Source organism: Exiguobacterium sp. HSB13, assembly GCF_056764755.1.
The window spans coordinates 229774-287444 of record NZ_JBUZOM010000002.1 but is presented as its reverse complement, the minus strand read 5'-3'; the positions used below and the strand labels follow the sequence as shown (position 1 = coordinate 287444).

57 protein-coding genes (2 of these 57 only partly in view) are annotated in these 57671 nt (G+C 48.0%); 13 read left to right on the top strand and 44 right to left on the bottom strand.

Going from position 1 to position 57671, the window contains the following annotated elements; translation table 11 throughout:
* The 4 genes in view from paaC to ACZGCQ_RS13180 are tightly spaced (at most 18 nt apart) and all read right to left on the bottom strand, a layout consistent with a single transcriptional unit that may run on beyond the window.
* Positions 1–640, bottom strand: the 5' portion of a protein-coding gene (gene paaC, locus ACZGCQ_RS13195) for a 1,2-phenylacetyl-CoA epoxidase subunit PaaC (RefSeq protein ID WP_481266546.1). It extends 146 nt beyond the left edge of the window; the window shows 640 of its 786 coding nt (coding positions 1–640); its start codon is at positions 638–640; the stop codon falls past the left edge of the window.
* A complete protein-coding gene (paaB, locus tag ACZGCQ_RS13190; RefSeq protein ID WP_023466991.1) occupies positions 637–981 on the bottom strand; it encodes a 1,2-phenylacetyl-CoA epoxidase subunit PaaB in 345 nt (114 codons plus the stop codon). The genes paaC and paaB overlap by 4 nt, the downstream gene beginning before the upstream one ends.
* Positions 982–995: 14 nt before the next feature.
* A complete protein-coding gene (paaA, locus tag ACZGCQ_RS13185) occupies positions 996–1967 on the bottom strand; it encodes a 1,2-phenylacetyl-CoA epoxidase subunit PaaA (RefSeq protein WP_087681930.1) in 972 nt (323 codons plus the stop codon).
* A gap of 18 nt (positions 1968–1985) precedes the next feature.
* The gene (locus tag ACZGCQ_RS13180) at positions 1986–3263 is read right to left on the bottom strand and encodes a phenylacetate--CoA ligase family protein (protein WP_406748599.1); all 1278 of its coding nucleotides are present in this window, start codon (positions 3261–3263) and stop codon (positions 1986–1988) included.
* Positions 3264–3594: 331 nt separating this feature from the next.
* On the opposite strand from ACZGCQ_RS13180, the gene ACZGCQ_RS13175 reads away from it, so the two are divergent.
* From ACZGCQ_RS13175 to ACZGCQ_RS13145, 7 genes are all read left to right on the top strand, one after another.
* A complete protein-coding gene (locus ACZGCQ_RS13175) occupies positions 3595–3996 on the top strand; it encodes a thioesterase family protein (protein WP_214808855.1) in 402 nt (133 codons plus the stop codon).
* 37 nt (positions 3997–4033) lie between these two features.
* Positions 4034–5176 carry a Glu/Leu/Phe/Val family dehydrogenase gene (locus tag ACZGCQ_RS13170; protein WP_481266545.1) on the top strand — a complete coding sequence of 381 codons (1143 nt, stop codon included), beginning with the start codon at positions 4034–4036 and terminating at the stop codon, positions 5174–5176.
* A 13-nt stretch (positions 5177–5189) separates the two neighbouring features.
* Positions 5190–6239: a pyruvate dehydrogenase (acetyl-transferring) E1 component subunit alpha gene (gene pdhA, locus ACZGCQ_RS13165; RefSeq protein WP_481266544.1), complete on the top strand. Its 1050-nt coding sequence runs from the start codon at positions 5190–5192 to the stop codon at positions 6237–6239.
* Between the two features lies 1 nt (position 6240).
* The gene (locus tag ACZGCQ_RS13160) at positions 6241–7239 is read left to right on the top strand and encodes an alpha-ketoacid dehydrogenase subunit beta (RefSeq protein WP_481266543.1); all 999 of its coding nucleotides are present in this window, start codon (positions 6241–6243) and stop codon (positions 7237–7239) included.
* Positions 7240–7252: 13 nt separating this feature from the next.
* Complete coding sequence (locus ACZGCQ_RS13155; RefSeq protein WP_481266542.1) at positions 7253–8470, top strand: dihydrolipoamide acetyltransferase family protein; 1218 nt, start codon at positions 7253–7255, stop codon at positions 8468–8470.
* A 1-nt stretch (position 8471) separates the two neighbouring features.
* A complete protein-coding gene (locus tag ACZGCQ_RS13150) occupies positions 8472–9869 on the top strand; it encodes a dihydrolipoyl dehydrogenase family protein (protein ID WP_481266541.1) in 1398 nt (465 codons plus the stop codon).
* 78 nt (positions 9870–9947) lie between these two features.
* Positions 9948–10448, top strand: coding sequence for a methylated-DNA--[protein]-cysteine S-methyltransferase (locus ACZGCQ_RS13145; RefSeq protein WP_029343351.1), 501 nt, complete (start codon positions 9948–9950; stop codon positions 10446–10448).
* On the opposite strand, the gene ACZGCQ_RS13140 is transcribed toward ACZGCQ_RS13145, so the two are convergent.
* The 17 genes from ACZGCQ_RS13140 to ACZGCQ_RS13060 all read right to left on the bottom strand — a co-directional run bounded on the left by ACZGCQ_RS13140 (position 10422) and on the right by ACZGCQ_RS13060 (position 30054).
* Positions 10422–10832, bottom strand: a complete 411-nt coding sequence (locus ACZGCQ_RS13140; protein WP_481266540.1) for a VOC family protein — start codon at positions 10830–10832, stop codon at positions 10422–10424. The genes ACZGCQ_RS13145 and ACZGCQ_RS13140 overlap by 27 nt on opposite strands.
* Before the next feature lie 127 nt (positions 10833–10959).
* Positions 10960–11964, bottom strand: coding sequence for an aldose epimerase family protein (locus ACZGCQ_RS13135; protein WP_481266539.1), 1005 nt, complete (start codon positions 11962–11964; stop codon positions 10960–10962).
* On the bottom strand, positions 11961–13457 hold the full coding sequence (locus ACZGCQ_RS13130; protein ID WP_481266538.1) for a UDP-glucose--hexose-1-phosphate uridylyltransferase: 1497 nt from the start codon (positions 13455–13457) through the stop codon (positions 11961–11963). Before ACZGCQ_RS13130 ends, ACZGCQ_RS13135 begins: the two co-directional genes overlap by 4 nt.
* A gap of 29 nt (positions 13458–13486) precedes the next feature.
* Positions 13487–14485: a UDP-glucose 4-epimerase GalE gene (galE, locus tag ACZGCQ_RS13125; RefSeq protein ID WP_481266537.1), complete on the bottom strand. Its 999-nt coding sequence runs from the start codon at positions 14483–14485 to the stop codon at positions 13487–13489.
* Complete coding sequence (locus ACZGCQ_RS13120) at positions 14486–15658, bottom strand: galactokinase (protein WP_481266536.1); 1173 nt, start codon at positions 15656–15658, stop codon at positions 14486–14488.
* A complete protein-coding gene (locus ACZGCQ_RS13115) occupies positions 15655–17778 on the bottom strand; it encodes an alpha-galactosidase (RefSeq protein WP_481266535.1) in 2124 nt (707 codons plus the stop codon). The genes ACZGCQ_RS13120 and ACZGCQ_RS13115 overlap by 4 nt, the downstream gene beginning before the upstream one ends.
* A 14-nt stretch (positions 17779–17792) precedes the next feature.
* Entirely contained in the window at positions 17793–19787 is a 1995-nt protein-coding gene (locus tag ACZGCQ_RS13110; RefSeq protein ID WP_481266534.1) for a beta-galactosidase, read from the bottom strand.
* Between the two features lie 25 nt (positions 19788–19812).
* On the bottom strand, positions 19813–20598 hold the full coding sequence (locus tag ACZGCQ_RS13105) for a carbohydrate ABC transporter permease (RefSeq protein ID WP_023466970.1): 786 nt from the start codon (positions 20596–20598) through the stop codon (positions 19813–19815).
* Positions 20599–20611: 13 nt separating this feature from the next.
* Positions 20612–21574, bottom strand: a complete 963-nt coding sequence (locus ACZGCQ_RS13100) for a carbohydrate ABC transporter permease (RefSeq protein ID WP_023466969.1) — start codon at positions 21572–21574, stop codon at positions 20612–20614.
* A 72-nt stretch (positions 21575–21646) separates the two neighbouring features.
* Positions 21647–22957: an ABC transporter substrate-binding protein gene (locus ACZGCQ_RS13095; protein ID WP_050678942.1), complete on the bottom strand. Its 1311-nt coding sequence runs from the start codon at positions 22955–22957 to the stop codon at positions 21647–21649.
* Positions 22958–22986: 29 nt separating this feature from the next.
* Positions 22987–23469 carry a hypothetical protein gene (locus ACZGCQ_RS13090; protein WP_087681912.1) on the bottom strand — a complete coding sequence of 161 codons (483 nt, stop codon included), beginning with the start codon at positions 23467–23469 and terminating at the stop codon, positions 22987–22989.
* 221 nt (positions 23470–23690) lie between these two features.
* Entirely contained in the window at positions 23691–24851 is a 1161-nt protein-coding gene (locus tag ACZGCQ_RS13085; RefSeq protein WP_481266533.1) for an ROK family transcriptional regulator, read from the bottom strand.
* 110 nt (positions 24852–24961) lie between these two features.
* Positions 24962–25666: a hypothetical protein gene (locus tag ACZGCQ_RS13080; protein ID WP_481266532.1), complete on the bottom strand. Its 705-nt coding sequence runs from the start codon at positions 25664–25666 to the stop codon at positions 24962–24964.
* A 107-nt stretch (positions 25667–25773) separates the two neighbouring features.
* Positions 25774–25902: a hypothetical protein gene (locus ACZGCQ_RS13075; protein ID WP_255415721.1), complete on the bottom strand. Its 129-nt coding sequence runs from the start codon at positions 25900–25902 to the stop codon at positions 25774–25776.
* Between the two features lie 78 nt (positions 25903–25980).
* Positions 25981–26829, bottom strand: coding sequence for an MBL fold metallo-hydrolase (locus tag ACZGCQ_RS13070; protein ID WP_481266531.1), 849 nt, complete (start codon positions 26827–26829; stop codon positions 25981–25983).
* 84 nt (positions 26830–26913) lie between these two features.
* Entirely contained in the window at positions 26914–29580 is a 2667-nt protein-coding gene (locus ACZGCQ_RS13065) for an MMPL family transporter (protein ID WP_047391618.1), read from the bottom strand.
* Positions 29581–29610: 30 nt separating this feature from the next.
* Positions 29611–30054, bottom strand: a complete 444-nt coding sequence (locus ACZGCQ_RS13060; protein WP_029343331.1) for a MarR family transcriptional regulator — start codon at positions 30052–30054, stop codon at positions 29611–29613.
* A gap of 134 nt (positions 30055–30188) precedes the next feature.
* Between ACZGCQ_RS13060 and ACZGCQ_RS13055 the strand changes: the two genes are divergently transcribed.
* Entirely contained in the window at positions 30189–30380 is a 192-nt protein-coding gene (locus tag ACZGCQ_RS13055) for a hypothetical protein (protein WP_029343330.1), read from the top strand.
* 40 nt (positions 30381–30420) lie between these two features.
* Here the strand turns inward: ACZGCQ_RS13055 and ACZGCQ_RS13050 are convergent, their stop codons facing one another.
* The 3 genes from ACZGCQ_RS13050 to ACZGCQ_RS13040 form a co-directional block, all read right to left on the bottom strand.
* Positions 30421–30870, bottom strand: a complete 450-nt coding sequence (locus tag ACZGCQ_RS13050; RefSeq protein WP_481266530.1) for a universal stress protein — start codon at positions 30868–30870, stop codon at positions 30421–30423.
* A 28-nt stretch (positions 30871–30898) separates the two neighbouring features.
* Positions 30899–31348, bottom strand: a complete 450-nt coding sequence (locus ACZGCQ_RS13045; protein ID WP_050678937.1) for a general stress protein — start codon at positions 31346–31348, stop codon at positions 30899–30901.
* A 64-nt stretch (positions 31349–31412) separates the two neighbouring features.
* Positions 31413–32120, bottom strand: a complete 708-nt coding sequence (locus tag ACZGCQ_RS13040) for a hypothetical protein (protein ID WP_481266529.1) — start codon at positions 32118–32120, stop codon at positions 31413–31415.
* A 150-nt stretch (positions 32121–32270) separates the two neighbouring features.
* On the opposite strand from ACZGCQ_RS13040, the gene ACZGCQ_RS13035 reads away from it, so the two are divergent.
* Positions 32271–32909 (top strand): FusB/FusC family EF-G-binding protein, encoded by a 639-nt coding sequence (locus ACZGCQ_RS13035; protein ID WP_481266528.1) that lies wholly within the window; start codon positions 32271–32273, stop codon positions 32907–32909.
* Between the two features lie 74 nt (positions 32910–32983).
* Here ACZGCQ_RS13035 and ACZGCQ_RS13030 read toward each other — a convergent pair whose 3' ends face one another.
* The 4 genes from ACZGCQ_RS13030 to msrB all read right to left on the bottom strand — a co-directional run bounded on the left by ACZGCQ_RS13030 (position 32984) and on the right by msrB (position 41587).
* Positions 32984–34528 carry a diguanylate cyclase domain-containing protein gene (locus ACZGCQ_RS13030; RefSeq protein WP_481266527.1) on the bottom strand — a complete coding sequence of 515 codons (1545 nt, stop codon included), beginning with the start codon at positions 34526–34528 and terminating at the stop codon, positions 32984–32986.
* Between the two features lie 200 nt (positions 34529–34728).
* Positions 34729–37299 carry a HAMP domain-containing sensor histidine kinase gene (locus ACZGCQ_RS13025; RefSeq protein WP_481266526.1) on the bottom strand — a complete coding sequence of 857 codons (2571 nt, stop codon included), beginning with the start codon at positions 37297–37299 and terminating at the stop codon, positions 34729–34731.
* 145 nt (positions 37300–37444) lie between these two features.
* Complete coding sequence (locus ACZGCQ_RS13020) at positions 37445–40342, bottom strand: S8 family peptidase (protein ID WP_481266525.1); 2898 nt, start codon at positions 40340–40342, stop codon at positions 37445–37447.
* A gap of 144 nt (positions 40343–40486) precedes the next feature.
* Positions 40487–41587, bottom strand: coding sequence for a peptide-methionine (R)-S-oxide reductase MsrB (gene msrB / locus ACZGCQ_RS13015; RefSeq protein ID WP_481266524.1), 1101 nt, complete (start codon positions 41585–41587; stop codon positions 40487–40489).
* Between the two features lie 187 nt (positions 41588–41774).
* On the opposite strand from msrB, the gene ACZGCQ_RS13010 reads away from it, so the two are divergent.
* A complete protein-coding gene (locus tag ACZGCQ_RS13010) occupies positions 41775–42161 on the top strand; it encodes a DUF302 domain-containing protein (protein ID WP_029343319.1) in 387 nt (128 codons plus the stop codon).
* A gap of 64 nt (positions 42162–42225) precedes the next feature.
* Here the strand turns inward: ACZGCQ_RS13010 and ACZGCQ_RS13005 are convergent, their stop codons facing one another.
* The 9 genes from ACZGCQ_RS13005 to ACZGCQ_RS12965 form a co-directional block, all read right to left on the bottom strand.
* Positions 42226–43002 (bottom strand): sulfite exporter TauE/SafE family protein, encoded by a 777-nt coding sequence (locus ACZGCQ_RS13005; protein WP_069940244.1) that lies wholly within the window; start codon positions 43000–43002, stop codon positions 42226–42228.
* Between the two features lie 52 nt (positions 43003–43054).
* Positions 43055–43282, bottom strand: coding sequence for a sulfurtransferase TusA family protein (locus ACZGCQ_RS13000; protein WP_029343316.1), 228 nt, complete (start codon positions 43280–43282; stop codon positions 43055–43057).
* A 43-nt stretch (positions 43283–43325) separates the two neighbouring features.
* Complete coding sequence (locus tag ACZGCQ_RS12995; protein WP_047391633.1) at positions 43326–44462, bottom strand: MBL fold metallo-hydrolase; 1137 nt, start codon at positions 44460–44462, stop codon at positions 43326–43328.
* A 35-nt stretch (positions 44463–44497) separates the two neighbouring features.
* Positions 44498–45073 (bottom strand): sulfurtransferase TusA family protein, encoded by a 576-nt coding sequence (locus ACZGCQ_RS12990; RefSeq protein WP_214858751.1) that lies wholly within the window; start codon positions 45071–45073, stop codon positions 44498–44500.
* Positions 45074–45101: 28 nt separating this feature from the next.
* Positions 45102–45398 carry a rhodanese-like domain-containing protein gene (locus tag ACZGCQ_RS12985; RefSeq protein WP_023466941.1) on the bottom strand — a complete coding sequence of 99 codons (297 nt, stop codon included), beginning with the start codon at positions 45396–45398 and terminating at the stop codon, positions 45102–45104.
* 25 nt (positions 45399–45423) lie between these two features.
* On the bottom strand, positions 45424–45783 hold the full coding sequence (locus tag ACZGCQ_RS12980) for a rhodanese-like domain-containing protein (protein ID WP_481266523.1): 360 nt from the start codon (positions 45781–45783) through the stop codon (positions 45424–45426).
* 22 nt (positions 45784–45805) lie between these two features.
* Positions 45806–46285, bottom strand: coding sequence for a DsrE/DsrF/DrsH-like family protein (locus ACZGCQ_RS12975; protein WP_023466937.1), 480 nt, complete (start codon positions 46283–46285; stop codon positions 45806–45808).
* Positions 46286–46342: 57 nt separating this feature from the next.
* Positions 46343–46606, bottom strand: coding sequence for a metal-sensitive transcriptional regulator (locus ACZGCQ_RS12970; protein ID WP_023466936.1), 264 nt, complete (start codon positions 46604–46606; stop codon positions 46343–46345).
* 145 nt (positions 46607–46751) lie between these two features.
* Positions 46752–47600, bottom strand: a complete 849-nt coding sequence (locus ACZGCQ_RS12965; RefSeq protein WP_069940243.1) for a LysR family transcriptional regulator — start codon at positions 47598–47600, stop codon at positions 46752–46754.
* 115 nt (positions 47601–47715) lie between these two features.
* Between ACZGCQ_RS12965 and ACZGCQ_RS12960 the strand changes: the two genes are divergently transcribed.
* Positions 47716–48564, top strand: a complete 849-nt coding sequence (locus tag ACZGCQ_RS12960; protein ID WP_481266522.1) for a sulfite exporter TauE/SafE family protein — start codon at positions 47716–47718, stop codon at positions 48562–48564.
* A 52-nt stretch (positions 48565–48616) separates the two neighbouring features.
* Here ACZGCQ_RS12960 and ACZGCQ_RS12955 read toward each other — a convergent pair whose 3' ends face one another.
* A complete protein-coding gene (locus ACZGCQ_RS12955; RefSeq protein WP_481266521.1) occupies positions 48617–49474 on the bottom strand; it encodes a YihY/virulence factor BrkB family protein in 858 nt (285 codons plus the stop codon).
* Between the two features lie 187 nt (positions 49475–49661).
* On the opposite strand from ACZGCQ_RS12955, the gene ACZGCQ_RS12950 reads away from it, so the two are divergent.
* Positions 49662–50756 (top strand): nitric oxide synthase oxygenase, encoded by a 1095-nt coding sequence (locus ACZGCQ_RS12950; RefSeq protein ID WP_481266520.1) that lies wholly within the window; start codon positions 49662–49664, stop codon positions 50754–50756.
* Complete coding sequence (locus ACZGCQ_RS12945; protein ID WP_481266519.1) at positions 50753–51199, top strand: NUDIX hydrolase; 447 nt, start codon at positions 50753–50755, stop codon at positions 51197–51199. Before ACZGCQ_RS12950 ends, ACZGCQ_RS12945 begins: the two co-directional genes overlap by 4 nt.
* A 21-nt stretch (positions 51200–51220) precedes the next feature.
* Here ACZGCQ_RS12945 and ACZGCQ_RS12940 read toward each other — a convergent pair whose 3' ends face one another.
* The 6 genes from ACZGCQ_RS12940 to ACZGCQ_RS12915 all read right to left on the bottom strand — a co-directional run.
* Positions 51221–52000, bottom strand: a complete 780-nt coding sequence (locus ACZGCQ_RS12940) for a GNAT family N-acetyltransferase (RefSeq protein WP_481266518.1) — start codon at positions 51998–52000, stop codon at positions 51221–51223.
* 93 nt (positions 52001–52093) lie between these two features.
* Complete coding sequence (gene bcaP / locus ACZGCQ_RS12935; protein ID WP_481266517.1) at positions 52094–53482, bottom strand: branched-chain amino acid transporter BcaP; 1389 nt, start codon at positions 53480–53482, stop codon at positions 52094–52096.
* 216 nt (positions 53483–53698) lie between these two features.
* Entirely contained in the window at positions 53699–55495 is a 1797-nt protein-coding gene (locus tag ACZGCQ_RS12930; protein ID WP_075642705.1) for a mechanosensitive ion channel, read from the bottom strand.
* Positions 55496–55656: 161 nt separating this feature from the next.
* A complete protein-coding gene (locus ACZGCQ_RS12925) occupies positions 55657–57048 on the bottom strand; it encodes an MBL fold metallo-hydrolase (protein ID WP_481266516.1) in 1392 nt (463 codons plus the stop codon).
* A 22-nt stretch (positions 57049–57070) separates the two neighbouring features.
* Positions 57071–57364 carry a rhodanese-like domain-containing protein gene (locus tag ACZGCQ_RS12920; RefSeq protein WP_481266515.1) on the bottom strand — a complete coding sequence of 98 codons (294 nt, stop codon included), beginning with the start codon at positions 57362–57364 and terminating at the stop codon, positions 57071–57073.
* A 129-nt stretch (positions 57365–57493) separates the two neighbouring features.
* On the bottom strand, positions 57494–57671 hold the end of the coding sequence (locus tag ACZGCQ_RS12915; RefSeq protein ID WP_481266514.1) for an ABC transporter ATP-binding protein. 1679 nt of this gene lie beyond the right edge of the window; the window shows 178 of its 1857 coding nt (coding positions 1680–1857); the start codon falls outside the window, past its right edge; it ends in the stop codon at positions 57494–57496.

The window sequence follows — 57671 nt, the reverse complement described above, 5'->3', positions numbered from 1 at the left end:
TGATCGTCTGATACCAACGATCGAGTAAAATCCCTTGCCCTTCGATCAACCGCATCTCTTCGATCACTTGACCGTGTTCGCCATAATCGAATATGTCACCGAAGTCATAGAGGACTTTTTCTAGGGCTGCATCCATCTTCTGGCGTGCCGTCTCCGTCGATTGATAAAGCTGAGTGAACCATGTTTGCCAGTGCAGCAAATGATAGTACAGTTCCATGTTGATCTTGACGGCAGCCGTAGCGAGTGGCTCGTAACTGCTCGATTTCAAGGCATCAATCCGGATCTTTTTCGCGACCGTGTAGCAATAGTTCCGCACGACGGCGAATGCCCAGTCATATTCAGGTTTCTCCATGTAGTAGCCAGGTCCGTTGACACGTTCGACGAGAATCGAATTCTTCCGTTCATGTGCTAGTCGGACATGAGCTAATGCATCAGCATTCCCTTCGCCGAGTTCCTCGAGGAGTTGGTAGTACATCGCTGCGTGTCCCATCGAATCTTGTGCGATCGAAGACGAAGCGACATCCTCTTCGATATGCGGTGCGAGTCCGAGCCATTCCGAACCGCGGTACGCGTAGAGGAAATCATCATCCGCGAGTTGATAGAGTAAGGAGGCGAGTGCCGTCCGTTCTTGTTCCGTCATTTGGAGTCGCCTCCTTGCCAAGACATGATCTCTTTTTCATCGAGCATCTGTTGCTCGTAATGCCGCCATTTTTTCTTCAAGTAGCCGTATCCTTTCGTCGTCCGGTAGTCCTTATTATCAAGACGTTGCAACATCTGCTTCTCATCCGGTGACAAACCACGGATATCTTCGCGTTTGACGACCCAGATGTCGACGACCGGTTCCCGGCGCATAAAGTTTTCTTGTGCCATCAGTAGCGCCATCTCCTTATTCGGAGCGAGCAAGCTGAATTGATGGGTGAACGCCGCGTTCGGCGTCCGTTTGCTAAAGACTTCGAATTCGTGATAAAACGTCTCATTCATCGTGCTTTCCCCTCTCATGCCTTCGTTTCAGCGAGTGCATCCCGTACCCAGGCGTTATTTTCATAAGATGTCCGGCGCAGGTCCAACCGCTCCTTCGAACGTGGTCCTCCCCCTTGGATGATCGTCTTGAATTTCGTCCAGTCTGGTTGTGCATATTCCCATTGCCCGGTCTCTTCATCAAAACGTAACGTCGGATCTGGAATAACGAGTCCAAGAGAACGAATCCGTGGCACGTACTTCGTAAAGAAGTTTTGCCGGAGCTCTTCGTTCGTTTTCGTCCGAATCTTATAGGCGATCGTCACGTCCTGTTTTGATGTCCCGGTCGTCTCTTTCGAGGCTGGTCCAAAGAACATCAACAAGGATTCCCACCACTCGTCCAGTGATTCCTGAATCATCGCCCGCTGTTCCGGTGTTCCTTCTGCGAGTGCCATGATGATCGACTCTCCGTGTTGCGCGTGGAAGACTTCCTCTGCACAGATTCGTTGCAAGGCACGCGCGTACGGTCCGTACGAAGCACCGAGCATGTTCGTCTGCGTGATGATTGCCGCCCCATCGACGAGCCAACCGATCATCCCGGCATCAGCCCATGACCGTGTCGGCATGTGGAAGACGTTATGGAACTTCAATCGTCCGGTGAATAAATCGTCCATCAAATCCCCGCGTGTCTTGCCATATGGCTTCATCAAATCCTCGACGACACGAAGCAACAGTTGCCCGTGTCCCATCTCATCCTGGACCTTTGCCATGATGCCAAGCTTCCGGCGAAGCGATGGTGCTTTTGGAACCCATTCTTTTTCCGGAAGCGCACCCATGATTTCACTGATACCGTGCATCGAAATCAATTTGATTAGCGTATCCCGGTAAAAAGCAGGCATCCAGTCATCAGCTTCAATCTTTTCACCTTGCTCAATCCGTTCCTTGAAGCGTGCTAATTTTTCTTCTTCCGTCAGTTGGACGGGTTCGAACAGTTGTGTTGCATCATACATGCTAGTTCCTCCTTTGAATCAGACGAGTGATGTCGAGCGTCGATCAACGATCCGAACGGCTTTCCCTTCTGATCGTGGTAACCCTTGATGCGGGTGACAGACGAGATCAATGGAAATGAGACATTCCGATTTGATGGCGTCACATATCGAACGCATTTGTCGCTCCGAGATGTTTTCGAATTCGATATGTAGCTCAACGGCATCGAGTCCGGCTTTGCGCACGAGATGGATTTGATAATGCGGCGTCACGTCCGGCTGTTGGAGTAAGACGCGTTCAATTTCAGATGGGAAGACATTAACGCCTCGGATGATCAGCATGTCGTCCGTCCGACCTTTGACACGTGACATTCGTGTCGTCGTCCGACCACAGGCACACGCCTCATGCGTGATCGATGCTAAGTCACCCGTCCGGTAGCGAATAATTGGAAGCGCTTTCTTTTTTAAGCTTGTAAAAACGAGTTCCCCGACCATACCATCTGGTACCGGTTCCCCCGTAACGGGATCGACGACTTCCGTAATGAATAAGTCATCCATGATATGCAGACCTGCCTGCTCCTGACACTCCATCGCGACACCTGGTCCCATGATTTCACTGAGTCCATAAATATCGAATGCCTGTAGATCAAAGGTTTGTTCGAGTGTCTGACGCATCTCTTCCGACCATGGTTCAGCTCCGAAAATGCCGTAACGCATGCTTGTCTTTCGTGGGTCGATGCCTCGTTCGATCATACGTTCTGCTAGTCGTAAGATATAAGAAGGTGTCCCACAGATGCCGTCCGGTCGGAAATCCTCAATCAACGTGATTTGGCGATCCGTATTGCCGCCGGAAATCGGCAAGATCGTCATGCCTAGTTTTTCTGCTCCTGCGTGAAGCCCGAGTCCCCCTGTGAACAGTCCGTAGCCGTATGCATTGTGCAATAAGTCAGCTGACGAACCACCGGCTAAGACTAAGCTGCGCGCCACGGCACCTGCCCAGTCGTCTAAATCTTCTTGTGTGTACCCGACGACGGTCGGTTTACCGCTCGTTCCAGACGAAGCGTGAATCCGGGTGACCTGTTCCCGTTCGACGGCGAATAGCCCGAACGGATAATGATCGCGTAAATCTTGTTTGCGTGTGAAGGGAAACTTCCGTAAATCCTCGATCGTTTGAAAGTCATTTGCTGTCATCCGCAGTGTCTGCAGACGTTCTTGATAGAATGGGACGCGCGTGACGTGCGCCATCGTTTGACGTAATCGCTCCATCTGTAGCTGCTCCCGCATTTGCGCATCCATTGTTTCCTGATGTTGATCGTACATACCTGCACCTCCTCATCATGTATACAATAATTAAACGGTCGTTTATTTTTAGTTATATGTTTAACGTACGATACGTTCACAATGTTGTCAATCTTGTTTTGTTAAATGCTCCCAAACGATTCTCACTTTATCACTTCAACGCACTTTACCAGTAAATTAATTGGCTTATAAAGCTGATTTTCATAATCGAGAGTCTTTTTTTGGAAAATATTTCTGAAATGATTTGCTCATTTTGTAACGGGTTGATAAAATATCGTGTGACAAGTGTTATACTATTTTTGGTAAGACCACTTGATTGAGCGAGGATTCGTTGTAGTGAAGGGGGATCACGATGAAACCAGGTTTAGCTGTCGGGGATACAGCAGAGATTCAAGCGGTCGTCTCGCAAGATATGTTTGCACGGTTCGAAGGTCAATTGGTTCATCCGGCATACTCCACCGTTTCGATGGTCTACCATATGGAATGGGCAGCACGTCAACTCATTCTGCCCTACTTAGAGGCAGACGAAGAAGGCGTCGGGGGTGCGGTTTCGTTGAAGCATCTCGGGATGGCAGCAGAAGGCGCACGATTAATCGTGACCGCTACAGTAACACGCCTCACGGCACGTCGTGTTGACGCCGACATCGAAGTCCGGGATGGACACACGATCATCGGTACAGGGGAAGTCACACAATTCATTTTGGAAAAAAGCCGGATTCAAGAAAAATTACAAAATAATGTTTCAACAAAATGAAAGCGCTTACTTATATTTGATAGAGGAGGACTCTACTATGAACACGTTAAACCCATCTACGAATCCAACGCTCTCGATCATGGAAAAAATCGCGGGTCACGAACAAGTCGTCTTTTGCAACGATCCGGTATCAGGCTTACAAGCGATCATCGCCATTCACGATACGACGCTCGGTCCCGCTCTCGGTGGATGCCGTATGGCGCCTTACGCTTCTGTCGATGAAGCACTTGACGATGTCCTCCGCCTGTCGCGCGGCATGACGTATAAATGTGCTGCAGCTGACGTTGATTTCGGTGGTGGTAAAGCCGTCATCATCGGCAATCCAGCAACGGATAAATCCCCGGAGCTTTTCCGTGCCTTCGGTCGCTTTGTCGATTCGCTTGGTGGACGTTTTTACACCGGAACGGATATGGGCACGACGATGGATGATTTCGTTCACGCTAGTCGGGAGACATCACGCATCGTTGGCATTCCAGAAGCCTTTGGTGGTAGCGGGGATTCATCGATCCCGACGGCTGAAGGTGTCGTCTATGGACTTCGGGCGACGATCGAGACGTTATTCGGTTCAGACGATTTGAGTCGGGCGACTTACGCGATTCAAGGACTTGGCAAAGTCGGCTTCAAGGTCGCAGAGCAACTGTTACTCGCCGGTGCGACGATTTATGTTTCAGACGTCAATGAAGCCGCGCTCGCAGCAATCGTAACTCAAGCCGAAATGGCACCCGGGACAGTTCGCGTCGTCTCACCTCACGAAATTCATCTGACGGATGCTGATATTTTCGTTCCATGTGCGTACGGTGGTGTCATTCACGCTCAAAACATCGCCCTCTTACCGTGCAAAGCCATCTGCGGTTCGGCGAACAATCAGCTTGGGGATGAACAGCTCGCTCACGTCTTGATGGACCGCGGCATCTTGTATGCACCGGACTATATCGTCAATGGTGGCGGATTGATCCAAGTCGCTGACGAACTGTACGGAGCAAATCACGAACGGGTCCTCCTAAAGACGCGTCACATCTATGACGCCGTGCTCGAAGTCTTCAAGGAGTCGCACGCAGAGAACATCACGACGGTTGAAGCCGCGAACCGAATGTGTGAAAAACGGATGCAAATCCGAGCAAAACACAACAACATCTTTACGAATACGACAAAACCAAAATGGGATATCCGTAACCACTGAAGGAGGGACTGACATGGAGCAACATTTTCCGATTCAACGCATCATCGATGAAGAAGGTCGTATCATCGACGCATCAAAAGAACACGATTTGACAAAAGAGCTCGCCCTCACCCTATATGAACAGATGCACCGAATCCGGACGTTCGACCGAAAAGCGATCAACTTACAACGCCAAGGGCGCCTCGGCACTTATGCACCGTTCGAAGGACAAGAAGCAGCGCAAGTCGGTAGTGCACTAGCGTTGTCCGATCAGGACTGGTTATTCCCGACGTACCGAGATCACGGTGCGACGTTGACATTCGGTGCCGACATGGTTCGGACCCTTCTTTACTGGAACGGTCGTGTCGAAGGTTGCGTGCCATCTGAGAAACACATCTTCCCTCCTGCCGTGCCGATTGCGACGCAAATTCCGCATGCCGTCGGCGCTGCATGGGCAGAAAAACGAAAAGGAACGACGAACATTGCGGTTGCCTACTTTGGTGACGGGGCGACTTCTGAAGGCGACTTCCACGAAGGGATGAACTTCGCCAGTGTCTTCCAAGCACCGGTCATTCTGTTCAACCAAAACAATCAATTCGCGATCTCTGTTCCGATCGAAAAACAGATGCATTCCGAAACGATCGCCCAAAAAGCGATCGCCTACGGGATGCCGAGCGTCCGGATCGACGGGAACGATGCGTTTGCCGTCTATTTTACGATGCAAGCAGCCGTTGCGCGTGCCCGATCTGGCGGCGGACCAACATTGATCGAAGCCGTCACGTGGCGGTTTGGTGCCCACACGACAGCTGATGATCCAACGAAATACCGCGATCAAGCTCGTTCACGTGACCGGGTCGATCCACTTGATCGACTCGAACAGTTCTTAAAACACCAAGGCTACTTCGACGAAACATGGATGCAACAGCTACAGGAACGGAATCAGGCAGAAGTTGAAGCGGCAGTAACTGCGATGGAGCAATTCAAGGCGCCAGACGTCAATGACCTGTTCGACCATACGTACGCGACCTTACCGGTTGATGTCCAGCAACAAAAAGAAGCGTATCTGCTAGCAAGGGGGAAATGAGATGGCAACACCAATCAATCGTCAAACGGAGATGACACTCGTCCAAGCTGTCACAGATGCCTTACGAACGAAACTGACAGAGGATGAGACGACGCTCGTCCTTGGAGAAGATGTCGGAAAAAATGGTGGCGTTTTCCGGGCAACGGACGGCTTACAAGAAGAGTTCGGGGAAGACCGGATTGTTGATACACCGCTCAGTGAAGCTGGCATCGTCGGTACGTCGATCGGACTTGCCATCAATGGCTTTAAACCGATCGTCGAGATTCAATTTCTCGGCTTCATCTACCCTGCCTATGAACAAATCATGACGCACGTCTCCCGTATTCGGATGCGGACGATGGGACGGTACAGTGTGCCGATGGTCATTCGCGCGCCTTATGGTGCCGGTATTCGGGCACCGGAAATTCACTCTGACAGTACAGAAGCACTCTTTACATCGATGCCTGGTCTCAAGGTCGTTTGTCCGGCGACACCATACGATGCAAAAGGATTATTGATTGCTGCGATTGAAGATCCAGATCCCGTTTTGTTCCTTGAGTCGATGCGCAGTTACCGTTCATTCAAGGAAGTCGTACCGAGCGAATCGTATACCGTTGAAATCGGAAAAGCGCGCTGCGTCAGTGAAGGAACGGACGTGACGTTGATCGCTTGGGGGGCAATGGTCCAAGTAGCCCAAAAGGCAGCAACGGCTGCACAGGAACGCGGGATCTCTTGCGAAGTCCTCGACTTACGAACGCTCTATCCGCTTGACCGGGACACGATCGCTGCTTCCGTTCAAAAGACAGGTCGTGCCGTCATCGTCCATGAAGCCGCAGCGATGGGTGGGCTCGGTAATGATCTTGTGACGTTGATCAACGATACGGCGTTTCTTTATTTACGGGCACCGATTGCCCGCGTGACCGGTTTTGATGTTCCGGTCCCGCTGTTCGCCCTCGAAGACCATTACATTCCGACGCCAGAACGTGTCCTTGCGACGATTCAGCGTACGGTCGAGTTTTAAGGAGCTGAATGCCATGATCGAAGTTAAATTACATGATGTCGGTGAAGGGATGACAGAAGGTGAGATCGCCCATTACCTCGTCCAAGTCGGAGACCATGTCACGACGGATCAACCGGTCGTTGAGGTCGCGACTGATAAGATGGTCGCCGAACTACCGGCTCCCGTTTCCGGAATCGTCAAGGAAATCATCATCCCGGTCGGTCAGACGGTGCAAGTCGGTACGACGTTGTTGCATATCGAAGCAAGCAACGCTTCTGACATGCCAGTCACTTTAGCACCTGAAGCGTCGCGCGTACCTGAATCAGTACCTGTCGCTGTCGCAGTCCCACCTGTTCAAGCATCTCCAACAAAACGTGTCCTTGCGACACCATATACGCGAAAAATCGCCCGTGATCACGGGATTGATATCGAAACTGTCACGGCTTCCGATCCGTCAGGTCGAGTCTCGGAGGACGATGTGCTTCGCTTCGTCCAGGCTGCTACTGCTCCACAAGAGACAGCTGCACCAATCATTGAAGAGGTCACGTACCAAGAGACATCTCCGGAAACGATCCCGTTCCGCGGCATTCGCAAGCAGATCGCGAAAAAGATGACCCAGTCGCTGTATACGATTCCTCATGTCACTCACTTTGAAGAAGTCGACATGACACGTTTGCTCGCTTTACGTGCCGAATGGAAAGTCGCTGGACGAAACATCAACGTCAACGCCTTCTTCATCAAAGCCTTGATCGTTGCCTTAAAAGAGTATCCTGTCTTCCATGCCAAACTCGATGAAACGAATGAATGTATTCGATTAGAGCAGGATTTCCACTTTGGCATGGCAACAGAGACACCGGACGGGTTGATGGTTCCTGTCATCCGTCATGCCGATCAGCTCTCGCTGACGGAACTGCATGAACAATTGGTCGCCTTGCAACAACGTGCTCAAAACGGTGCCTTACGCGCAGCAGATTTAAAACCAAGTACATTCACGATGAGCAATGTGGGTCCGCTCGGCAGTACGGGAGCAACACCGATCATCAATTATCCGGAAACGGCACTGATTGCCTTCCATAAGACGAAAAAACGAGCCTGTGTCGATGAAGACGATCAAATCGTCGTCCGCTCGATGATGAATTTGTCGATGTCGTTTGATCATCGTGTCGCGGACGGGGCAACGGCTGTTGCCTTTACGAACCGCTTCGTGTCACTGATTGAACATCCGACTACCCTACTTTTGGAGTTGATCTAACATGGTTGTTGGCGAACTTGCACAAGAACGGGATCTCCTGATCATCGGTGGAGGTCCCGCAGGTTACACGGCAGCGATCCGCGCAGCACAAGGCGGTCGAAACGTCACCTTAATCGAACAAGATGAACTCGGTGGACTGTGTTTAAACCGAGGCTGTATCCCGTCCAAGGTCTACGCGCATACGGCAGAAGAGATGTTACGCATGCCGCATCTCGAAGACCTTGGATTCACGGTCCCTGCTGTCCATGATTTCAGTAAAATGAATGCTTACCGGAATCGTGTCGTGCAGCAATTACGTCAGGGAGTGGTCGCCCTCTGTCAGGCGAACCAGATTGAGCATATCTCTGGTGCAGCTTCCTTCCTGTCAGAAGACCGGATCGGCGTCGAGTCGGGACATCAGTTCGATACGTACCGGTTCCAGGACGTCATCATTGCGACTGGCAGTCACAGTATCCAGCACGAGGAATCGTGTCGTTTGAATGCCGAGCAGCTTTATCAACTCGAGCAGCGACCAGAGAGCTTATTGATCATTGGATCCGACACGTTAGCACTCGAAGCTGCTGCTTGTTTCCATGCACTTGGGACAGAGGTGACGTTGTTCGCGGATCACTTATCACTCGAACCAAGCCTTGAAAAGGAACTGAAGCGGACATTCAAAAAACAAAAAATCCGTCTCGTATCGGATGTCGTGACACGCATCGAGGCTTCATCGGACGCGACCGTCACCGTCATGAAAAACGGAGAAGAAGTCGCCTATCAGGGTGCCTATCTGTTCCAGTCCCTTTCCCGGATTCCGAACAGCTTGACACTCGGTCTCGAACGGATCGGTGTGACGCTTGCAGAAGATGGGACGATTCCAGTTGACGCGTATGGACGAACGAATCAACCGCATATTTACGCGATTGGTGACGTGACACCGGGTCCACAGCTCGCCATTCGTGCGATTCACGAAGCGAAACGGACGGCAGCTCACTTGTCTGGTCAAGACGTCGATCTGACGACACCTTACTACCCAACGGTTCTACGGACTTTCCCACCGATTGCTTCGGTTGGGATGACAGAACAAGAAGCGAGTGAAGCCGGACACACGGTCCAAACCGGACAGTTCCCACTGAATGCAAACGGAGCGACGACGATTGAAGGTGGCAGTGGGTTCGTCAAGGTCATCGCTGACGAGCAAACATCACTAATCCTTGGTATTCACATGATCGGGGACGATGCCCATCGTCTCGTCGGACAATTTACACAAGCACTGGAACTGGCAGCGAAACGGGAGGATCTTCTCTTCCCTGTCATGGCTCATCCGAGTCGAGGCGAAGCCCTGACGGAATCGATAGAATCCTTATTCGGTCAATCAATCCACCTGCCACCCCGTCAACAGGTCGGTTCGCGCGCGTAATCTAAAAGAGGTGCCTCTGCGTCAGAAGCACCTCTTTTGGATTCGTCACTTCATTTCGTGTAGAAAGGAAAACATGTCATGGAACTGTACTTCACTCGTTTGCACTGGAATACGCATACGTTTCCGGTCGCCGCTACAGCAGATGGTCTCTGTTATGTCGGCGCTTGGGATGAACCGGAGGATCTATTCGACGACTGGTCGCGAAAACACTTCCCCCGAGCCGATCGGATTGCTTCTGACACCGCGCTTGCTCCGTATACGGAGCAGCTACTCGCTTATCTGAATCAGCAGTCGACGACACTGTCCTTTCCGCTTGCGCCTGTCGGTACCCCGTTCCAGCTTGAAGTCTGGAATGCTTTACGCGCGGTACCGTACGGTCAAACCGCCACCTACTCTGATATCGCGGAACGTCTCTTTCGACCGAACGCGACTCGCGCGATTGGCACGGCAATCGGAAAAAATCGATTACTGCTTGCGATTCCGTGTCACCGGATCATTGGCAAAAAAGGCGATCTTCTCGGCTATCATGGCGGTCTGAATATGAAGCGGACGCTACTCGCGCTCGAGCAACGCCTCTGATTCTCGTCCCTCTTCGCTGAAAGATAGAGCAAAAAGAACCCCGAACGGATCGCGGACTTGCGCATACCAACCTCCAAAGTCTGCTACAGCAAGAGGTGTGACGATTTGACCGTCTGTCGTTAATCGCAGATACACTTGCTCGAGCTCTTCAAGTGACGTAAAAATCAACAACAGATGGAGTGAAGGAGAGATCTCCAGTGCATCACTCTCGTCCCAGAGCATCAATTCGAAGGCACCATTTGATAAATGTGCGTGGTAGACGGTGTCTCCTGTTTCGTCCATTACGAGACGACGACGTGTCATCGCAAATATGTTTTCGTAGTAAGCAATCGCCTGCTTGGCTTGTCCCGAAAAAACGAGACAAGGAGTGGCTGCATACTGCATGGAAATCCCTTCTTAAATTATGATTTAGTATCATCTTTCGCACTTTTCTTCCCGATCTCCTTCTATACACAAAAAGCCCCGATTTCCTATCCAACCGGACACGGAAAGCGGGGCTTCTTCGAATCAATCAAGATATTACACCAAAGCGATAAGCTGTTTTCCAGTGATACGTCTCACCGGGTGACAACAGGATTGATGGAAAATCAGATTCATGGACTGCATTCGGATGAACTTGCGTTTCAAGGCATAAGCCAAGCGATGGTCGAGCCGAAACCCCATGAACCGTATAATCGGTCAGCAGTTGCGTTCCGGTATAGAGCACGACTGCTGGCTGATTTGTTGTCACGTCGACGAAGCGACCGGATACCGGATCTTCAAGTCGGAGTGTGTCAGCCCGCAACACGAATGGATGATCGTAGCCGTTTCCGACAGCAATCGTCTCGGGATGTTCCAGCGTAATCCCGTCACGAATCGACTGACCGTTACGGAAATCAAACGGGGTTCCGGAGACATCCCGTTGTTCCCCTGTCGGTAAGCCATCTGGCTGGACCGGTAAGTAGTAGTCACTTGGTAACGTCAAGACATGATCCAACACATCCCGCTTCGCATTTCCCGATAAGTTGAAGTACGTATGATTTGTCAGATTGAGGGGTGTCGTTTGATCCGTTACAGCCGTCATCTCAAGCGTCAGTGTTGTATCGTCTAGGCGATAATACACGTCGAGCGTGACCGTTCCCGGATAACCTTCTTCTCCGTCTGGACTGTTCAAGCGCAAGTGGAACAATCTATCCGTCGCTTCAATGACATCGAACCACGCTTGATCGAATCCGTGAATCCCACCATGTAGATGATTCGCACCGTCGTTTGCGACGAGCGGATAGACGTCTCCCGCTACTTCGAAGCGCGCCTGTCCGATTCGACCAGCGACGCGTCCGACGATTGCCCCGAAGTAAGGCGAGTGCTGTTGATAATCTTCCACCGTCTCGAGACCAAGGACAACACTCTCTAAATGACCATCCCGATCGATCGTCCGGATATCTTGGATGATGCCGCCGTAGTTCCAGAGTGTCACTTCGATGCCTTCCTGGCGTAACGTATGGCGGATCAACTCTTTCTCAAGTAGTCGTGTCATCGTTGTTCCTCCACCGGTTGGCGCGTCACGAGTTGAATGAATCGTCCGAACGCCGCCTGACCTTCCTCTGTCTGTTTAAAGACACCACAGTCTTCGAGTCCACGCACGAATTTCGCGGCGACTGCTTGTTCGACGTACATCGTGACATCTTGACCGTCATACGCTTGTTTTAGTTCCTCTGCCCAGTCAGCATGAGCAACTGCCACTTCGTCGATTTCACCTGTGATGAATCGTTCAACCTGTTGCAACTCTTGGAGCAAACGTGCCGGTAAGACCGCCAGTCCCATCACCTCGATCAAACCGATATTTTCCCGTTTGATATGGTGAATATCAGCATGCGTATGGAAAATACCGTCCGGATGTTCTGCTGACGTCCGGTTGTTCCGTAAGACGAGATCGAGCTCGAATTGTCCATCACGCTGACGAGCAATCGGCGTCACCGTATTGTGTCGCGTCTCACCTGTGTGTGACTGGATCTCTTGACTCTCATCCGTATACGTCAACCACGTCTCATAGACTGTCGTCGCAGCATCGAGTAGTGCCGACGCATCTGTACTTTTCAGACGCAACACACTCAGTGGCCAGTGTAAGGTTTCACCAGTGACTGTCGGCTGATCCGGGAACGTAAAGGATGTTAAAGCTTTTGCCCGGTCCATCGCAAACGTATAGCGACCGCCCTGATAATGATCATGCGTCAAGATCGATCCACCGACGATCGGCAGGTCGGCGTTCGAACCAGCAAAGTAATGTGGGAATTGCTCGACGAAGGCGAGCAGACGTGCAAACGCATCCCGATTGATGACCATGTCACGATGTTCCTGCGACAAAATGATGCTATGTTCGTTGTAGTAGACATATGGTGAGTATTGTAGTGCCCATGGTTCTTCCATCAGTGTCAGCGGAACGATTCGGTGATTCGCACGGGCTGGATGATTCGCACGACCCGCGTAGCCGACGTTTTCAACGCATAACAGGCAGGTCGGATAGTTGGACGTCGTCGGTGCCTCCGTCCGGGCTGCCGCGATTTCACGCGGATCTTTTTCCGGCTTCGATAAGTTGATCGTGACATCGATCGTTCCGTAAGCTGTCTCCGCTTGATAACGTTTATTTTTAGCAATCCGTTTCGTTTGAATGTAGTTACTTGCTTGGCTCAGTTGGTAAAAATAATCCGTCGCAGCAATAGGTGATTCAGCGTACAGACGACGGAATACCGCCGTCACGTCAGATGGACGGGCGACGAAGATATCCATCACATCTGCTGCGAACTGTTCTTTGTCTTCAAGACGCGCCGGCAACTGTCCGCTTGCGATCAACACTTCGATCATGTCATCCAAAACATCTGGAATTGGGCGAGATGGTACGTCTGCCTGTTCTTCAAAATCGGCTTGACCGACCCGCGCTAGAATCCGGTTCCGGGCGTAGATCGCATCTTCCGGTTCAATCAATCGTTCCTGGATTGCTTGCGCTACTAACTGTTGGATGAGTTCATTCATCGCCGTCACTCTCCTCATTCTGTCTCTCTTTAACGAACGCTCGTCCGGTATCCTTCTGGATTGTGCGCATGCCAATTCCAAGCATCACGGATGATCGTTTCGATGTCGGTGCGTTGTGGTGTCCAGCCGAGAACGTCTTTTGCTTTGGCGGATCCGGCGATCAAGATACTCGGATCCCCTGCACGACGTTCGATGATTCGTTCCGGAATCGGATGTCCCGTTACACGACGAGCTGCTTCGATGATTTCTCGCACGGAAAACCCTTGGCTTGAACCGAGGTTAAAGACCGTACTGTCGTTGCCATTCGCTAAATAATCGAGTGCTCGTATATGGGCATCGATCAAGTCTTCAACATGGATGTAATCACGAATGCACGTGCCATCCGGCGTTGGATAATCATCGCCATAAATCGAAATTTCTGCCCGTTGTCGGTTGGCGACTTCAAGGACGAGTGGAATCAAATGTGTTTCTGGTGTATGGTCTTCCCCGATCTCTCCGGTTGCCCGTGCACCGGCGACATTAAAGTAACGTAACGCGACGTAACGTAAGCCATACGCTTGTTCAGACCATCGCATCATCTTCTCCATCATCAACTTCGTTTCGCCATAGGCATTCGTTGGACGCGTTTCCGCTGTTTCGAGAATCGGCATTTGCTCCTGTTCACCATATGTCGCTGCCGTCGAAGAAAAGACGATTTGCTTGATGTCATGAGCAGTCATCGCTTCGAGCAACACTTGTGTGCCGTAGACGTTGTTATCAAAATAGCGTAATGGTTCCGCCATCGACTCACCGACGAGTGAAAAGGCAGCGAAATGGACGACTTGTTCAATCGTCTCTTCCGTAAAGACGCGATCGAGAAAAGCACGATCGCGTATGTCTCCTTCATATAGACGTGCTTGCGGATGAACCGCTTCACGATGTCCGGACTGCAGATGATCGATGACGACGACATCCTTTCCGGCATCAATCAATTGATAGACGGCATGGGAGCCGATATAGCCGGCTCCACCTACGACTAACGTTGCCATTTAGATGACCTCCCGTTCGATTTCACGTGCTCCGTCACCGACCGTCGCCGTATAGAACGTCGCCGGGTAACCGATCCGTGCTTCATATTGTGTGCCAACCGTTTGTTTGAAGGCGTCGACTGCCTCGTCTTCGACGATTGCAATCGCACAACCCCCAAAACCAGCACCCGTCATCCGCGCACCGAGCACACCCGGTTGTTCCCAAGCGGCTTCAACGAGTGTGTCGAGTTCAATCCCTGTCACTTCATAATCTTCCCGTAATGAAACGTGTGACGCGTTCATCAACTGACCGAACGTCGTCAGTTCTCCCGCTTCGAGTGCTGCTAGTGCCTGAAGTGTTCGTTCATTCTCTGAAATCGCATGGCGGGCGCGACGCATCAAACGTTCGTCTTCCCATGCGACTTTCGCGAATTCTGACGTCGTCCATTGTCCGAGTGCTTCCCGTGGCGTGAACTGATTGAGATAAGCGAGTGCCGCTTCACACTCTGCTCGGCGTTCATTGTATTTCGAATCCGCCAGTTCACGGCGTTTGTTCGTATTCATGATGATGATCGTATACCCCGTTAAGTCGAGTGGCGCATACGTATAGTCGAGCGTCTCACAATCGAGCAACAATCCCGCTCCCGCTTTTCCCATACCGATCGCAAATTGATCCATGATGCCACTATTGACCCCGATATAACGATTTTCGACCTGTTGACCGAACCGGACGAGATCAAGACGCGGAATCTCTAATCCGTATAATCGATCGAGCAAAACACCGATGACGAGTTCAAGCGAAGCCGATGACGAAAGACCGGCACCGTTCGGGATGTCACCTTGAATCAGGATGTCGCATCCTGTATCGATCCGGTACCCGGCTTCCTGTAAGACTGTAATCATCCCCTTCGCGTAGTTCGCCCAACCGTGCGTCGCGTCGTACGCGAGTTCGTCGAGTGCGACTTCGATGATGCCGTCTTGCTCAAAATTCAATGAATAGAAGCGGAAGCGTTGATCGTCTCGTTTTCGCGCGATCGCATGCGTACCGAACGTTAACGCACATGGAAAGACGTGACCGCCATTATAATCCGTATGTTCGCCGATTAAATTGATTCGTCCCGGTGCAAAAAAGCGATGCGTCAACGGTGAGCCAAACCGCTGTTCAAATTGTGCTTCTAACGTCTGGTCTGTCATACGATCGTCTCCTTTGATTCGAGTAGTGAAAGCGCACGGTGGACTGGCTGAATCCGCAAGCAGCGGGCTTCATAGTCCGTCGTGTATGAGAACGTCAAGCCTTGCTGCATCAAGTAAGCGCCGCTTAACGTCCGGTCCTCGACTTGATAACGCATTGCTGGGTCGAGTCCTTTGAGCTTGAAGTGATACTGGTGTGTTCCGTATTGTCGAAGTGGCGCGATCGCGAGCAAGACCGTTTCTTCTTCTGATGTATACTGCATAACGCTTGGCGTCTGTTGTGTAAAAGCAGAGAGGCGGTACTGGATGCCGCGTTGAATCGTCGGACGAATCGCTTTGTATGTCTCGATCCAGCCTTTTGCTTCCGCAAGTTCATCCGTTGACCACTCGCTTAAGTTTCCACCGATGCCGAGTGTGCCTTGCATCGAAGAGACGAATCGCGTCGCAAGTGGTACGTTGCGTCCATTCAACCAGTTTGGTCCGTCCGTCACCCAGCAGCTCATCATCTTCGCATTGTAGGCGTACGAGAAGTCATGCTGAATTTGTAAGCGATCAAGTGGATCGGTGTTATCACTCGTCCAGACTTGTTCCGTCCGTGAGAGGATTCCAAGGTCGATCCGTCCGCCACCACCGGCACAGGCTTCGAAGTCGACCGTCGGATGCAAGCGACGCAATTCATCAAAGATCCGGTACAATGCATCGACATGACGTTTCCACAGTTCTTGTTGTCGATCCGTCTGATCTTTTGGAACACCTGGTTCCGAGAAGGCACGGTTCATGTCCCATTTGATGTAGTCGATCGCGTGACGCGTCAACAAGTCATCCATCATCTCGAGAATGAATTGCTCGACTTCTGGTAATCCGAGATTTAAGACGTATTGATTCCGGGACGTCGTCCGGACCGCATCCCGTGCATGGTAAATCCAGTCCGGATGCGCCCGGTATAGATCAGAATCTGGATTGACCATCTCCGGTTCGACCCACAGACCGAATTGTAAGCCTTGTTGTTTCACATACGAGATCAAAGGTTCTAGACCGTTCGGGAACTTTTCCCGATTGACATGCCAGTCACCGAGTCCCGCTTGATCGGAGTGGCGTTCGCCGAACCATCCGTCATCGACGACGAACAGTTCACAACCGATTCCTGCTGCAAGATCAACGAGTTCACGTTGACCAGATTCCGTCACATCGAAATACGTCGCTTCCCATGAGTTATAGAGAACAGGACGCTCCGTCGCACGCGGCATGATGACGTCCCGCTGAAAGGCATGCGCATGAGCACTCATATCCGCGAAACCGTCCGCATACCCGATGTAGAATGTTGGTGTCGTCAACTGCTGTTGATGGGATAGTTTCCAGCTGAAGTCAAACGGATTCATGCCGCCCGATAGCTGAACGAAACCGAACGCATCTTGTTCGACGTGAATCGCCCAGTTGCCGGAATAAGCAAAATGTCCGTAGACGACTTCACCGCTATCCTCTGTCGCGTCCTGCTCAAGTGCGAACCAGGGATTCGCTTGGTGACTCGTCACCCCACGCCGACTTTCAATCGTCTGGCGTCCTGGTGTCACCGGTGTGATCTGTTTCTTGAACTCACCTGTCCACATCCCAGCGAAATGATGCAGTTTTAGATTCGGTTGATGCCAGCGTCCCATCGCAAAGGACTGGGCTGCTGTTAAACGAACAGGTAGTCGTCCCGTGTTTTCGACGACGATTGAACGACCGATGATGTCATAATCGGCGAACACTTCGTACTGAACCCCGACACGCATCTCCTGCAAGGAATCAAACAGCCAGAGCGTCAATTTCGTTTCTGTCTTCTCAGAGCGTTCAAACTGAAACTGGTGAATCCGTTGTCCGTCTTCTCGTTCCGATTTTAATGTCGGCTCCGTATACAACATCTCACCGAATGGTACGAAATCGTATGTCGCGACACCGTCTGGTGATTCAAACGAACTGTGTGCGACGACCGGACTCGGTAACGCTTCATAATCATCTCGATATGGTAACTTGACACCGAAATACGTGTGAATCAGCTTGCCGTTCGCACCAATCGTGACGACGTGAGCGACCCGTTTCCCTTCGATGACGAAACGACGTCCTGCTACTTCAAAGATTGCCATGGTTCTCTTCCTCCTTACGTCGTCAGAATCAGTGTCTCAAGTGGTGCGAGCTGGACCGTTCCACGATATGTCTCTTCGTTTATCAATGCTTTATATGTTCCGTCTAACGTGACGTCCCGCGTTTCCTTCGTGTCATGGTTCATCAAGAAGAGAAAGTCGCGTTTTTCGCCGTGACGACGCACGATTTCGACTTGATCCGGCGCCTCGATCATCTCGATGCCGGCCTCAGTGAACGCTTGACGGTAAATCGTATCGATCATCGCATCATCAATCGATGAGCCGATGTAGGTAATCATTCCTTTATAGGCATTGCGCGTTACAGCCGCTACACCTTCATAGAACGTATCTTCATAGACAGCGAGCGTCTCTGCTGTCGTTGGTGTGATGAGATCACACCAGAGGCGGGCTGTTGAGGATTGTCCTGCCATCTCGCCGATGCCTGCCACCTTGTGTTGTTGAACGGACTGGAGTGATTCGTATTCGTCGATTTCGATTCCGGCATACGGCGCGAATTTACCCGGTAACGTCGTTGGTACGACATGGTTCCGTGCATCCTTGACGCCTGTCCGGTACGTGAAGATGACGTGACCACCTTGTTCCATGTACGCGATCAAGGCGTCATCGAACGTTGGATTCGTTAAGAAATAGAGCGGAACGATGATCAGTTTATAACGAGATAGATCATCACCCGGGAAGACGATGTCAGTTGCGACTTGTTGACGAACCGCTCCACCATAGAAGCGGACGAACTCCGTCCGGAAATCAAACGCATCACTGTGCGGCTGGTGTGTCCACGCCCAGACGTTTTCTTGATCGAAATAGACACCGACTTTCGCGTCATAACGGCTCGCGTTGATCTCATCGCCGTACGTATTCAGTTCTGTCATGATCTGTTTGACTTCTTCGAATTTCCGTTTTGGTTTTCCGTCATGATCGATGATGCCGTGACAGAACTCCTCTGTTCCGAAATGAGCAGCCCGGAAGCGGAAGTAGACGATCGCTTCTGCTCCCCGCGCGACCGCTTGGTACGTCCAGAGGCGAATATGCCCTGGTCGCGGCAAGTAACCGATTTTGCTCCAGCCTTGTGCGCCACTCAATTGTTCCATGACCCAAAACCCTTTTCCTTGCTTCGAAGAGCGGCAAAGATCGTGATCACTTGCCATCTTCTCGAACCGGTTCGGCTCCGGTAGTCCACCCCAGACTGGGTAGTTATCGAATGCCACGTAATCGAGGTCTTGCGCCATTTGCTGTTGGTTGACTGCCATATCACTGTAGACTAGGTTGTGCGTGATGAAGACGTCCTCTGGAATGTAGCGACGTAAGACATCGACTTGTAACTTGTTGTAGTACGTATAGCCGTCGGCACAGAAGCGATCGAAGTCGACGAGCAGGGATGGGTTATGTTCCTGATAGACTTTACGCGGTACCGGGATTTGCTCCCACGCCGTGTACGTCTGACTCCAGAAGACGGTTCCCCATGCTTCGTTCAAGGCGTCGAGTGTTCCGTAACGGTTCTCTAACCAACGCTGAAAAGCAGCGCGGTCGACATCCCCGTAAGAACGATCCGATTTCTCATGCCCGTATTCATTATCCGTTTGCCACCCGATGACACGAGGATGTTGACCGTATCGTTTCGCCATCTCTTCCGTGATCTTGACGGATAGACGCTGATACGTTTCGCTGTGGACCGTATAATGGCGACGGGCACCGAAACTGATTGTCACACCGTTCTCATCAACCGGTAAGATTTCTGGATACTTCGTACATAACCAAGCCGGTGGTGTCGCAGTTGGTGTCCCGAGTACGATATCGAATCCTTCTGCACTCAAGCGTTCGATGACGTCATCCCAAAAGCTGAAGTCATAGACGCCTTCTTCCGGCTCCATCATGGACCAAGCGAATTCCGCGAGACGAACGACGTTGACGCCAAGTTCCTTCATCAGTCGGAAGTCTTCCTCCCATATTGCTCGTGGTGTTTGTTCTGGATAATAATCGACTCCTAAATACATTGTGCTCCCCCTTACGCAAAAACAATTATTTTACTGCACCCGCCGTCATTCCTTTTTGGAAGAAACGTTGGAAGAAGATATAGAAGATCATTGTCGGTAAACTGATCAAAACAAGTGATGCGTAGATTTTTCCTGGATCCCCACCGAGTGCATCCTTGAAGAAACTTGGTGCCATCGTCACTGTCTGATAGGCAGGATCCGTCATGAACGTAAGAACCATCAAGTATTCGTTCCATGAGTTGAGGAACGCATAAATTAAAGCTGTTGCGAGCGCTGGTTTTGCGAGTGGTAGCATGACTTTGAAGAAGACTTCAAGAATCGTCGCTCCATCGATATACGCCGCTTCCATCAATTCATTTGGCAGTTCATCAAAGTATCCTTTGATGAGCATCAGACCGAATGGTAAGAAGAATGCGACCTCCGCTCCGATCAGTCCCCAGTGGTTGTTCAGTCCGTCAAACGAACGGAGCGTAAAGAACAATGGAACGATCATCGAAGCGACGGGTAACATCAGCCCCGCTAAGACCATGTTGAACAAAAGACGTTTTCCAGCAAACTCAAGTTTCGAGAAGGCAAACGCCGCGAACGCCAAAATCGTGATCGAGATGATGATCATGAAGAAGGCGACAAAGAAACTGTTGAAGACGAACGTTGGGAAGTTCGGATTTTGCAGTGTCGCGATATAGTTGTCGAATCCATTGATTCGGAGACTCTCTTTGAACATGACGAAAATCGGGAATAACCAGACGATTGATGCCAGCACCAATACAAGGTTGATCATCCAGCGGCTTTTTTTAGATTCTACATCCATGGGTCGTTCCTCCTTAGTTATCCATTTTCTTTTGTACGCGCAATTGGAAGTACGTGATGAGCAAGGCAATCGTCAATAGGATGATGGCAACAGCACTCGAGTAACCGACTTCTTGTTGCAACATCGATTTCCGGAATAGATAAGTCGAAATGAACTCTGTCGACGATCCCGGTCCACCGGCTGTCGTGATCCAGACTAAGTCAAACGTCTTCAGACCACCGATCACACCGAGGATTGAAAGTGTGAACGTCGTTCCTTTCAAGTTCGGGAAGACGATGCTCCACAGTGTCCGGAAGAATCCAGCTCCGTCGATTTTTGCTGCTTCGAAGATTTCCTTCTCAATCGTCAGCATCGCCATGTAATACATGACCATCGAAGAACCCGTCCACTGGAAGATGTTGATCGCAATAACGGAATAAAGCGCGATATCCGGGTCACCGAGCCAGTTCTGTTCGAGACTACCGAGACCAATTGCACGGAGGAACTCATTGATGTAACCAAACTGGAAATCATAGATTTGTGAGAATGCCGCACCGAGTACGACAGGGCTCAAGACGACCGGGAAGAAGAAGACCGACTTCATCGCCGTCCGCAATGGTCCCGGTGTATGCAGGAAGTACGCCAAGACAAGACCGATACCGGCTTGGATCGTGACTGTTAAAATCGTGAAGATGAACGTATTCTTCAGCGAGAGATAGAAGTCTGGATCTTGGAACATCTCAGCATAGTTGTCGAGTCCGACGAACGCTTTGTCAAACGAGATTCCGTCCCACGAGAAGAACGAGTTATAGGCGTTGTAGAAGATCCCATAATAGATGAAGCTGACGACGAACAAGACGATTGGGGCAACGAAGGCCCATCCGACCATGTTCCGCTTCATGTTCTTTTTCTTCTTTGGCGCAGGCGTACGTGTCGCTACCGGCTGGAGCGGTTCTGCTTTTGGTTTAATCGGCAATTCCTGTCGCTCTGTCTGCATATGGATTCCCCACTTTCCTCAAGTCCAAAAATCAGGAAGTGGCACGCAGGCGTACCACTTCACTGTCGAGTCTTATTTCGCTGATTGATCCGCTGCGTCTTGAACGCGTTGTAATGCTTCTTTCGGATCTTGTCCTGTCGCAATGTTTTGAAGTTCCTTACCGAGGATATCGTTTAATTTCGTATCCCGGATTCCACGGCTAGCAACCGCTTTTGCTAATGTGTCATTTAACATTTTGTACGACTCTTTTTCACCTTCTGATGTAAAGGCAGCATCTGAATCGACTTTGACGTCCTTGATACCAGGTGCCATCTCGAACTCACCCATGTAGACTTCTTGTCCTTTTCCTTGGCTCATGAAGGCGATGAACTCTGCTGCACCTTCTTGTTGTTTTGACTCTTTGTTGACACCAAGTGCCATATCGATCGATGCGATGACGGGTTGCTCTGTTCCGCCTGCTAAGTTCGGGAGTGGAACGAATCCGAGCTCATCATCGATTTTCCATTTTTCTTTTTTCTCTTTCGTTGTCATCGAGTGTGCTTCCCATGAACCGATGACCCACATTGCTGCTTTTTTATCGAAGAATTGGTTCATCCCGTCATTGTATGTCGCGAGACCAAGTGCACCTTCTTGGAAGACTTTATCTTTGAAGAGGTCTTGCCAGATTTGCGCTGTTTTGACCATCTCGTCGTCTGTCCACTTCGCTTCACCCGAGAGTACTTTTTGGATGTAACCCGGTGCCACTTGGTGACTGAGGACGTTGTAGACGTCGATATCGATCCACGCATCTTTAGCTCCGAGCATGAGCGGGATGACTTTGTCGCCTGAGTCTTTGATCTTCTTGACTGCGCTGACTGTTTCTTTGTAGTTCTTCGGTGGTGTCACGCCGTATTTGTCAAGCATCGTCTTGTTGTACATCAAGTACGCTTGACCTGTGAATCCGATTGGGACCGCATATTGTTTACCGTCGAGTGTCGTCTGTTCGATTCCGAGCTCGACGAACTTGTCTTTCCAGCCTTTGCCGGCTGCTTTATCCATGTACGAATCAACTGGTACGACACGATCCTTGTACTGCTGGATCATCGGTTCTTTTAGACCAATGATATCTGGACCCTTACCTGACAACATCGCAACTTGTAATTGTTTTTCATAGTCTTCACTGTAACGTTTGAATTGAACGACGTATTTATCTTGCGATTCGTTGAACGCATCAACGACTGCTTTCCCCGCTTCTGGTTGTGGTGCCCAGCCCCACCATGTGACGATCGTCTTACCGTCTTTCGTTTTCGTTTGTTGCTCATCTTCTCCGCCACAAGCAGCAAGGAATGCGGATAATGTCAGGACTGATGCTGCAGCAACGAGTTTCGTTTTTTTGAATTTCATGTAAGAGCTCCCCTTTTATGTGTAAGTAGTCAAGCGTATCGTCTAGCGTGTTCCCCTTCAATTTGTGCTTGTTTGCACCATTCTTCGATCACTTTCGTCTGAATCGGCATTCCCTGTAGCTGAATCAATACGCGGGCAATCAATCGAAGACGGTACGCCAGCGTATCGACGTCCGGTCGGACGAAGAGATAGAACTCCCCACCGAGCGTCAAACAACCGGCAGAGCGCATGTGTTGCATGAGTGCGCGTAATTCAATGTATCCGCTCTCATTTTTTCGAATGTGTAGCTCGGATGAACGGATCGTCAGAACCCCTTGTACCGATGACATCCGGAATTGAAACACACCGTCACGTCGTGGTCGGACGAGCACGATATCCTGCTCGTCTGTCGGGACATCGCCTGGACCTTGTTCTGTCATCTGTTGCGTCGACCGATGAAAATAAAAACCGCGGATTGCTCCGTAACGCCCGAAAGCTTCACGGTACGAAACCCATGGATCGTGTGGTTCCATTGCGCGATGCCTCCCTTTCCTGCTTCAGCTTGATTAGCCCCTGCTAACCTGCATCCACCTCCACTTAGTTGACCATGAACTTAGTAAATTAAATTTATTATCTAACTTTACATCGACTATAGCACATCACTTTTTAATTTGTAAACGGTTTCATTAAATTATTTTGAATAACAAAAACCGATTCCATCTCCTGCTGGTTCGCAAGACACGGAATCGGTGCATTAAATCGTTTGAAATAAACTGTTTGTTGCAAGGGCCGCAGCACTGAGTGCTCCCTGTTTTTCACTCCACGGAACCATCTTGACATCGGTTTCACGTGAAGCAGCGGTCAACGCCGTGTGCTCGACCCGTTCCTTGATTTGATCAACGATCGTGGGTGCGAGCTCAAACATCGGTCCCCCAAGTAAAATCCGGCGTGGATTCAGGAGATGAATCGTATTCAAGACACCGATTCCGATATATTCCCCCGCCCGTTCATACGCACGAACCGCCTGCTCATCTCCCTCGTTCAACCGCTTGCGCAAATCAGCAAGCGTCGAGACTTGTGGATCAACGACCGCATAATCCCGTAATAGTGCTTTTTCACCTGCTAGTGCTTCTAGACATCCCCGGTTCCCGCACGAACAAATCGGACCGTCGAGATCAAGACGCATATGTCCGACCTCTCCCGTAATATGATGTTGTCCATCGACAAGCTGTCCGTCGAGCACATAAGCACCCCCGATACCTTCCCCAGCATAGAGATAGAAAAATTGTTCGACCCCGACGCCTTCACCAAACAATAACTCAAACGAAGCGAGTGCCCGGACATCATTTTCGATGAAGACAGGATAGTCAAAACGTGCTTCGAGTTGTACCTTCAACTCAACGTCATGCAGGTGGAAACGTGGAGCAAAAAGAATGACACCTGTCTCCGGATTGACCATCCCGTGGACGGAGATCCCGATTCCGTGAATCGTTCCCCGTCCTTCTGTCTGTGCAATCAAGGTCTCGCATAAGCGTCCGATTGCTTCAATCAGTTCTTCATTCGTCTCAAAGCGTCCCACGGCTTCGGACTCATGAATCGTGTTGCCACTTAAATCAGCAACGACACCGATGAATTGGTGACTCGTTGCATCGATGCCGATGACGTATTGCTCTGTTGCGACGAGTTCGAGCATGATCGGTTTTCGTCCCCCGTTCGATACCCCAAGCTCTCGCTCCGTCACGAGTTGTTCTGCAATCAATTCGCTGACGATGTTCGATACCGTCGGCTTCGTCAAGTTCGTCCGTTGTGCTAACTCGACCCGCGAAATCGGTTGATGCATCCGAATCAATCGCAAGACGAGTGCTCGATTATAGGAACGCATCCATTTAGAATTACGCGGTGTTTCTTTCGCCATATCCCCCTCAACCCCTTCGGTCTGTCTCTTTACTATCTTCGCATATTTTGTAAGGGATTTCACGGTCTCACACAAAAACCGTTCATCTGCCGAACGGTTTTTGTGCACTTTCATGCTTCGTCATACGGTTGTTCCAAAATCAGGACGCGTGAACCGTCCGGATTCTCGGTCAGTTCGATTTCAACGATGGCTTGACCGACGAGCAAGACGATTGGTAGAGAAGGATCATTCTCGCGAAAGAAACCGATTTTTCCGTGATACGTATCCATGTAATCCGCATAAAGAAATGTGCCGTTAACGTGTAACTCATCCTTCATGCGATTAAACGTCAAGCGTGGGACACCGTACCAGGCTTCCCCATTCAAATAAAGTAACGGACGCTCGCCGACCGATTCATTCATCGCCCGTCGGACTTCGATCGCCCCCGTCGTATCGTAATACAAGCGATCCTGACCACGTGTCGCGATGACGATCGGATGTTTTTGATACAAGACAACTTCTAAGATTTCATCTGCTTGTTCGACAAAATAACCAGTCTCATCCGACTGGGCAAAACTAATCGTATACAGCTGCATCCAGGAAACAATATCCGTCACTTGAACCGGTTTATGAAAAAGCGCAGAAACAAGCAGTGTTTCTTGCGGAGTCACAATCAGATTGACGGAGATATCCGCTAAGCGGATCGTCCGGATTTGTGTCGAAGGATACGTATGGTCATAACTCGGAACAAGCATCGCTTCATAGTGATCATCCTTTTCGACCAGTTCAATCGACGGCATGCGTCGATCAAAATCCGCAATTTGAATTCGTTTCATCCGACATCTCCTCTCACTTTCGCTAACAGCCTCACGCAAGTTATTACCCAATATCTGGTTTTCATGCACTCCCCTGAATTCAAAAAACCGGAACGCATGCGTCCCGGTCATTGTAGATACAGATCATAGAGTAGATATAGAATGCCTCCGACGATGATTAAAAATGAGAAGATGCCCGCTTTCCCAAAAAAGACGCGATCGACGGTTTCATCCCGTTCGAATCTTGGCTTCGTCATACAGTACCGCTCCCTTTAACAAGCTCGTAGTATTTTATTCATTTCGACATTCACCATTCTATCCCTTGTTATGATCTGTCATTTCATTCCATTTGCAAAATAAATCAATGTTTCGGTCTCGTCTTCTGTCAACGATCGTCCGGTCTCTTCTGCATACAAGGTTCGCATGTCCTTCAGTCGTCCCCCGGTCGCTTCCGTTACGCGAATGGCTCGACGCAATACCTGAACCTCTTCTTCAAATTCCGACTTCGGCATCGCTTCTCCATGCGACCAGATATAATAGTCGGCATCTAAACGATCGAGTGTCGCTAATAAACGCATCGTCCGCTCCACCGTATAATTTCGCTTCGGTGAAAAGATATCAGCATACATGGCGTCACCTAAGAACACGACACGTTCTTCCGGAATGTAGACAAATAGACTTCCTGGAGAGTGATCATTTTCGACTTCGATCAGTTGACAATGCACCCCACCTAAATCGAGCTCCAGTTGTCCTTCAAAGCCGATCGTCGGTAAGACAATTTCGATATCGCGCGTCACTCCGAACTCGAGCTTGATCGCGTCGGCGCAAAACGGAATCTCGATGCCTTGATCCATTCGTTCTTGCAGCGCTTCATCCGTCCAGGCATACGGCTGCATCTCCTTCATATGCGTGATCGTTTGCTTGGTCGCGATTGATGGGAGACCAAGATGTTTCATTCCAAAGATATGATCCCAGTGCCAATGCGTCAATGCCAATAAGTCAGGTGATCCAAGTTCGTGTATCTTCATTTCTTCTAAGAATAGTGTTGCATGGGCTGACGAGTTTCCCGCATCAATCATCAATTGATGCTTCTCCCCACGCACGACAGCAAGAATCGGTCGATCCGTCTCGCTGACCGGTGTCTGATACCAAATCCGTGAAGTCAATTGTTTGAAGTGTTGCATATCCTACCTCCTTATCATCTGCTCTTAGTATACGTCATGACAAAACCGGGTTCATCTAGAAGACGAACCCGGTCTGGTTATTTATTATTTTTTAGCGTTTGGTCGAAACGGCCACCAGACTCCTTTACCAAACGATACCGTGATCGCTGGAATCAAGAGCGGTAAGACGATCAAACCATACAAGAGTAGACCTGTGATGACGATCGTTGCGATTTGAACAAGACTCAAGACACCAGACGGCATCATCGCTCCGAAAGTTCCCGCGAGGATGATCGCTGCCGTGATGATGACAGACCCCATTTTTTTCATCGACAGGAACATCGCTTCCTTCGTATCGAGTCCGTTGATCGTCTCTTCCCGGAAACGGTCGAGTAGGAAGATCGAGTAGTCGATACCAAGGGCAATCAACATGACGAATCCGAAGAACGGAACGGCCCAACTGATACCGTCATATCCGAGTCCGTTGACGAAAATCAGCTCTGCGATCGACATCGACGTATAATACGTCAGCAATAACGAACCGATCATGAACAACGGCATGATCAACGAACGGAACATGATTGCCAGAATCACGAAGAGACTGATTAGCATGACGGTCACTGTTCGTTTGAAATCGGCTTTCGACGTATCATTTAAGTCACTGTTGACGCTTGAGATCCCACCGTATGCAACACTGCTGTCTTCAAATGGTGTATCTTTGATTGTCTTCGCTGTCGTCTCTTTGATCGCAGCGACAGTTTGAATCGCCTCTGGAGAATACGGATCATCCTCGAGGATGACTTCGAACTTCAATCCCGTCTGTTGATCAATCGCGTAACGATCAATCGCTGGTTTAAAGGCTTTATCCGATAGCGTATCTTTTGGTACGAACACACCTGTCCCCCGAATCGATGTCGCTTGTCCCATCTCGGTCAGAAGATCCGAGATTTCCTCAAGACCACTTTCAATTTTCGTCAGTCCTTCGTTCGCTTGACCGACACCATCCGCAAGTTGTGTTAATCCGTTCCCCAACTGACCGGCTTGCGCTCCTTGAGACGCGATACCGCTCGCTGCTTGACTAATGCCAGCTTGAACTTGGCTCAATTGACCAGACAAGGCATTCAACGTTCCGACGGTTTGCGGAATGTTTTGGGTCGATTGTAACCCTTGACCGACAAGCGTCAACTGTTGGTTGATTTGCCCGAGTCCGTCTGCTGCTTGTTGCAACTGACTCGCACCTGCTGAAGCCGCGTCTCCTGCCGGTAGCTGTCCTGTGATACCGTTGAGATTATCTTCAACGGTCGTCAGACCAGACTGAACGTCCCCAAGACCAGCTGTTGCTTCTTTCATGCCATCAGCAACTTGTTTTAATTGACGATCGACGTAGAAATCGTTGATGACTTCGCCTGTCGGACGAGAAATCGAACGAACCGATTTGACCCCGTCAATCTTCACCAGTTCACGACTGAGTTGTTCCGCATAGGGAACTGTTTTTTCCGTAATCAAATCATCATCACTCTTGAGGATGACGTTGACCGGGAGCGACTCACCTGCTCCAAATCCGTCCGAGATCGCATTGAGTCCTTTGACCGTCTCATACTTCGCACCAATCTCATCGACGGTATTGAACGAGAGGTCGTCATCATACGTAAAGAGTGTCGGGACCGTGACGATTGCAACGATGATCATCGCAAGCAACGGACGACGGATTGATAATCCACCATAATGTGCCCAGAGCTTGCTATCCTGGTGACTCGCTGCCTTCTTAGATGGCCAAAATAGCTTTTCTTTTAATGTCGCCATGAAGAATGGAACGAGTGTGAACAAAACAAGTAAGAGTACGGCAATCCCGACCGCAACGGCGACCGATGACTTAAAGATCGGGAAGTCCGCAAAACCGATCGCTGAGAAACCAACAAGAACAGCGAGACCACTGATTAATAACGTACGCCCTGCTGTCTTATACGTGTTGACGATTGCTGTCTCAACGTCGTGCCCTGCCGTCAACTCTTCCTTATACCGGCTCAGGAGCAAGATACAATAATCCGTCCCAATCCCGAACAGGATGGCGACGAGGAAGATTTGCGTATAGTTCGATACCGGGAAGCCGAACCAATCGACGAAAAAGGCAACGAGTGATTGACTGATCAGGTACGTAAACCCAACTGCAACGAGTGGGACGAACGGTGTGACGACTGAACGGAAAACGAGCAGAAGCAGTCCGAAAATCAATCCGACGGTAATCAGTTCTGTCCGCTTCAATCCTTCTTGTGAACTCGTATTAACGTCATCGTTGATTAACGCTTCACCCGTTAGATAGATCGTTTGATCCTTTGGTAAGAGATCCGTCCGGATTTGTTTTGCCAGTTTGACGATTTCTTCTTGCGAACCGTCGACTGTAATCGGCACGAGGACCGTCTTTTTATCTTTTGAGACGAGCTGTCCTTCCGTCTCTTTGTTTTCAAACGGATCTAGCACATCCGTGACCGGACGATCAAGTGCTTCTAAATCCTGAACGATTTGTCCGATCGACTTTCGATCGGCATCGCTGACTTTGTCTTTGAGCGGAATGACAAGCGAGATCGTTTCTTCGCTGGCCCCCGCTTTTTCTAGAATATCAGCTGCCCGCTGTGAATCAGCATCATTTGCAAGCTGAATCGCACCTGCTTCTTCTGCTTGTTTAGCCAAGTTTGGTGCCGTAAATAGTAAACCTACTGTAACGATGAGCAATAACGCAAGAATTGCCCAGCGCCATTTGACGATTTGTCGCATATCCGATTCTCCTCTTCCTTCTATCTGTTTTTAGTCATTCAACTGCAAAATCTCTTTAATCTTTTTGAAGGTTTCGATGAACTGAATGATTTCTTCTTCCTCGACCTTTCCTTCAATCAAATTCTCAAGATACGTATAGATTTCTTGCTCCGCTTCTGTTGCCACTAACCGACCTGATTCCGTCAGCGAAATGTACTTCGTCCGGTGGTCGTCTTCTCGTCGTTCGACGATGACGAGACCTTTTTCCGTCAACTTTTTCAGCCGGTTCGAGATGGCACTTTTGTGAACACCCTGCACTGCCGCGAGACGACCGGACGAAATCGGTCCATATTTTCCGACGAGCTTCAACACATGAAGTTGCTCCGGTGAATACATTTGCCAAACGGGTGCTTCGACCGACTTCAACACACGTTCTGTCCCGTGGATCATGACTTCTTCAAACAGGAGGACCGCTTCACGTAAATTGTCTTTCATTTTTAGTTTACCCCCTAAACTTATGAAGTTAGTTTAGCCCCTCAACTAGAAGGCTGTCAACTCTAAACTGTCACAACTTACCGATGCAGAACATGACCAATTTCTGTATGATAAAGGAAGAGAGGAGCTTGCTTATGTTGACTTTGTTTTGGATTGCGTTAGTCATCTGTCTCGTAGGTCTTGTCTTTACGTTACGGATTGCCAAGCAACCAGCAGAAGAAAAGTATGACCATAAAACTTCGGCCAAAAACATGTCTTGGATGTATTTTATTTTTCTTCCGATCATTTTGATTTTATTAGGCATCTTCTATTATTTTTTAACATGATATGAAACAGCACACATCGTCTGATGTGTGCTGTGTTTTATCACTTCAAGGTTTTAGGACGGACGATATAGATATCGCATTTTGCATAACGGGAGATGTTTTCAGAGACACTCCCGATCATGATGCGTTCCATCGCATTCATCCCGACCGCTCCGCAGACGATCAACCCAGCACCGACACGTGGTGCGATGACCTTCGGAATCAATGTTTTGGGAGAGCCATTTTCGATGACCAGTTCAACTGTCTCGACGCCTGCTTCTCGTGCCCGCTTCTCGTAACGATCGAGCAGTCCTTGTGCATATTCCGTGACGTTTTGATCAATGAAACGCTTATTGGCACGTACATTAGCAAATGTCTGAATATCAATGACATGGGCGATAACGAGTTTAGCACGATCGAGTTTTGCGAATTTCACTGCCTTTTCAAAGGCAAGATCTGCTGTCTTCGATCCATCGACTGCCACTAAAATCGTATGATACTGGCTCTCCATCAAGAATCATCCTTTCTGCACGACTCTCTTACAGCATCCGGTCATTTTCATTTTCGAGGGCGCGGTTTTCGTGATCAAGTTTCCGTTCTGCCTCGATCCCTTCTGGTTCGGTCTCCAAAATACTTTTTGGTTCCGGCGCAGGACGTGCTGCTCCTGCCTCGTCTGCTAACAGGACATACTCACCTTGCTGGACACGTAAGACATGCTGACGAATATCCGACTCTGGTAACCCAAGTTCCGTAAAGGCAGTTTGAATTTCCTCAGCCGAAGCCGGTTTGCCTGTAAACCGCTCAAACAGCGTCCGTTTCCCGGAGACGAGTTGAGCCGCTGATTGTCCACGTAACATCGCCATATCGGTCTTGTCTTGTAACACGACATATAGATCCTCTTCTAAATAACCCGCAAAATGTAAATCCTCGATTTTTCGAATCAAATCCGTTTCATTTTGATAGACACCAATCCATTGTTTTTTTCCCATGACACACGTCTCCCCCTTTTATAACAGCTATATGGGATATACCCCAAATTCACCTAAAACATGACTAAGACGAAGAAGACTTCGGTGATTGCTGTCGAAAAAGACGTTGCCGTTTATAAAAGACGTAATAGCACAACAGTAAAGCACCTACGATCCCGATCCCCGTCACGATTTGTTGTAAGAGAACGAGACGATCATTAAAGAACAATCCAATCAAATACCAGACGAGCGCGAGGCCAAACACCCAATCAGAATGAATCACGACGAACAATAGTCCGCCGGTAATCGCTACGACGAGTGCGATCGTACTCCATTGCTGTTCAGAAAGACCAAATAACGAAGTAAACTGAAAATCGGATAAAATCCGAAATGGTAAAATCAACAGCATCGTACTCATCCAGGAGAGCAGGACTGAAATCGGAGAGCGCATCCAAGGCGATCGGCGAGGATGGTGTTGAATTTTCATATAAACTAAGCACAGACTAATGAATGAAATCGTTGTCCAGACGAGTTCCCACGGTGGTCCGGTCATACTACTAACCCCCAGCGTCACGAGCGATAACGCGAGCCATCCTCCGATATCTTCAATCAGTTCTCGATCTGCGGGAAAGGCACGAACCGGTCGAATACACCAAATTAACAACGTCGTGAATACGACACCTGTAATCGCATCAAAAAAAGGTGCTGGAACAAGAGGCAACGCAGGAATGGCGACCGGATTTGACCAAACGACGCGCGCTAGCAATGCAAAGAGGAATGCTCCTATATTCATGAGGCGTAAAAATGTTAAATACTGCACGTTCCTCTTCACCTCCTCGTTCATTCTGTTATTCAATTCCCGCTGTAGGTGGCAGAAAAACAAAAATGTCGCTTTGTTCGGTTGCCAAATTCCGGTACGATGAAAAGAAAAGGAGGAACGAGGATGAATGCGTTCTTAATGCCATTTCAATATAATTTCATTCGAAATCAAGTCGATCTGTTGCAACATCAATTTGCTGCCGTTCATGATCCGGATGTTCGTGATGCTGTCCGGTACAGTGCCGCTGAAAAGATATTCGATCTATTGCCAGTACTTACACCAGAACAGGAAGCGCTGTTGACGAACATTCGTGACGCTGAATCCGAACAAGATCTCCTCGCGTATTTAGCACACGTCGAACCGTTCGTCCAACCGTTTCCAAGCATTTCTGAATCACGGATCCGTCAGCTCTTCAAAAAAACGAAAAAGTTACATGTTCCGCCACTTCACTCCTTCGAATGGGCTCACACGACGTTTTTAAGCTGGAACGATACCGGGAATCGAAAAAAATACTTCGTCTATCCTTTAGATGGTGAATGGATCGGCGTCGAGGGAACCTATCTGCCATCGATCCAAAAAGGGATTTGTGCGATTTGCCACACGTACAGTGACATCACACTCGTAACCGCAACGACACGTCGTTCCGGTGAACAGCACCAGACGATCGGTCATCATATGTGTATCGACAGCGATGCATGTAATCAGGCTGTGACGAATCCAGAAGTCATTGAAACGTTCTTAGCACGTACGCAAAAGAAATGATACGCATCAAAAAACACGTTCGTATGACTGGTCCGCCTGGATCAGCATACGAGCGTGTTTTTAGTGACATGACTTCAATACATCTTTGTTATCTCTGCATCGTGCAAACAAAATTGATTCTTCCCGCGCCGTTTCGCCTCATACATCGCTAGGTCTGCTTGCTCGATTAAGTCCGATCGAGAAGCAGCATGGGTAGGATAGATCGCTCCACCAATGCTTGCTGTTACGGGAAGTGGAATGGTGCCATGATGAAACGGCTGTCGGAATAAGGAAACGAGGTGCTCTCCACACTGTTCGATTTCTGATTCCTGTTCAACGTCGAATAATAAGACGACGAACTCGTCACCGCCTTGTCTTGAGATTACCGTATTGGGTGGTAACTTCTTTTGGATGCGTGCCGTAACATCAATGATGAGCTGATCTCCGACACGATGACCATACGTATCGTTAATTTCTTTGAAATGATCAATATCGATAAAGAATAAGCCGACTTGTCTTTCACTCGCTTCCGCCCGGTACAAGGCATCTTGGAACAATCGCGCAAATAAATAACGGTTCGGTAACCCTGTTAAGGCGTCGTGGTATGCCATATGACGCATCTCTTCCATGGCAGATGCTAATGCTTCCGTTCGTTCTTCTACCTTTGCTTCAAGGTTTTCGCGCAATCGTTGATTATCAACGACGATTCGGATTTGACGAGAAATTAATAACGGGATTGCAATCATCAGACCAATCGTCAAACCGTTCCAACTGATCGTCTGACGCGCCATTGTCACGAATAAAATCAATAAAAACAAGTAAGGTGTAATCAAGCGCAAGACATCGATCCATCTCCGTGTGACGTCAAAAGGAACGATGGATTCCTCGTCAGCGTCAAAGCGATACGCAGCAAGCCCAACAATCATGACGGTCGCTAACCATAATGGATCGAGCCAACTTGAAGGAATCGGATAATCAAATCGTTCCAGTACGACGTATAGTAAATCGGCGAGTAACTGAAAATGAAACGCAAGTAGAATCAATAATAACGAACCACCATTGCCACGCTTCATCAAACCAAAGAATAGGACAATCATTCCACCGAGCAACAATAAATCACCAATCGGATAACGAAGCCATAAGATCGTTTCGATCGTCAGCAACGCATTTGCTTCTAAATATGGTGTCACTAAGTAGTGCCACGAAAGAGATCCAGCAACGACTAAAATGATGAACTCATCAAATAAAAAGACCCGTAAATTGACCTCACGTCGTCGATTGCGAAGGAAATAACCGAAAGCAATGATATAGATCAAGATTTGAAGACTAAAGATCAAATCGATCCAATCAAACGGTTCCGTTCGTGTTCGTTCCTCGAGGAAGTATAAAAGCTGTCCACATTCACCGATACCAAGCATCGCATTAGCGAATAATAATAAGAGAAATAATCGATACGTAAAAGGGCGTCTTTTCTGACGTCGCTGTGCCCGCCAAATCAAATAGAGGGAGATCGATACGCCACCGATCGTGAACAGACTGTTGACGACTTGTCCGATTACCGTATCCGTTCCCACATACGTCACCCAACCGATATGAATGAGAAGCCAACTGATGACAACTCCCAACCATTTCTGATACATGACGATCCCTCCCTTCCCTTTTTTAACCATAGTTCGTTTGTCCTACAGGTATATCGGTTCATGCGTGCTGTTTATTCACTCTTTTTTTATTTTATTACTTTCTTTTTTCAAGTTTGACAATTTTGAACGCTGCACAAAAAAAACCGTGCTCACACCTAATCGGTCTGAACACGGTTTAACCGTAACGTATCATATTGTCTTTAACTAGAACGTCGATTTTCTTCCGTCGACTCGATCGATTCGGTTAGACTAAGCGGTAACACGATGATGAAGCGACTGCCTTTTCCTACTTCAGATTCGACATGGATGACGCCCTCATGTTCTTTGACGATTTCCTTACAAATCGATAGCCCGAGTCCCGTCCCCCCGATGCGACGAGTATCGGAATTATCGACACGATAAAATTTATCAAATAAGTGGGCAAAGGCATGATGCGGAATTCCAATTCCTTCATCCTTTACTTCAATGATGGCTTGATCGTCTTTCGTATCAATCCAGACATCCACACGCCCACCGTCTGGAGAATACTTGATCGCATTGTTGATCAAGTTACTCATCAATTGTTTGATCCGGTCCTCATCGCCTAAAATGAACGGACGATCTGGACTGAGCAATTGCAAGTGAAGATCGTGTCGCTCACTTGAAGCGTCATACAGGGACATCACCTGTTCAGTCAGGCTAAACAAATCGAGGTGTGCCATTTGGTATAACTGTCCACCCGACTGCATCCGCTGAACGTCCAAGAAGTCCGTGACGAGGTTCGATAACCGTTCCGTCTCATTGTGAATCGTCGCTAGATATTTCTGCTGTTTCGAATCATCGATTTTTCGATTCAACATCAATTCCGTAAAACCATAAATCGATGAGAGCGGTGTTCGCAACTCATGCGATACGGTTGAGACAAGTTCTGTTTTGAGACGATCGGCCTCTGTTTCCCGGGTAATATCCCGTAAGACAAGGATGATTCCCTTCCATCCGCCGACAACATCAATACGTTCCGCATAGACTTCTAGATGGGCGGTGTTGTTTCGAACGTCAAACCGGACCTTATCCGGTGAAATTTCACCGGCACGAATCAAATCCAGATACGTATTAAAGGCTTCAACATCATCGACCAACTGGCGCATCACATCGATGACATACTGACTCGAAGGTAACGTCCGGTCTTCTGTAAACTCTGATTGTAGCTCCGGAATCAACTCAAACAACGGACGGTTGACGTACAACTCTCCATTTCCATCCTCGAGATAGATGATCGCTTCCCGGATCGAATCCAATACTTGCTCGGTCTTTTCTTTTTCCTGACGCATCCCTTCGTACGAACGCGTTCGTAGAAGCGATAACGTCATCTGTTGTGCAAACTCGCGAATATCGGTCAACTGTTGCCCTTTATAGGCAGATTTATAACGAACCAAATAAATCGCTGCAATCAATTCATGCGTTTCTGGATCTTCGATCGGAATCGTCACTTCATACGTGCTGAACGAATACGGATGGTCTTTTTGACGCGTCACTCGTTTTTCTGATTGGATGAATTTCATCTCACGAACCGCGCGATTGATGACGGACATCTCATCTTTCAGGAGAACTTTTAAATAATCCATCGTCATCCCATTCGTCGTCGCACCTATGAATTCTCCTTCTTCATAGAGCAATAGGGCACCGTACTCTGAAGAGGTGATATCAATCATCTTCTGGACGATTGCCGGATACGATTCGACGGTTTCGCGAACAGCAAGCGCCTCTGTCAGTTCGCTACGTAATCGGAGCTTTTCCTCATTCTTTTTCGTCGTTTGATACGCTTCTTCGAGTTCTTCTTGCTGCGCCTGTAACTCTTCCTGTTGCGCGAGTAGTTCTTCACTTTGCGCCTGTAACTCTTCATTTTTTCCTTGCATCGCATCCGTGTGAGCATTTGTCGTCACGACCATCCGGTTAAAGGCAGCACGCAGTAATCCAATTTCGTCTGGTCGCTGTTCGGCAGATTTGTCAATTTTAATCGCTTCCTTGCGAGCGAGTTTTTGATTATCATCGATCAAACGGAGTAATTGACGCGTCATCCGGCGGAGGAACGGGTGAACGAACAGAAGTATGAAGGCGACGAGTACAACGATACTCGATATCCAAATCCATTGTGATTTTGCAACCTCACTTCGCAGTTCCCCAACAGCCGTTTCTTGTTGTTGGCTGAGATTCGTCCGGTATTCATTAAGTGCGGCAGCTGCTTTTTCAATATCTGGTGTAATATCAATCGAACCATCCGCGGTCGGCTTCAATCGTCCTTGTTCGACGAGTCGTTTTGCAATCGGTAAGGAAAACAGACTATCGCCTTGTAAAAAGTCCTCATTGATCCGATTTTCCTTTTTTTCATTGACGTAAGACTGGGTCAACGGGAACAAGGCATCATAGTACAATTCATATAAATTTGTCATCTGTGCCGCGAATTCTTCTTCTTCATCCGTTTTTGCGTTTCGCATGAACCAATCCGTCTCACTTTTGATATCGGTTCGGAGTGCTTGGATTTCATCAAACCGTTCCTGGTTACCAAAAATGACGAATCCGCGTAAACCAAACTGAACCGTCTGCCAATTGTCCCATAGATTATTGGCTCGGCGATTTTGTTCACTGATCGTTTCAAGATTCTGTTTAGATGTTTCGATTCGTCCCTCCATATAGTCATAGACGAAGAACGAAGTAATCGATACTACGATCAGTACCGCATAAAAAACCGTCAGCAGTTGCCGACCGATTCGTCGCCGAATCCAATTCATCATGAATGTATCCTCCTCATCATTCACTGAATGATGCTTTTTCATTTGTTTCTTTTAATATAATAGAAACGCTTAGTAAGCAACAGCTAGGATATACGAAAAAAGACCTTTTCTCGGAATGTACCCGAAAAAAGGTCTTTTTATACGCTTACTTCTTCGCTTTCTTCACTGTCACGGATGTCACAGGGCTGACTTGTCCGCGTGTATTCTTAACATAGACGGAAAGTTTCGCTTTTGCTTTTTGTTTCGGAATTTTAACAGAGTAGTTTCCTTTTACAGAAACCGTTCCTTTTCCGATGACTTTTTTCTTCGCATCTTTTACATAGACACTCAATTTCTTTTCAGCTGTCCCAGTTACTTTCGTTTGTCCGGCATAGACGGATTTCACTTTCGGTGCCGCTGGGGCTGGTAGGACTTTTACGATCGTTGGTTTACTTGTACGTTTAGCAATATCCGTTACTGTGACGATCAAGCTTGAACCACCGACTTGTTTTGGTAATTTCGCATTGAAGTGACCTTTTGTATCAACTTTTGCTGTAGCGATTTTCTTTTGTTTCGCATCTTTGACGGTAATCGTACCACCCGCAAGAGCTGTACCTGTCATTTTTGTCGCACCAGCAAGAACTGGTTTGACCTTCGGTGCTTTTGGTGCTTTTCCAGGAAGGACTTCTGTCCGTTCCGATGTAACGTCTAATCCATTCGCATAGCGAACTGTCAGAACCGTCTTTTGGTTTTGACGCGGAATCTTCACGCTGTATTTTCCTGCTTGTGCCGTTGTCGTAGCTAGCTTTTTATTCGTTGTTGTTTCTTTGTCATTCTTATCTTTCGTTACGACGGCTGCCCAGACTTCAATTTTTGTTCCGGTCTTGACTGTTCCAGAAACAAACAATTGGTTGTCATAGACTTTGTTGACGTTCCCGTTCAAGTTCAACTGAGAAATCGCGCGTGGAATACTGACTTTCCCGTATCCAGAAACCGGGCTGACGTAAGCTGGGAACTGAGGTTCCATCTTTTCCCCATCTTCATCTTCTTCGAAGTCGAACCAGTCGTTCGGATTTTCGAATGCAAGTGGTTCTGCACTCTTACGCAAAATCTGTTCGATTTCTGTAGGCGTCAATTTCGGATTCAGTGACTTCAAGATTCCCGCTACTGCTGCAACGTGTGGAGAAGCCATACTTGTTCCATCCATGTACACTGTGTTACCGTCTGGAATCAAACTAGCGACTTTTGATCCTGGTGCCACGACGTCAAGTCCGATACCGTAGTTTGAATAATCAGCGACCATTCCGAGTGGGTTCGTCGCTCCGACAGAGATTGCGTATTCTGAACTCGCCGGGTAACCAACCATCATGTCGTAGTCATTTCCTGAAGCCGCAACGACCGTAACACCATGATCCGCTGCATACTTCATCATATAAGCCATCGTCCGGCTTTCACCGCCACCAAGACTCATGTTGATGACTTTTGCGCCGTGATCAACTGCGTATTTAATCCCGAGTGCGATTGCGTCTGTTTCTCCTTCGCCGTTCGCATTCAAGACTTTAACCGGCAGGATTTGTGCCGATTGATAAATTCCTTGGATACCGTAATCATTGTTCATCGTTGCCGCGATGACTCCCGCCACGTGTGTTCCGTGACCGTTGTCATCAATCGCGTCCCCGTCTCCATTAACAGAAACGTAGTTCTTTTCATTTACGATATCAACTTTTCCTTGTAAGTCCTTCAAACGATAATCGACACCTGTATCGATGACCGCAATCTTAACAGGCGCTAATTTCTTCGATCCGAAACGCTGTTGGAACGCTTCAAAACCGATTCCAACATTATCGAATTGCTCAAAGACAGTCTTTTTATTGACAGCCCATTGATAATCGAAGTTGATATCACTTGTCGCACGGTACGTCTGAACTTTCTCAACGTACTCGACCGCTGACGAACGGTTGAGTGATTGTTTTAATGCTGCCGCCGATTGTCCTTTGACAGTCGGATCTTCCGTCACGATGACAAAGTCTCCGGCTTTCCCAAGTGGTAAACGTTCCACGTCTGTTGCCTGAACACCCGCAATCTTCATCGAACGGTTCATTTTACCTGGTTTTAATTTGACGATGTAACGTGTAGCTTCTTTAGCTTGGATACTCATTCCCATCGACTGGAATGTTTCGCTTAACGAACTACCACTTAATTTTGAGATCTCCATTTTGTTCGCGTATCCATCAATCTCTTCCGCAATCACAGCAGGTGATGCTTCACGTGATAATTTGTAGAGACGATCGACAGCTTGTTGATCGGCTTTCGTCAACGTGTACGATGTTCCACGTACGAGTGATTCCATCGCAGGCTTCAATGTTTTTAAATCTTCATATGCTTGTTGACGCTTATCTTTATTGAATAATAGCGTTTTGACGACGTAAGGAGACGCTTTGTAGTAAAGCGATGTCAAGGCACGCCCTGCATCCGATTGGCTCAATACTTGCTTTTGGATCGAGTGCATGAGTGCAAGCATCGGCTTTTCTTCTTTTGTTTGCTTGAGTGCTTCTTCCGCCATACAGCTGATGTCATTAATCGGCTCATATTCAACCGGCAATTTGACATTGTTGTACGTCAATTTGACATGAGCGGCTTTCGTCGTCTTACCTTCTTCGATGTTCGGGTAATATTCGACTTTGACATAATACGGTCCATCCCATGCATATGGAACGGCTAATTTCGTCAGAGCTTTTTCATTAGGCTCCGCTTCTATCCGGTAACGATCAAACGTATCTTCTTCCGCAGCCATCGCTTCGCTCGGATAAGCCGTTACTTGAACGAATTGATCCGTATCGATTGAGAGTTCGAAGTGAGACGCGTTTTTCTCTACACCCGCTTCATGATTGACGCGGTACCAATATGTATTCTTTTCTTCCGTTCCCGTTTCAAGAGTCGTCTCTTGTCCTGCTTTCAAGAGTGTTGCTTTAGCAAGAGCTGTTTCTGCCTTTGCCGTCGTAGGTCCGACTCCGAGCGTCAAAATCAGACAGCTCAGCATGACCCAAATCACCAGTTTCTTCACAGATGTTCCTCCTTCAAGATCGATGTACTTTATCTTGATTATAAACAGTAACTGGATAAAATGGATATTTATTTTATGGATGTATCTTACAATTTTGAAAGGAAAGGCATCCTATGCTCATACGCATTGGATGCCTTTTAATGATTATTTAAAATCTGCTACATATTCACCGTATCCTTCTTGTTTCAAGTCCTCTTTCGGAATGAAACGTAAGGCAGCTGAGTTCATACAATACCGCAACCCGGTCGGTTTTGGTCCATCCGAGAAGACGTGTCCGAGATGCGCATTCCCATGTCGGCTCCGGACTTCCATTCGTTTCATGCCGATTGAAAAATCACTTTTCTCAATGATATTCCCCGGCTCGAGTGGTTTCGTGAAACTCGGCCATCCTGTCTTCGAGTCATATTTATCGTTTGATGAAAATAGTGGTTCTCCAGAAATCAGATCGACATAGATCCCGTCTGCTTTCAAATCATGATACGGATTATCAAACGCGGGCTCCGTCCCATCTTCTTGTGTCACCTTGTACTGGATGGCGGTTAATTTCTTTTTGATTTCTGCATCTGATAATTTTGGATAGGTTGGAAGATCAAGTTTGGGTTGATCGTTCCAGTAACGGTTGATGAACTCATCCCGACCGGAAGCCGCCCGATAAAACTTATATTTCTTCTCACTCTTCAAATAGTAGTCTTGATGATATGCTTCTGCTTCATAAAAAGGACCTGCCGCAATCAACGGTGTGACGATTTTATCATCGAAGACTTGTTGTTTCTCTAAATCTTGTTTCGATTGCGTTGCGATTTCTTTTTGTTTCTCATTCGTATAGAAAATCGCTGTCGTGTAGGATTCCCCTTGATCGACGAACTGACCGTTCGCATCCGTCGGATCAATCTGACGCCAGTAGACGTCTAACAATTGCTTGTACGAGATGACGTTCGGATCAAACGTGATCAATACCGCTTCCCGATGCCCTGTCGTCTCCGCCGACACTTGGTTATACGTCGGATTCTCAACATCGCCGCCCGTGTAACCAGAAATGACGGATTTGACTCCTTTTAACTCTTCGAACGGTGGCTCCATACACCAGAAGCATCCGCCAGCTAAAATCGCCGTCTCTTCCGGTTGATAACTCAATTCCTTACTACCACTTGATTTTGCCTGTTGTTGCTGGAACACGAAGTATCCCCCGACCATGATGACGATGAGACCGATGACTGATACAATCGTCCACATTCGTTTCTTCATCTCCCTTCGCCTCCTTTATTTAGCTTACGTCACGTGACGTCGATTGGATGTTCTTTTATTTAACTGTAACGCGCTACTGCCGTCTTGTCGTAGCATGTGCTCAAACAGAGCACATCGGATCATCCAGATTAAAGAAGTGTGATTAGGGAATAGACCATATATCTCAAAAACACCAGGAGGGGTATTTATGTTTGATTACACTGTGACATCGCATCACAATCTGGATCAGGTCATGACTCAACTGAAGCAAGCTCTCTCAGAGGCATCGTTCGGTGTCTTATGGGAGTTTGATTTAGCCAACAAATTCGAAGAAAAAGAGCTCTCTTTTGATGAAAGCTATCATATTTTAGAAGTATGCCAACCAAAAGAAGCACACCGCGTCGTGTCCCATGACTTGCGGGCTGGTTACTTTCTTCCATGTAAAATCGTCGTCTATACCGAGAACGGGCAAACGAAAATCGGTATGCCAAAACCAACTGCCTTGATGGACTTAGCAGATGAAGCCGAACTAAAGACGGTCGCAGAAGAAGTCGAACACACGTTACGACACGTGATCGATCAAGCTGCACAATAAGAAAACGCTCTACCCGTACATTGTTTCATAAAGGAAACATCGTACAAGTAGAGCGTTCTTTTGTTTACAAGATGTCGATCCAAATCTTCACCGCTGTCGCTAAAATCAGAACAGCGAGAATGACTTGGAGAATCTTCGTGTTCATCTTCTTCCCGGCGATTGCGCCAAGCGGTGCTGCAATCAGACTGGCAACGACCATGATTGCCGCAGGACCCCAGTCGACTTGCCCTGTCGTGATTTTACCGACCGTTGCGCCGATCGACGAAATGAACGTAATCGCAAGCGATGAAGCAATCGTCATCCGTGTCGGGATTTTCAAGAGGACGAGCATAATCGGGACGAGTAAAAAGGCACCTGCTGCCCCGACGATTCCGGCTCCGACACCCACGATGAATGCCGATACTGCCGCAATCGTTTTGTTGAACTGGACTTGATCGAGCGGAATGTCGTCGATCCCTTTTTTCGGAACGAACATCATGACCGCTGCCGTTAACGCGAGAACACCATAGACGATGTTGATCGTGTCTTCAGCCAGGATATTTGAACCATACGCACCGATGAAGCTACCGATTAAAATCGATCCCCCCATGTAAACGATCAATGATTTATTCAAATAACCGCCTTTTCGGTAAGCCCAGACGCCACCAATCGTCGCAAAAAAGACTTGAATCGCACTGATTCCCGCAACCTCATGGGCAGAAAATGCTGCAAAACCGAGTAGCGGCGGGATATACAATAACATCGGATATTTAATGATTGAGCCGCCAATTCCTAACATTCCTGAAATGTAGGATCCGACAAATCCGATTAAGAAAATCGTCACGATAAAACCGAATTCCATCGTTTATCACTCCTTAAAAAAAGAGAGCCATCAATCTGCTCTCTTTTCGAAATTAACCTTTTTGAATCCAGAATTTTAGGACGCTTGCTTCTTCTTCATGTTTGACGAGTTCATGACCACCTGATGTCGCCCAAGCCTGAAGATCGTTTTTTGCCCCTTTATCTGTTGCATGGACTTCAAGGATTTGACCTGATTCGAGTCCTGCGATGGCTTTTTTTGTTTTTACGATTGGCATCGGACAAGCAAGTCCTTTTGCGTCGAGTACGAGTTCTGATTTCATGTTGTATTCCTCCTGAATGATTTAATGTTTGTTACGATTCGGTTTAGCGTACCGCACAGCGGTTCGGTCCGACTTCCATTTCCCGTTGTGTCTCAAGATCGGGTGTCTGTTTCCCCATGTTCGTTTCACGGATATCTTGATACGCGTTCGGTTGTGGCGGCAAGTTCTCTGTGACCATTTTCCGGAATGTTGCTTCATCATCAATGTTGAGACCATGGTTGTTCGCAAGCAAGATGCTTAATTTCTCCGCTACACTACCATCCGCGTTCAATTCTTCAATGATCATGAAATGTGCTGGTAAGACTATTAATTCCGGTGAAAGATCACGATACGTGTTGTAGAGCGAATCACGTAAGTCGCCGACCCAGTCTTCCGCGAGACCGGCTAAATCCGGACGACCAATCGAATCGATGAACAGGATATCGCCCGTTAATAAATAACGCTGATCGACGATGAATGAAGTCGATCCAATCGTATGTCCCGGGGAATAAAGAGCGCGTACTTCAATCGCTGTATCCCCCACTTGAACCGTACTACCGTCTTCAAGTGGTGCATAATCGAATGTGACATCCGTCGCATCTTTTGGCGGCAACCAGTATGTCGCGCCTGTTTTTTCGGCGATGTCGCGTCCTCCAGAAATATGATCCGCATGAAGATGTGTATCAAACACATGCTTAATCGTGACATTGCGTGATGCGGCATAATCCAAATACACATCCGTCATTCGTGTCGCATCTATGAGCACGGCCTCTCCTTCCGAGATGACCATATACGAGAGACACCCTTTACCGATTCGAACGAACTGAACGACTTCGCCTTGATCAGTTCCTGTTTCGTTCAGCGTTCCGAGTGAAATCGGTTCTAGATGTTCACTCCATGCTTTCATGCCGCCTGACAGATACGATACGTCTCGTCCTGCTTCTTCTAGCATATCGGCGACGAAAATCGATGAACCTTCTTTTGCGCAAACGACGAGAACATCCTGATCCGTCGGAAGCTGATCGAGAATCTCCTCGACACCATCCAACAATTCAAAATACGGAATGTTGAGGTACTTGAAGTTCTCTCCTTCGATTTTCCAATCTTGAAACGCATCCTCATTCCGGACATCTAAGATGAACAGAGACTCACGTCCAATGATTTTTTTTGTAACTTGTGCGGCTGTCATTGCTTGTGCCATATCTACTCGTTCCTCCTCTACTTTACGCTGTTGTATTATTTCGCTGAAACGAGTGTCGTCGTCTCAGACGCCCATTCCTGCATACCCGGTACGACATTGTGGACCGTGTACCCCTTGTCACTGAGTTGTCGGCATGCCATGTCACTTCGGCTACCTGTCCGGCAGATGACATAAATCGTCTGATTTGAATCCAGTTCTGCATGGCGTGTCTCCAGTTCGCCTAACGGAATATTGATGGCTCCCGGTACATGGGCGAAGGCATATTCTGCTTGTTCACGAACATCAAGTACCGTGATCGAGTCGTCTTGACGTGCTGCTTCGACTGTTGCGTTATCGACGGTTTGAGCGAATGCTGCTGGTTCCGTGACATCACCTGTTGATTTCCGAACGTAATGACGGAGTACTTCGCCTTCTTCAATCGTGCCTAAATAATGATTGCCGGTGCTGTTTGCCCAGGCACGGAGATCTGCAGTTGATCCTTTATCCGTCGCCTGGACTTCGATGACTTGTCCTGGTTCTAACGTCTTGATCGTTTTTTTCGTCCGAACGATCGGCATCGGACAAGCGAGACCTTTGGCGTCCAATACGATATCTGATTTAATCATAGTCATACAATTCGCTCCTTTACGGTGTGGGGTATTATTTCGTTTCGCCTTCGTACGACATCATGCCGCCATCCATGTTCGTCACGTCATATCCTTGTCCTTCGAGATATGTCGTTGCGCGACCACTGCGCGCACCAGAACGGCATACCATGACATACTCTTTTTTCTTGTCGAGTTCGTTCATCTTGAATTCAATCAATCCGAGTGGAATATGGATCGCTCCCGGAATCATTCCTTCTTTGACTTCATCGACTTCCCGGACATCAATGACGTTCAGTTGTTCACCACGTTCGATTTTTTCCTGTACTTCTGTTGCTGTCATGCGTTTCATATTGAATTCCTCCTCTTGATTCGATTCAGCGCCAGGCATTCATTCCGCCACGGACTTCCGTGACATTCGGATAACCGGCTTTTTTTAGTACTTTGACGGCTTGTTTGCTTCGCATCCCGCTTTGACAGATGACGAGCACTTCTTTGTCTTTCGGGATTTGATTCAGTTGACTGTTTAGCGTTTGTAACGGAATGTTCTTAAATCCTTTGATGTGATTGCCTTTGAATTCTGCCGGTGTCCGAACATCGAGATAAAATCGTTTGCGGTCGTTTAGTAACGGCTTCAGTTCCGTGGTCGACACTTGCTTGACGCCTTTTGTTGGGGCGAACATCTTATAAGCGAGATAGCCGACGACGAGCAACAAGATAATCGATAGTACATCCATGCGTCATTCCTCCTTCAGATCATTAGATGAATAGATTGACGTTTCCGTTCTCCGCATCGGCGAGGTAGGCGGCAACACCTGCATACTCAATCCCGTCGTGTAATTCTTCCTGTTTCAAACCGAGTAAATCCATCGTCATCGTACAGGCGACGAGTTTGACATCCTGTTCTTTCGCTAATTCGATTAAGTCTGGAAGTGGCATCGCATTGTGCTTCTTCATGACGTTTTTAATCATTTTTTGACCTGCACCACCGAAGTTCATTTTCGAGAGTGGCATCTTATCAGCACCGCGTGGCATGAACTTACCGAACATCTTCTCAAGGAATGTTTTATCCGGCTGGATCGGTTCATCCTTACGCATCGCATTCAAACCCCAGAAGGTATGAAAAATCGTGACTTCGTGATCGTATGCGGCTGCACCGTTGGCAATGATATAAGCTGCCATGACTTTGTCGTACTCTCCACTAAATAAAACGATGGTTGTTTTTTTTGTATCTGACATGAACGTAATTCCTCCAAGTTTTTACCCTAAGGGGTATATTAATTCGTAAAAAAAATTCTATCTGCTTTTCATTAAGAGTTGAACAGCCTCTGCAACGGCTTGTTCATGATTTTCCGTCGCATCATCCTGACGGACACAGTCAATCAAGTTTTCACTGACGACGAGACCGATGACGCGATCAATCGCACTACGTGTAGCGCTCAGTTGTGTGACGACATCCTTACAGGACGCCTCTTCTTTCATCATTCGAACGATTCCGTGGATTTGTCCTTCAATCCGATTCATCCGATGAATGATGCGATCTTCATAACCGTTTTCCATATGAAGTCCATCTCCTTTTTCAAATGTGACATGGGTCATACCTCGTTGGTACATTTCATACAATAATACCTAAGGGGGTATAAGTCAACGAAAAAGATTTCTGGATTCATCACTATGTTCAGTGAGTCCGAAAATCTTTTTGTAGTCAGCCTTTCCAATTCGCTTCTAAAAAATCGATCCAACGCTCGGCTAGTCGAGTTGGCATCTTCTCTGGTAACAGATAACGAAACGTCCGGTTGGAGATCCCTTTCGCATGAATTGTAAAAGATTCAGACGGGAAAGACGTGACAAGTCGTTCTGACAGCGCTGCAATACCACTCCCATTCAAAACAAGTTGTCGCGCTAAATAATTCGCATCTACTGTAATCGTTCGAGTGGGAACGATCGACGACGCATCAAGCCAACGATGAAGTGCATAGCGAGAAGCGGATCCTTCTTCCCGGACGATCCACGTCGCGTCTTCGAGTGCAAGATGTGTCGCTCCAATGATATGCAGTTGATCTTTCGCAAAGACGATTTGTCTCATTCCATCAAGTGTCAGTTCTCCTTCAATCATACCGAGATCAATCTCACGATGTCGTAAAGCTGTTGCCACTTGATCATGATTCATCAGCTGGATATCTAGTGATACCTTAGGATGAGCTCTTGAAAACAGATGGATCATATCATCAAGCAATATCTCGTGGATCGTATGGGTTGCTCCGATCCGTAACGTCCCTTGGAAAACCCCTTCCGATTCATCTAACTGTGACTGCATCTGTTCGAGTTGGAATAGAATTTCTTTTGCGTGGCGATAGACGATCCACCCCATTTCCGATACCTCGACCCCTATTGCGAATGAATCACGTATTAATAACGAATGTCCGACATCTTCCTCTAGTCGTTTCACGTGAACACTGATCGTCGGTTGCGACAGAAATAACTGCTCCGCTGTTTTCGTAAAGTGACGTGTTTCAACGAGTGTGACGAACGTTCTCAGTTCAGTTAATTTCAACAATACCCCTCCTCATTACATTTCATAATCATTTATATATAATTAATTCATTTTTATAATCTTGTATTCCTCTTTCATACTCAAGGTATCACGTATTAGAAAGAAGGACTGTTTCATGATGTATATCTCATTTATGTTATTAGGAGCAACCATCGGTATTCTCTCCGGCTTTTTCGGAATCGGTGGCGGCATCATTCTTACCCCACTTTTATTGATTCTCGGCTATGAAGCCAGCACCGCGATCGTCCTCAGTCTGTTGCTGACACTCGGATCGACCGTGACCGGTACACTATCACATCTTCGATTAAAAACTTTCCGTTTTCGCGATGCCGGGATCATTGGTCTGTCCGGGATCATCGGTTCGGCGTTGATCACACCAGTCGTCTTTTGGCTCGAGCGTCATGCTGGGGCCGATGTCGTCTTATCGAGTCTCTACATCGTCTTACTAATTGGTTTTTCGATTCAATTTCTTCGTCCCCGTTCAAAGAAACGTCCGTCTTTTCCGGTCCATGATGCTTCAATCGTAAAGCTCGCTGTCATCGGACTTGCTGCCGGAGTCCTCTCTTCATTGATGGGGGTCAGCGGTGGATTCTTGTTGACGCCGCTCTTGCTCGGGTGGGTTCGTTTTCCGCTCAAACAAGCAATCGGAACGAGCATTGCCTCTGCGACATTGATCGTTCTTGGAGGAGTGACGAGTTATGTTGCTTCCGGAACCAGCGCTCCGTTATCACTCGGGATCGCCTTAATCATCGGTGCGTTCATCGGCTCACCACTCGGCGCTTCACTCTTGCATCGCTTCAATGAACCGTTCGTTCAAAAGACGTTAGGAATCTTTTATGGTGTCGTCGCCTTAAGCGTCATCGTCAAAGTGTTCGGTCTTCCTTATCTGTCACTCATCTTACTCGCTCTATTCACACTCAGCCTGTTGAGCGTCTTCGGTTACCGGATTCTTAAAACGGCCTAAATGAAAAAGCAGCTGACGATATGTGTCAGCTGCTTTTATGCGTGCTCGTTGATTAACGCACGCTTTCTTCTTTGATTTTTTGCGGTTTCATGATTTTTGCCTCTTTTTTCTGACGCATGCGTTCCGCATTCATCAGTCCCCCTAACATTAAAACGACAGCAGATAAATAGAACCATGTCATCAAGACGATGATTCCGGCAAGCTGACCATAAAGACGATCGTAACTCCCGAATTCAGCGTAATAGGAGAAAAATTCCGAGACGACCTGCCAAGCGATCGTTGCGAAGATCGCCCCTGGGAGTACCTGACGAACGGTCAGTCGGACACTCGGTAAGATCCGATACAATAAGATGAAAAAGACAAGTAAGAACAATGTCCCGAGTCCCCAGCGGAATAAGAACCAAATCCACGAATAGTTCGTCACGAAATCAGCGACGATTGTAAAGTGGTTGATGAAACGACGTGTTAACTTCTCTGAAATCGGAACGATCAACGAAATCGGAAGAATGATCATCATCCCGATCGTAAAGGCGAAGTCTTGCAAGAGTCCGCGCCAGAACGGTGCTTTTCGTGTCACTTCGAGCGCATCGTTCAGCGAACGGACAAGTGACTGGACCGACATCGAAGCGAGCCAAAAGGCGGCGAGGAAACTGATCGAGGCAAGTTTAAAGCCGCCTTGATCAAAGATTCCAACGACGTTCCGCTGAATCAAGTCGTACGTTTCCGCCGGAGCGAACGGTCGAATTAAATCCAGCACGTTATCCGACGTAAACGGTAAGAACGAGACGATGCCAACTACAAATAATAAGAACGGGAATAAGGACAACATCAGATAATAGGCAAGCTGAGCCGATTTATCAAAAAAGGCTTCACCAAAAAAACGGGCAAATACAGGTTTGATTAAAGACATACATATTTCCTCACTTTCAACTAATTCTCTACACTATCCCCCATTTCGTACTTCCTTTAAACTTTTGGAAGTCTTTTGAACTTATAACAACCTTATACATCATTCAAGTTTGGCGCTTCGTTTCCTCGCGAGGTACACTAAGAACAGAGAATGTATCGTGCTTGTTTTTCAGAAAGGATTTCGATTCGTGTACCCACTCATTCAATCCGAAGCAGAACGCTTCTTTACTTCTTATATAGAACAATACCCTGAAATGTCCGGACGTCAGCAAGAAGTCATTCGTTCCATCGAGAAGACGGGAACATACGAGCAAACGACTTCCGAGCTGGCGTTCGGTGCCAAGCTTGCTTGGCGCAATAGTAACCGATGTGTCGGACGTCTCTTTTGGGAACAACTCCATGTCTTTGACGCACGGGATGCGTTGACCGTCGAAGCGGTCCGTGACGCGTTATTTGAGCATATCCGGTTCGCGACGAACGAAGGACGGATTCGCTCGACGATCACGATTTTCCATCCGGCACGTGTCCGGCTTCATAATCACCAACTGATTCGTTATGCAGGTTATGAGACAGCAACAGGAGTCATCGGCGATCCGGCTTCCATCGACCTGACGCGCCAATGTGAAGCACTTGGTTGGACCGGAGCGCATACACCGTTTGATATCCTGCCCCTGTTGATCGAACTCGATGGACAAGTCAGCCTGCATCCGATTCCTGACGAGCTCGTGCTTGAAGTCACCATCACGCATCCTGACTATGATTTGTTTGGTGGTCGCGAAGTCCGCTGGTACGCCGTACCGATGATTGCCGATATGCAGCTCGAGATCGGTGGCATCGTCTATCCGTGTGCCCCGTTCAACGGATGGTATATGGGAACGGAGATTGGTGCTCGTAACCTCGCTGATACGGATCGTTACGATCTCTTGCCGCTCGTCGCGACTCAACTCGGTCTGAACACCTCGCGTGAACGTTCGCTCTGGAAAGACCGGGCGCTCGTCGAATTGAACGTTGCCGTACTCGAATCGTTTGAACGTGCCGGTGTTACGATCGTCGATCACCATACGGCTGCGAAACAATTCGCTCGTTTTGAAAAAAACGAAGCATCATGCGGTCGCGATGTCACAGGGGAATGGTCCTGGCTCGTGCCTCCGATGAGTGGGGCAACGACGCATATGTTCCATAAGGACTATGATCCGGAGATCAAACGACCGAACTTCTTTCCAAAATCTACACAGACGGCACCTGTGACCGGCTGTCCGTTTCACCAAGGAGCCTTGAAATGAATTATGTCGAACAGTTACGTCAAAAAATCGGTCATGACCCAGTCATTCTCGTCGGTTCCGTCGTCCTCGTCGTTCAGAACGAGCACATTTTGCTCGAACAACGCAACGAAGCCCAAGCCCGCTTCGGTTTGCCCGGAGGATTGATGGAATGGGCGGAATCACCGGAAGAGACCGCTCGTCGGGAACTCGAAGAAGAAACCGGCTTACAAGTGGAACGATTAACGTTACTCGATGTCTACTCCGGTCCGCAATACGTGACGACGTTAGCGAACGGAGACGTCTTTCAAAGCGTCACCCTCGCCTACATCGGTGAACATCCGATTGGAATGTTAAAACAAAGTGATGAAAGTATCAAGCTCCAGTTCGTTCCGCTCGACGACTTACCGGATCACTTAGTGGGTTCTCACGCTCGAATGATTGAAGACTACAAAAAACGCCGCTAAATGAATAGCAGCGGTTTTTGTTTATAGCGACTGACGCATGATGTATTGTTTCAAACCCCGCTGAGTCCATCCTTCAGAACGTAATGCTTCCCACACCTGCACATCTGTTGATTGATAATGATAGGTCGTGCCTGGTAAACGACGGACGATTTCTGTCGCATGTCTTGCTTTTTGTTCTACGGGACCGACGACTGACAAGAGTGATGATCCGGCTATTGCCACTACACTTTCTTCTAATTGATAATAATCCGTTTGTAATTGCTGCATGACATGAGGATCTTGCTGCCAGATGTATTCCCCTTGTCCATGGTATTGTTTTAAAAACTCCACTTCTTCGATTGTCGGCAGAGCGGCTTCTTGGCGCTCATCCGTTAAATGAAAATAACCGATTTCTCCAACGATCTTGTAATCAAGCGATTCATACAAGCGAATTGCCGGATCGTTCCCTTGAATGACTTCAAGCATCAGACCATCCATTCCGATTTCTTTAGCATGACTCAGTTGTGCTTGATACAAGGCTTTAGCGATCCCTAGTCGTCGATACTGCGGTGAAATCCCCAGTCCTCCACACCGCATGATGCGTTGACCCTCGATTTCCTTCCAACCGTTCAGCCAAAGACCAACCGGTTTTTCTCCATGATAGGCAACGAATGAATGCTCCAATTGATTCCCATCTCGTTCGATGATGCGCTCTTGGAATTCTGCTTCCGATAAGTGCAGTGGAATCAGATAATCTTGGAATCCATCCTGCATCGCTTTGTAAGCTGTCTTTACGTCAGGTGCGCGTTGAATATGAATCATCGAAAAACCTCCTTTTCCACTGAGCTGTTTCGCTTTCGTTCGCCTAATTTCCTGCATACAAAAACACCCTTGTCACCAAGGGTGTTAGTCGATTCATTGATGAAGTTTCGAACGCTTACGTCCATATCCGAAGTACAACAGTAATCCAATGGCTGTCCAGATAAAGAAGGCAATCCACGTGAATGGTTGTAAGTTGAACATGAGCATGATACAAGCAAGGACTGACAAGATTGGTAAGACTGGGACGAACGGAACCTTAAAGGCGCGCTTCAAATCAGGACGCGTCCGACGTAGGACGATGACCGCGATCGAGATGAGCGAGAAGGCTGCCAGTGTTCCAATGTTGATCAATTCAGCAAGTGTACCAAGCGGCACGAATCCAGCGATTAAACCAGCAGTCGTTCCGAGAATCCACGTTGCTTTGACTGGTGTGTGTGACTTTTCATTGACGTCTGAGAAGACTTTCGGTAATAATCCGTCACGGCTCATCGCGAATAAGAGACGGACGAGACCAAATGTCATGACGAGGATGACCGTCGTCATACCAACGATAGCACCCAAATCGACGAATCCAGCGACCCAGTCTTGACCTGCGACTTTTAAGGCAAGAGATACCGGACTATCGACGCCTTCAAACTGTTTAAACGGAACAATCCCGACCATGATGGCAGAGACGATGACATACAGAACAGTAACGATCGCAAGTGATCCTAAGATCCCAACCGGTAAGTTACGTCCCGGATTTTTGACTTCTTCTGCTGCTGATGTGACGGCATCAAATCCGAGGTAAGCAAAGAAAGCAATTGCTGAAGCCTGTAAGACACCACTCATACCGAATGGCGCAAACGGTTTGTAGTTGCCCGGTTCGATGTACCAGATCCCGACGACGATGAACAGGACGACGACAGCGACTTTGACGAGTACCATGATATTGTTGACGCGTTTTGTTTCTTTAATACCGAGTGAAAGCAAGAGCGTGATGACCATCAGAATCAAGAACGCTGGTAAGTTGAAGAACGTCTCGCTTCCTGGTACAGCACCTGGAGCAGCCGTTAAAGCTGTCGGTAAATGGAGACCAAAACCTGCCAACAGTGATTGGAAGTACCCTGACCAGCCGGTTGCAACGGCACTCGAAGCAAGTCCGTATTCTAAAATGAGACACCAGCCGATGATCCAAGCCACGACTTCCCCGATCGTTGCGTATGTATATGTATATACACTACCTGAGACAGGAATCATCGACGAGAATTCGGCATAACAGAGGGCTGCTAATGCACAGACAACGGCAGAAATAATGAATGAGATCGGTAAAGCAGGTCCTGCGTAAAGAGCGCCCGTTCCTGTCAGAACGAAAATTCCGGTTCCGATGATGGCACCGATTCCAAGTAAAATAAGATCAAACCCTGATAAATGTCGTGCCAGTTTTGAATGTTGTTTCATGTCCATCATGACACTGACATCTTTCTTGCGAAGCAAACTCATGTTTCATCCTCCGAACTTTTCTCTTTTTTCTGAATATTCAAATCATTGAGTGAATTGACTTTCTAATCATAACAAACGATGTCAGGTTCGATAAGTCTTTTTTTTTGTATTTTTTCACAAAGTGGTCAAACCACTTTTGTAAAATGCAATAACGCTTTGATGCATAAACGTAAAAAACCTTTCCTTCAGAACAAAGGAAAGGTTTTTATCATTACATTATGGGCGATCGTTTGGATGATCGAGGTTAGGACCTTTATGATCGTCTGGATCGATCGGGTAATCATCTTGTTGTGCTAAATCATTTTCTGGTAATGCACCTTTTGGTGTACCATGTGTCGTCTCATCTGTTGAAGATGAACGAGCTGAACGTGGTGCACGATCTGGTGTGACATCATCAGCTGCTTGTGAAGCTGCACCTTTTGCTGCATCTTTTAAGCTCGGTGATGATGAAGTCGATGCCGACTTACTTGGAAGGTTCGATGTGTCGACTTCCGTATTCTCTGCTTTCTTTTGGAGACGATCGAGGTAACGCGATGCATTATCACGTCCACCAAGACCAAAGGCAAGACCGAATGCAAGTGCAAGTGCCCCAAGGATCAAGATGAAGGCTGAGTTGACGATCGTATCCGCAACACCTAGTTGATCGAGTGCCATGAAGACAGCAAGTGCAAGAATCGCATACTTCGCAACGCTTGAGAGGACTTTTAGTTCAGAGTTGCCGAACAGGCTGTCCATCGTACGTTTGACGAGGTTGCTGACGATGATCCCGATTGCGAGGATGATGATCGCTGTCAAGACGCTCGGTAAGAATGCAAGGACGGCACGACCGAGGTCGACCATGAAGTCAAGACCAATCAAGTTGAAGGCTTCGACGACGAAGAGAACGACGATAACGATCTCAACGAGTGCACCAACGATAGAAGCTGGTGATGTAGAAGCTTGGTTTGCATCCCACGTACCGATTTTCAAGTGACGTGTCAGGTTGTTGAAACCAAGACGTGATAAGAGATCCGTAACGAATTTCTTGATGAAACGTCCGACGTAAAGACCGACAAGAATCAGAACGACACCGACGATGATGTTTGGAATCATACCGAGGACATCGTTCAACATGTTGATCGCTGGTCCTGTGATTCCTTTAATGTTCAATTGATCAAGAGCTGAAATCGTGATTGGAATCAGAATCAAAATGAAGACGACTGTTCCAAGAATCGACGAAAGTGATTTCGCATCTTTTTGATCCGTTGACCCAAGGTTGAAGCGAGCTGCAAATTTATCCGTTCCAACAGCATGAAGGAAATTCGTCACGATATCGCGGACGATTTTCGCTACGAGGAAACCAACGAAGAAGATGGCTGCCGCAGCAATCAAGCGTGGAATGAATCCAAGGAATGACGATAACAATTGGCTGAACGGTTGTGAGACACTCTCAATGTTCAACGCACCGAGGACACCCGGTAGGAACAGAAGCAAGACGAGGTAGAAAACGATCTCCCCTGCTACTTTTGGATAAGCTGAAAGATCCGTCTGACCTTGAAGCATCTTGTTCGAACGTACTTTATCGTTCGCCATCAGCTTCGTTCCTGCTTTGACGATGATCATGCGAAGAACGACCGCAATGACGTATGCCAAGAGAAGGATGAGGGCTGCTTTCAAGATGTTCGGAATTGCCGCGAGTAATGTACTCATCGTATCCGCAAGTGGTCCAGCAATGATGTTCAGATCAAGGATGTTAAAGACCAAGATGAGAACGAAGACCATGAGAACCCAAAAGACAACGGTCCCGATGATTTTTTCAGGTGTCCACTTTTTCTTCTTTGGTGGTGTACCTTCTTTTTGAGGTGACAACTTGTTGACGACCCCAGACTTCTCTAACGCTTTTTGAACCCCGTTCGCGATCAGCTTGGCAATGAGCCATCCAATCAAGAAAATGATGATCGCTCCAAGCAAGTTGCCGAGTGATCCGAGAATGCCGTTCAAGTTCAACGACGTTCCGTTCCAAATGTTATTCATCCTGCCACACTCCTTCACCTAAATAAAATTATATATTTCTGACACTTCTTTAATTTCCCCAGCTAAAGGATTTATTAAACCCGTGTTCGTACCAGAATGTGGCGTTTCTTGTTTTCAATACAAAAAACTGGATGGCATATGCTGCCACCCAGTCCGTCGTATCATGATGTTTGTTGGTTCAAAACCGTGCGCATCGCTGCATATCCACCGTCAATATTAATGACATCCTTGAATCCGAGTGACTGTAATACACTAACCGCCATCCGGGAACGAACGCCAGATGCACAGTGAACGGCAAGTGGACGATCGGTCGGTAATTCCTCCTGACGAGCCACTAGCTTTCCTAAGAGAATCCGTCGTGCTTGATCGTAATGTTGGCTGTCCCACTCTGTTTTGTTTCGGACGTCGAGGACGTAGACTTCTTGTCGCTCTGCAGCTACTAGCGCTTCTTCTGCCGTCCAGTCCTCATAACGTTCCGTTAGCATCGATGCTGGTACTGCTTGATGATCTGCCCAGTAAGTGACCCGATCGAGTCCAATTGATTGAAGATCCCGTTGAATATCTTCACGCTGTTCCGGCGTCGACAGAATCGCGATGTCATGGTCAAAATCGAGTAACCAACCAGCCCAAGTAACGAATTTACCATCGTACGGAATATTGATCGTACCTGAAAGATGTCCATCCCGGAACGACTGACCATCTCGCGTATCAACGATCTGTATCGAAGACGTCCACGCTGTCGGATCCTCGCTCGTCACGAGTTCAGGAATCTCCGTCGTCAAAGCAATTCCTTCTTTATTGACGCGTTTCATCATCGCGAAATAGTTCGGTGGTTCTGGTTGATCCGTCGTTAGTTCCCGAATGAATGCATCTTCGTCTTCCATCTGCAACGCCCAGTTCGTCGCTTTTTCATAGCCGACCGTCGATGTCGGAACAGCTCCGAGCGCTTTCCCGCAAGCGCTGCCGGCACCATGTCCCGGCCAAACTTGGACAAAATCAGGTAGCTCCTTGAAACGTTTTAACGAAGCAAACATCTGCTTCGCTCCAATGGCTGTCGTTCCCTTGATACCAGCTGCTTCTTCGAGTAAATCAGGACGACCGATATCACCAACAAAAACGAAATCGCCTGTGAAGATGCCCATCGGTACTTGTTGATTTCGGTCGAATAATAAGAAGGAGATATGTTCTGGCGTATGCCCTGGTGTGTGCATGACTTCCAGCGTCACATTCCCGACTTTGAATCGGTCACCATCTGTGACAAGTTCATGGTGAATATCCGAGACAAATTGATATTTCCAGTTTTCGTCTCCTTCATCTGACAGGTAAGCCGTCGTGTCGTATCGTTTTGCAAACTCTTGTGTACCCGAGACGAAGTCTGCATGAATGTGCGTTTCTGCTGTAGCAGTAATCCGGAGACCTTCTTTTTTAGCCACCTCTAGATACGGTGTAATGTTCCGTGCAGGATCGATGACGATCGCTTCTCCTGTCATTTGACACCCGACCATGTATGACGCCTGCGCTAATTTTTCATCATAAAAATATCGTAACAACATTGTGTATACCCCCTCTAGTGTATTAAACGATTGTTCCTTCGTAGCTCATCATGCCGCCGCTGATATTCGTCACGTCGAATCCTGCTTGCTCCAAGTACATCGCCGCATTCATGCTGCGACCACCAGATAGACAGATGATATGGACCGGACGTGACGCGTCGAGTTCATCCGCTCGTTCTGTCAACTCGGACAATGGAACGTTTTTGGCTTCAGCGATATGTCCGCTTTCGTATTCATCGATTTCACGAACATCAATCAATTGGATCGTACTTTCGGTTAACGTCTGCTGTAATTGGTCTGTCGTCATCTGTTTCATCAAGATTCCTCCTAGTAGATGCCTTGCGGCTGTAAAGTTGTTGAATTCAATATACCCCCTACCGTATATAAGTTCAAGAAAAATGCACACAAAAAAACAGCATCGTCAAAATGACGACACTGTCCTGACTCAAACGACTTCTTTTTCAGAGAATTGACTGTTGTACAGATCCGCATAAAAACCATCTGCCTCGAGTAATTCTTCATGTGTGCCCTGCTCGATGACACTTCCTTGATTCATGACGAGAATCAAATCGGCATCCTTGATTGTCGACAGACGATGGGCAATGACGAAACTTGTCCGTCCT

Excerpts from the sequence above, each read along its gene's own strand:
- ACZGCQ_RS12980 (WP_481266523.1), bottom strand. The coding sequence starts at position 45,783 with ATGGATGTACTATCGATTATCTTGTTGCTCGTCGTCGGCTATCTCGCT.
- ACZGCQ_RS13175 (WP_214808855.1), top strand. The coding sequence starts at position 3,595 with ATGAAACCAGGTTTAGCTGTCGGGGATACAGCAGAGATTCAAGCGGTC.
- ACZGCQ_RS13170 (WP_481266545.1), top strand. The coding sequence starts at position 4,034 with ATGAACACGTTAAACCCATCTACGAATCCAACGCTCTCGATCATGGAA.
- ACZGCQ_RS13070 (WP_481266531.1), bottom strand. The coding sequence starts at position 26,829 with ATGCAACACTTCAAACAATTGACTTCACGGATTTGGTATCAGACACCG.
- ACZGCQ_RS13105 (WP_023466970.1), bottom strand. The coding sequence starts at position 20,598 with ATGGATGTAGAATCTAAAAAAAGCCGCTGGATGATCAACCTTGTATTG.
- ACZGCQ_RS13090 (WP_087681912.1), bottom strand. The coding sequence starts at position 23,469 with ATGGAACCACACGATCCATGGGTTTCGTACCGTGAAGCTTTCGGGCGT.
- ACZGCQ_RS13005 (WP_069940244.1), bottom strand. The coding sequence starts at position 43,002 with ATGGAATTCGGTTTTATCGTGACGATTTTCTTAATCGGATTTGTCGGA.
- ACZGCQ_RS13055 (WP_029343330.1), top strand. The coding sequence starts at position 30,189 with ATGTTGACTTTGTTTTGGATTGCGTTAGTCATCTGTCTCGTAGGTCTT.
- ACZGCQ_RS12990 (WP_214858751.1), bottom strand. The coding sequence starts at position 45,073 with ATGACTATGATTAAATCAGATATCGTATTGGACGCCAAAGGTCTCGCT.
- paaB (WP_023466991.1), bottom strand. The coding sequence starts at position 981 with ATGAATGAGACGTTTTATCACGAATTCGAAGTCTTTAGCAAACGGACG.
- ACZGCQ_RS13050 (WP_481266530.1), bottom strand. The coding sequence starts at position 30,870 with ATGGAGAGCCAGTATCATACGATTTTAGTGGCAGTCGATGGATCGAAG.
- ACZGCQ_RS12970 (WP_023466936.1), bottom strand. The coding sequence starts at position 46,606 with ATGGAAAACGGTTATGAAGATCGCATCATTCATCGGATGAATCGGATT.
- ACZGCQ_RS13045 (WP_050678937.1), bottom strand. The coding sequence starts at position 31,348 with ATGGGAAAAAAACAATGGATTGGTGTCTATCAAAATGAAACGGATTTG.
- ACZGCQ_RS13075 (WP_255415721.1), bottom strand. The coding sequence starts at position 25,902 with ATGACGAAGCCAAGATTCGAACGGGATGAAACCGTCGATCGCGTCTTT.
- ACZGCQ_RS13110 (WP_481266534.1), bottom strand. The coding sequence starts at position 19,787 with ATGTATTTAGGAGTCGATTATTATCCAGAACAAACACCACGAGCAATA.
- ACZGCQ_RS12960 (WP_481266522.1), top strand. The coding sequence starts at position 47,716 with ATGATGTATATCTCATTTATGTTATTAGGAGCAACCATCGGTATTCTC.
- ACZGCQ_RS12930 (WP_075642705.1), bottom strand. The coding sequence starts at position 55,495 with ATGAATAACATTTGGAACGGAACGTCGTTGAACTTGAACGGCATTCTC.
- pdhA (WP_481266544.1), top strand. The coding sequence starts at position 5,190 with ATGGAGCAACATTTTCCGATTCAACGCATCATCGATGAAGAAGGTCGT.
- ACZGCQ_RS13145 (WP_029343351.1), top strand. The coding sequence starts at position 9,948 with ATGGAACTGTACTTCACTCGTTTGCACTGGAATACGCATACGTTTCCG.
- ACZGCQ_RS12975 (WP_023466937.1), bottom strand. The coding sequence starts at position 46,285 with ATGTCAGATACAAAAAAAACAACCATCGTTTTATTTAGTGGAGAGTAC.
- ACZGCQ_RS12985 (WP_023466941.1), bottom strand. The coding sequence starts at position 45,398 with ATGAAACGCATGACAGCAACAGAAGTACAGGAAAAAATCGAACGTGGT.
- ACZGCQ_RS13085 (WP_481266533.1), bottom strand. The coding sequence starts at position 24,851 with ATGGCGAAAGAAACACCGCGTAATTCTAAATGGATGCGTTCCTATAAT.
- ACZGCQ_RS13080 (WP_481266532.1), bottom strand. The coding sequence starts at position 25,666 with ATGAAACGAATTCAAATTGCGGATTTTGATCGACGCATGCCGTCGATT.
- ACZGCQ_RS13030 (WP_481266527.1), bottom strand. The coding sequence starts at position 34,528 with ATGTATCAGAAATGGTTGGGAGTTGTCATCAGTTGGCTTCTCATTCAT.
- ACZGCQ_RS13135 (WP_481266539.1), bottom strand. The coding sequence starts at position 11,964 with ATGACACGACTACTTGAGAAAGAGTTGATCCGCCATACGTTACGCCAG.
- ACZGCQ_RS13115 (WP_481266535.1), bottom strand. The coding sequence starts at position 17,778 with ATGGCAATCTTTGAAGTAGCAGGACGTCGTTTCGTCATCGAAGGGAAA.
- ACZGCQ_RS13010 (WP_029343319.1), top strand. The coding sequence starts at position 41,775 with ATGTTTGATTACACTGTGACATCGCATCACAATCTGGATCAGGTCATG.
- ACZGCQ_RS13060 (WP_029343331.1), bottom strand. The coding sequence starts at position 30,054 with ATGAAAGACAATTTACGTGAAGCGGTCCTCCTGTTTGAAGAAGTCATG.
- ACZGCQ_RS13095 (WP_050678942.1), bottom strand. The coding sequence starts at position 22,957 with ATGAAATTCAAAAAAACGAAACTCGTTGCTGCAGCATCAGTCCTGACA.
- ACZGCQ_RS13025 (WP_481266526.1), bottom strand. The coding sequence starts at position 37,299 with ATGATGAATTGGATTCGGCGACGAATCGGTCGGCAACTGCTGACGGTT.
- paaA (WP_087681930.1), bottom strand. The coding sequence starts at position 1,967 with ATGTATGATGCAACACAACTGTTCGAACCCGTCCAACTGACGGAAGAA.
- ACZGCQ_RS13140 (WP_481266540.1), bottom strand. The coding sequence starts at position 10,832 with ATGCAGTATGCAGCCACTCCTTGTCTCGTTTTTTCGGGACAAGCCAAG.
- ACZGCQ_RS13000 (WP_029343316.1), bottom strand. The coding sequence starts at position 43,282 with ATGAAATCAGAACTCGTACTCGACGCAAAAGGACTTGCTTGTCCGATG.
- ACZGCQ_RS13035 (WP_481266528.1), top strand. The coding sequence starts at position 32,271 with ATGAATGCGTTCTTAATGCCATTTCAATATAATTTCATTCGAAATCAA.
- ACZGCQ_RS13120 (WP_481266536.1), bottom strand. The coding sequence starts at position 15,658 with ATGACAGACCAGACGTTAGAAGCACAATTTGAACAGCGGTTTGGCTCA.
- ACZGCQ_RS12920 (WP_481266515.1), bottom strand. The coding sequence starts at position 57,364 with ATGAAACAGATGACGACAGACCAATTACAGCAGACGTTAACCGAAAGT.
- ACZGCQ_RS12945 (WP_481266519.1), top strand. The coding sequence starts at position 50,753 with ATGAATTATGTCGAACAGTTACGTCAAAAAATCGGTCATGACCCAGTC.
- ACZGCQ_RS13180 (WP_406748599.1), bottom strand. The coding sequence starts at position 3,263 with ATGTACGATCAACATCAGGAAACAATGGATGCGCAAATGCGGGAGCAG.
- ACZGCQ_RS13100 (WP_023466969.1), bottom strand. The coding sequence starts at position 21,574 with ATGCAGACAGAGCGACAGGAATTGCCGATTAAACCAAAAGCAGAACCG.
- ACZGCQ_RS13155 (WP_481266542.1), top strand. The coding sequence starts at position 7,253 with ATGATCGAAGTTAAATTACATGATGTCGGTGAAGGGATGACAGAAGGT.
- ACZGCQ_RS12940 (WP_481266518.1), bottom strand. The coding sequence starts at position 52,000 with ATGATTCATATTCAACGCGCACCTGACGTAAAGACAGCTTACAAAGCG.
- ACZGCQ_RS12925 (WP_481266516.1), bottom strand. The coding sequence starts at position 57,048 with ATGTTGTTACGATATTTTTATGATGAAAAATTAGCGCAGGCGTCATAC.
- ACZGCQ_RS12995 (WP_047391633.1), bottom strand. The coding sequence starts at position 44,462 with ATGGCACAAGCAATGACAGCCGCACAAGTTACAAAAAAAATCATTGGA.
- msrB (WP_481266524.1), bottom strand. The coding sequence starts at position 41,587 with ATGAAGAAACGAATGTGGACGATTGTATCAGTCATCGGTCTCATCGTC.
- ACZGCQ_RS13160 (WP_481266543.1), top strand. The coding sequence starts at position 6,241 with ATGGCAACACCAATCAATCGTCAAACGGAGATGACACTCGTCCAAGCT.
- bcaP (WP_481266517.1), bottom strand. The coding sequence starts at position 53,482 with ATGAGTTTGCTTCGCAAGAAAGATGTCAGTGTCATGATGGACATGAAA.
- ACZGCQ_RS13040 (WP_481266529.1), bottom strand. The coding sequence starts at position 32,120 with ATGAATATAGGAGCATTCCTCTTTGCATTGCTAGCGCGCGTCGTTTGG.
- ACZGCQ_RS13065 (WP_047391618.1), bottom strand. The coding sequence starts at position 29,580 with ATGCGACAAATCGTCAAATGGCGCTGGGCAATTCTTGCGTTATTGCTC.
- ACZGCQ_RS13130 (WP_481266538.1), bottom strand. The coding sequence starts at position 13,457 with ATGAATGAACTCATCCAACAGTTAGTAGCGCAAGCAATCCAGGAACGA.
- ACZGCQ_RS13150 (WP_481266541.1), top strand. The coding sequence starts at position 8,472 with ATGGTTGTTGGCGAACTTGCACAAGAACGGGATCTCCTGATCATCGGT.
- galE (WP_481266537.1), bottom strand. The coding sequence starts at position 14,485 with ATGGCAACGTTAGTCGTAGGTGGAGCCGGCTATATCGGCTCCCATGCC.
- ACZGCQ_RS12955 (WP_481266521.1), bottom strand. The coding sequence starts at position 49,474 with ATGTCTTTAATCAAACCTGTATTTGCCCGTTTTTTTGGTGAAGCCTTT.